This window comes from Acidovorax soli, assembly GCF_014207955.1.
Taxonomy (GTDB): Bacteria; Pseudomonadota; Gammaproteobacteria; order Burkholderiales; family Burkholderiaceae_C; genus Acidovorax; species Acidovorax soli_A.
The window spans coordinates 569,920-623,509 of record NZ_JACHLK010000003.1; the positions used below are offsets into that span (position 1 = coordinate 569,920).

General features: G+C 67.2%; 62 protein-coding genes (2 of these 62 running past the window's edge). 39 read left to right on the forward strand and 23 right to left on the reverse strand.

Annotated elements, in window-relative coordinates; translation table 11 throughout:
- The 6 genes from HNP48_RS11285 to HNP48_RS11310 form a co-directional block, all read right to left on the reverse strand.
- Positions 1–146: the 5' portion of a hypothetical protein gene (locus HNP48_RS11285; RefSeq protein WP_184857000.1), read on the reverse strand. The gene continues 16 nt to the left of window position 1, outside the view; only the first 146 of its 162 coding nucleotides appear in the window; its start codon is at positions 144–146; its stop codon lies beyond the left edge, outside the window.
- Between the two features lie 95 nt (positions 147–241).
- Positions 242–1,354: a hypothetical protein gene (locus tag HNP48_RS11290; RefSeq protein WP_260420195.1), complete on the reverse strand. Its 1,113-nt coding sequence runs from the start codon at positions 1,352–1,354 to the stop codon at positions 242–244.
- A 2-nt stretch (positions 1,355–1,356) separates the two neighbouring features.
- Positions 1,357–2,004 (reverse strand): DUF6475 domain-containing protein, encoded by a 648-nt coding sequence (locus HNP48_RS11295; protein WP_184857002.1) that lies wholly within the window; start codon positions 2,002–2,004, stop codon positions 1,357–1,359.
- Positions 2,005–2,038: 34 nt separating this feature from the next.
- Positions 2,039–3,046, reverse strand: a complete 1,008-nt coding sequence (locus tag HNP48_RS11300) for a DUF1376 domain-containing protein (protein WP_184857003.1) — start codon at positions 3,044–3,046, stop codon at positions 2,039–2,041.
- Positions 3,043–3,213, reverse strand: a complete 171-nt coding sequence (locus HNP48_RS11305; protein WP_184857004.1) for a hypothetical protein — start codon at positions 3,211–3,213, stop codon at positions 3,043–3,045. The genes HNP48_RS11300 and HNP48_RS11305 overlap by 4 nt, the downstream gene beginning before the upstream one ends.
- Positions 3,213–3,434 (reverse strand): hypothetical protein, encoded by a 222-nt coding sequence (locus HNP48_RS11310; RefSeq protein ID WP_184857005.1) that lies wholly within the window; start codon positions 3,432–3,434, stop codon positions 3,213–3,215. The genes HNP48_RS11305 and HNP48_RS11310 overlap by 1 nt, the downstream gene beginning before the upstream one ends.
- Before the next feature lie 94 nt (positions 3,435–3,528).
- Here HNP48_RS11310 and HNP48_RS11315 point away from each other — a divergent pair, with 94 nt between their 5' ends.
- The 18 genes from HNP48_RS11315 to HNP48_RS35810 all read left to right on the forward strand — a co-directional run bounded on the left by HNP48_RS11315 (position 3,529) and on the right by HNP48_RS35810 (position 15,037).
- The gene (locus HNP48_RS11315; protein WP_184857006.1) at positions 3,529–3,951 is read left to right on the forward strand and encodes a helix-turn-helix transcriptional regulator; all 423 of its coding nucleotides are present in this window, start codon (positions 3,529–3,531) and stop codon (positions 3,949–3,951) included.
- A gap of 1,439 nt (positions 3,952–5,390) precedes the next feature.
- Positions 5,391–5,807, forward strand: coding sequence for a hypothetical protein (locus tag HNP48_RS11320; protein WP_184857007.1), 417 nt, complete (start codon positions 5,391–5,393; stop codon positions 5,805–5,807).
- A 274-nt stretch (positions 5,808–6,081) separates the two neighbouring features.
- Positions 6,082–6,276 (forward strand): hypothetical protein, encoded by a 195-nt coding sequence (locus HNP48_RS11325; RefSeq protein ID WP_184857008.1) that lies wholly within the window; start codon positions 6,082–6,084, stop codon positions 6,274–6,276.
- Entirely contained in the window at positions 6,273–6,506 is a 234-nt protein-coding gene (locus tag HNP48_RS11330; protein WP_184857009.1) for a hypothetical protein, read from the forward strand. Before HNP48_RS11325 ends, HNP48_RS11330 begins: the two co-directional genes overlap by 4 nt.
- A 118-nt stretch (positions 6,507–6,624) precedes the next feature.
- Positions 6,625–7,932 (forward strand): hypothetical protein, encoded by a 1,308-nt coding sequence (locus HNP48_RS11335; protein ID WP_184857010.1) that lies wholly within the window; start codon positions 6,625–6,627, stop codon positions 7,930–7,932.
- Positions 7,929–8,672 carry an ERF family protein gene (locus tag HNP48_RS11340; RefSeq protein ID WP_184857011.1) on the forward strand — a complete coding sequence of 248 codons (744 nt, stop codon included), beginning with the start codon at positions 7,929–7,931 and terminating at the stop codon, positions 8,670–8,672. The genes HNP48_RS11335 and HNP48_RS11340 overlap by 4 nt, the downstream gene beginning before the upstream one ends.
- On the forward strand, positions 8,669–9,337 hold the full coding sequence (locus tag HNP48_RS11345) for a YqaJ viral recombinase family protein (protein ID WP_184857012.1): 669 nt from the start codon (positions 8,669–8,671) through the stop codon (positions 9,335–9,337). The genes HNP48_RS11340 and HNP48_RS11345 overlap by 4 nt, the downstream gene beginning before the upstream one ends.
- A 9-nt stretch (positions 9,338–9,346) precedes the next feature.
- Positions 9,347–10,249, forward strand: coding sequence for a hypothetical protein (locus HNP48_RS11350; protein ID WP_184857013.1), 903 nt, complete (start codon positions 9,347–9,349; stop codon positions 10,247–10,249).
- Positions 10,242–11,165: a recombination-associated protein RdgC gene (locus HNP48_RS11355; protein ID WP_184857014.1), complete on the forward strand. Its 924-nt coding sequence runs from the start codon at positions 10,242–10,244 to the stop codon at positions 11,163–11,165. The genes HNP48_RS11350 and HNP48_RS11355 overlap by 8 nt, the downstream gene beginning before the upstream one ends.
- 410 nt (positions 11,166–11,575) lie before the next feature.
- Positions 11,576–12,040, forward strand: a complete 465-nt coding sequence (locus HNP48_RS11360) for a hypothetical protein (protein WP_184857015.1) — start codon at positions 11,576–11,578, stop codon at positions 12,038–12,040.
- 56 nt (positions 12,041–12,096) lie between these two features.
- Positions 12,097–12,543, forward strand: a complete 447-nt coding sequence (locus HNP48_RS11365; protein ID WP_184857016.1) for a hypothetical protein — start codon at positions 12,097–12,099, stop codon at positions 12,541–12,543.
- Entirely contained in the window at positions 12,540–12,779 is a 240-nt protein-coding gene (locus HNP48_RS11370; protein ID WP_184857017.1) for a hypothetical protein, read from the forward strand. Before HNP48_RS11365 ends, HNP48_RS11370 begins: the two co-directional genes overlap by 4 nt.
- Before the next feature lie 194 nt (positions 12,780–12,973).
- Positions 12,974–13,324: a hypothetical protein gene (locus HNP48_RS11375; RefSeq protein ID WP_184857018.1), complete on the forward strand. Its 351-nt coding sequence runs from the start codon at positions 12,974–12,976 to the stop codon at positions 13,322–13,324.
- Between the two features lie 12 nt (positions 13,325–13,336).
- Positions 13,337–13,699 carry a hypothetical protein gene (locus tag HNP48_RS11380; protein WP_184857019.1) on the forward strand — a complete coding sequence of 121 codons (363 nt, stop codon included), beginning with the start codon at positions 13,337–13,339 and terminating at the stop codon, positions 13,697–13,699.
- Positions 13,699–14,178, forward strand: coding sequence for a hypothetical protein (locus HNP48_RS11385; RefSeq protein ID WP_184857020.1), 480 nt, complete (start codon positions 13,699–13,701; stop codon positions 14,176–14,178). The genes HNP48_RS11380 and HNP48_RS11385 overlap by 1 nt, the downstream gene beginning before the upstream one ends.
- Positions 14,171–14,473 (forward strand): hypothetical protein, encoded by a 303-nt coding sequence (locus HNP48_RS11390; RefSeq protein ID WP_184857021.1) that lies wholly within the window; start codon positions 14,171–14,173, stop codon positions 14,471–14,473. Before HNP48_RS11385 ends, HNP48_RS11390 begins: the two co-directional genes overlap by 8 nt.
- Before the next feature lie 62 nt (positions 14,474–14,535).
- The gene (locus HNP48_RS11395) at positions 14,536–14,817 is read left to right on the forward strand and encodes a hypothetical protein (protein WP_184857022.1); all 282 of its coding nucleotides are present in this window, start codon (positions 14,536–14,538) and stop codon (positions 14,815–14,817) included.
- Positions 14,798–15,037 carry an AlpA family phage regulatory protein gene (locus HNP48_RS35810; protein WP_184857023.1) on the forward strand — a complete coding sequence of 80 codons (240 nt, stop codon included), beginning with the start codon at positions 14,798–14,800 and terminating at the stop codon, positions 15,035–15,037. Before HNP48_RS11395 ends, HNP48_RS35810 begins: the two co-directional genes overlap by 20 nt.
- Here HNP48_RS35810 and HNP48_RS11405 read toward each other — a convergent pair.
- Both HNP48_RS11405 and HNP48_RS11410 read right to left on the reverse strand, forming a co-directional pair.
- Positions 14,931–16,199 (reverse strand): site-specific integrase, encoded by a 1,269-nt coding sequence (locus HNP48_RS11405; RefSeq protein WP_184857024.1) that lies wholly within the window; start codon positions 16,197–16,199, stop codon positions 14,931–14,933. The two genes, HNP48_RS35810 and HNP48_RS11405, sit on opposite strands and share 107 nt — an antisense overlap.
- A gap of 247 nt (positions 16,200–16,446) precedes the next feature.
- Positions 16,447–16,923 (reverse strand): Lrp/AsnC family transcriptional regulator, encoded by a 477-nt coding sequence (locus tag HNP48_RS11410; protein ID WP_409362545.1) that lies wholly within the window; start codon positions 16,921–16,923, stop codon positions 16,447–16,449.
- An 88-nt stretch (positions 16,924–17,011) separates the two neighbouring features.
- Here HNP48_RS11410 and HNP48_RS11415 point away from each other — a divergent pair, with 88 nt between their 5' ends.
- The 3 genes from HNP48_RS11415 (at position 17,012) to HNP48_RS11425 (ending at position 21,379) form a co-directional block, all read left to right on the forward strand.
- Positions 17,012–19,120 carry an aminotransferase class V-fold PLP-dependent enzyme gene (locus tag HNP48_RS11415; RefSeq protein WP_184857026.1) on the forward strand — a complete coding sequence of 703 codons (2,109 nt, stop codon included), beginning with the start codon at positions 17,012–17,014 and terminating at the stop codon, positions 19,118–19,120.
- Positions 19,121–19,288: 168 nt separating this feature from the next.
- Positions 19,289–20,047, forward strand: coding sequence for a glutamine amidotransferase (locus HNP48_RS11420; protein WP_184857027.1), 759 nt, complete (start codon positions 19,289–19,291; stop codon positions 20,045–20,047).
- Between the two features lie 246 nt (positions 20,048–20,293).
- Positions 20,294–21,379, forward strand: coding sequence for a hypothetical protein (locus tag HNP48_RS11425; RefSeq protein WP_184857028.1), 1,086 nt, complete (start codon positions 20,294–20,296; stop codon positions 21,377–21,379).
- A 156-nt stretch (positions 21,380–21,535) separates the two neighbouring features.
- On the opposite strand, the gene HNP48_RS11430 is transcribed toward HNP48_RS11425, so the two are convergent.
- Positions 21,536–22,075, reverse strand: coding sequence for a spore coat U domain-containing protein (locus tag HNP48_RS11430; protein WP_260420197.1), 540 nt, complete (start codon positions 22,073–22,075; stop codon positions 21,536–21,538).
- Positions 22,076–22,395: 320 nt separating this feature from the next.
- Between HNP48_RS11430 and norR the strand changes: the two genes are divergently transcribed.
- Positions 22,396–23,970: a nitric oxide reductase transcriptional regulator NorR gene (gene norR / locus HNP48_RS11435; RefSeq protein ID WP_184857030.1), complete on the forward strand. Its 1,575-nt coding sequence runs from the start codon at positions 22,396–22,398 to the stop codon at positions 23,968–23,970.
- Between the two features lie 6 nt (positions 23,971–23,976).
- Here the strand turns inward: norR and hmpA are convergent, their stop codons facing one another.
- Entirely contained in the window at positions 23,977–25,167 is a 1,191-nt protein-coding gene (gene hmpA / locus HNP48_RS11440; RefSeq protein ID WP_184857031.1) for an NO-inducible flavohemoprotein, read from the reverse strand.
- 279 nt (positions 25,168–25,446) lie between these two features.
- On the opposite strand from hmpA, the gene HNP48_RS11445 reads away from it, so the two are divergent.
- Both HNP48_RS11445 and HNP48_RS11450 read left to right on the forward strand, forming a co-directional pair.
- Positions 25,447–25,725 carry a hypothetical protein gene (locus HNP48_RS11445; RefSeq protein ID WP_184857032.1) on the forward strand — a complete coding sequence of 93 codons (279 nt, stop codon included), beginning with the start codon at positions 25,447–25,449 and terminating at the stop codon, positions 25,723–25,725.
- Positions 25,722–26,534, forward strand: a complete 813-nt coding sequence (locus tag HNP48_RS11450; protein ID WP_184857033.1) for an aminoglycoside adenylyltransferase family protein — start codon at positions 25,722–25,724, stop codon at positions 26,532–26,534. The genes HNP48_RS11445 and HNP48_RS11450 overlap by 4 nt, the downstream gene beginning before the upstream one ends.
- On the opposite strand, the gene HNP48_RS11455 is transcribed toward HNP48_RS11450, so the two are convergent.
- Positions 26,525–27,433: a LysR family transcriptional regulator gene (locus tag HNP48_RS11455; protein ID WP_184857034.1), complete on the reverse strand. Its 909-nt coding sequence runs from the start codon at positions 27,431–27,433 to the stop codon at positions 26,525–26,527. The genes HNP48_RS11450 and HNP48_RS11455 overlap by 10 nt on opposite strands.
- A 104-nt stretch (positions 27,434–27,537) precedes the next feature.
- On the opposite strand from HNP48_RS11455, the gene HNP48_RS11460 reads away from it, so the two are divergent.
- The 3 genes from HNP48_RS11460 (at position 27,538) to HNP48_RS11470 (ending at position 29,962) form a co-directional block, all read left to right on the forward strand.
- A complete protein-coding gene (locus HNP48_RS11460; protein ID WP_184857035.1) occupies positions 27,538–28,032 on the forward strand; it encodes a cupin domain-containing protein in 495 nt (164 codons plus the stop codon).
- A 43-nt stretch (positions 28,033–28,075) separates the two neighbouring features.
- Entirely contained in the window at positions 28,076–28,762 is a 687-nt protein-coding gene (locus HNP48_RS11465) for a carboxymuconolactone decarboxylase family protein (RefSeq protein WP_184857110.1), read from the forward strand.
- Between the two features lie 138 nt (positions 28,763–28,900).
- A complete protein-coding gene (locus HNP48_RS11470; protein ID WP_184857036.1) occupies positions 28,901–29,962 on the forward strand; it encodes an NAD(P)-dependent alcohol dehydrogenase in 1,062 nt (353 codons plus the stop codon).
- Positions 29,963–30,002: 40 nt separating this feature from the next.
- Here HNP48_RS11470 and HNP48_RS11475 read toward each other — a convergent pair whose 3' ends face one another.
- Positions 30,003–32,282, reverse strand: a complete 2,280-nt coding sequence (locus tag HNP48_RS11475; protein WP_184857037.1) for a xanthine dehydrogenase family protein molybdopterin-binding subunit — start codon at positions 32,280–32,282, stop codon at positions 30,003–30,005.
- Positions 32,279–32,749 carry a (2Fe-2S)-binding protein gene (locus tag HNP48_RS11480; RefSeq protein ID WP_184857038.1) on the reverse strand — a complete coding sequence of 157 codons (471 nt, stop codon included), beginning with the start codon at positions 32,747–32,749 and terminating at the stop codon, positions 32,279–32,281. Before HNP48_RS11480 ends, HNP48_RS11475 begins: the two co-directional genes overlap by 4 nt.
- A gap of 155 nt (positions 32,750–32,904) precedes the next feature.
- Between HNP48_RS11480 and HNP48_RS11485 the strand changes: the two genes are divergently transcribed.
- The 3 genes from HNP48_RS11485 (at position 32,905) to HNP48_RS11495 (ending at position 36,328) form a co-directional block, all read left to right on the forward strand.
- Entirely contained in the window at positions 32,905–33,798 is an 894-nt protein-coding gene (locus tag HNP48_RS11485) for a LysR family transcriptional regulator (protein WP_184857039.1), read from the forward strand.
- Positions 33,799–35,112: 1,314 nt separating this feature from the next.
- A complete protein-coding gene (locus tag HNP48_RS11490; protein ID WP_184857040.1) occupies positions 35,113–35,682 on the forward strand; it encodes a hypothetical protein in 570 nt (189 codons plus the stop codon).
- 25 nt (positions 35,683–35,707) lie between these two features.
- On the forward strand, positions 35,708–36,328 hold the full coding sequence (locus tag HNP48_RS11495) for a hypothetical protein (RefSeq protein WP_184857041.1): 621 nt from the start codon (positions 35,708–35,710) through the stop codon (positions 36,326–36,328).
- Positions 36,329–36,351: 23 nt separating this feature from the next.
- Here the strand turns inward: HNP48_RS11495 and HNP48_RS11500 are convergent, their stop codons facing one another.
- The gene (locus HNP48_RS11500; RefSeq protein ID WP_184857042.1) at positions 36,352–37,737 is read right to left on the reverse strand and encodes a hypothetical protein; all 1,386 of its coding nucleotides are present in this window, start codon (positions 37,735–37,737) and stop codon (positions 36,352–36,354) included.
- Between the two features lie 177 nt (positions 37,738–37,914).
- On the opposite strand from HNP48_RS11500, the gene HNP48_RS11505 reads away from it, so the two are divergent.
- Positions 37,915–38,853: a LysR family transcriptional regulator gene (locus HNP48_RS11505; RefSeq protein ID WP_311773822.1), complete on the forward strand. Its 939-nt coding sequence runs from the start codon at positions 37,915–37,917 to the stop codon at positions 38,851–38,853.
- Positions 38,834–39,871 carry a Bug family tripartite tricarboxylate transporter substrate binding protein gene (locus HNP48_RS11510; RefSeq protein WP_409362551.1) on the forward strand — a complete coding sequence of 346 codons (1,038 nt, stop codon included), beginning with the start codon at positions 38,834–38,836 and terminating at the stop codon, positions 39,869–39,871. The genes HNP48_RS11505 and HNP48_RS11510 overlap by 20 nt, the downstream gene beginning before the upstream one ends.
- A 271-nt stretch (positions 39,872–40,142) precedes the next feature.
- Here HNP48_RS11510 and HNP48_RS11515 read toward each other — a convergent pair whose 3' ends face one another.
- A complete protein-coding gene (locus HNP48_RS11515) occupies positions 40,143–41,297 on the reverse strand; it encodes an ABC transporter substrate-binding protein (RefSeq protein WP_184857045.1) in 1,155 nt (384 codons plus the stop codon).
- Positions 41,298–41,488: 191 nt separating this feature from the next.
- Here HNP48_RS11515 and HNP48_RS11520 point away from each other — a divergent pair, with 191 nt between their 5' ends.
- Entirely contained in the window at positions 41,489–41,920 is a 432-nt protein-coding gene (locus tag HNP48_RS11520) for a hypothetical protein (protein ID WP_184857046.1), read from the forward strand.
- 27 nt (positions 41,921–41,947) lie between these two features.
- On the opposite strand, the gene HNP48_RS11525 is transcribed toward HNP48_RS11520, so the two are convergent.
- Both HNP48_RS11525 and HNP48_RS35355 read right to left on the reverse strand, forming a co-directional pair.
- The gene (locus HNP48_RS11525) at positions 41,948–42,289 is read right to left on the reverse strand and encodes a hypothetical protein (protein WP_184857047.1); all 342 of its coding nucleotides are present in this window, start codon (positions 42,287–42,289) and stop codon (positions 41,948–41,950) included.
- A gap of 23 nt (positions 42,290–42,312) precedes the next feature.
- Positions 42,313–42,438: a hypothetical protein gene (locus tag HNP48_RS35355; RefSeq protein ID WP_260420198.1), complete on the reverse strand. Its 126-nt coding sequence runs from the start codon at positions 42,436–42,438 to the stop codon at positions 42,313–42,315.
- A 308-nt stretch (positions 42,439–42,746) separates the two neighbouring features.
- On the opposite strand from HNP48_RS35355, the gene HNP48_RS11530 reads away from it, so the two are divergent.
- Positions 42,747–43,088 (forward strand): I78 family peptidase inhibitor, encoded by a 342-nt coding sequence (locus HNP48_RS11530; RefSeq protein WP_184857048.1) that lies wholly within the window; start codon positions 42,747–42,749, stop codon positions 43,086–43,088.
- Between the two features lie 99 nt (positions 43,089–43,187).
- Positions 43,188–44,375, forward strand: coding sequence for an MFS transporter (locus tag HNP48_RS11535; RefSeq protein WP_184857049.1), 1,188 nt, complete (start codon positions 43,188–43,190; stop codon positions 44,373–44,375).
- A 36-nt stretch (positions 44,376–44,411) separates the two neighbouring features.
- On the opposite strand, the gene hemW is transcribed toward HNP48_RS11535, so the two are convergent.
- The 5 genes from hemW to HNP48_RS11560 all read right to left on the reverse strand — a co-directional run bounded on the left by hemW (position 44,412) and on the right by HNP48_RS11560 (position 49,138).
- On the reverse strand, positions 44,412–45,689 hold the full coding sequence (hemW, locus tag HNP48_RS11540; protein ID WP_184857050.1) for a radical SAM family heme chaperone HemW: 1,278 nt from the start codon (positions 45,687–45,689) through the stop codon (positions 44,412–44,414).
- Positions 45,690–45,709: 20 nt separating this feature from the next.
- On the reverse strand, positions 45,710–46,309 hold the full coding sequence (rdgB, locus tag HNP48_RS11545; RefSeq protein ID WP_184857051.1) for an RdgB/HAM1 family non-canonical purine NTP pyrophosphatase: 600 nt from the start codon (positions 46,307–46,309) through the stop codon (positions 45,710–45,712).
- A gap of 47 nt (positions 46,310–46,356) precedes the next feature.
- A complete protein-coding gene (rph, locus tag HNP48_RS11550) occupies positions 46,357–47,085 on the reverse strand; it encodes a ribonuclease PH (protein ID WP_184857052.1) in 729 nt (242 codons plus the stop codon).
- Positions 47,086–47,222: 137 nt separating this feature from the next.
- Positions 47,223–48,125 (reverse strand): PP2C family serine/threonine-protein phosphatase, encoded by a 903-nt coding sequence (locus HNP48_RS11555; protein ID WP_184857053.1) that lies wholly within the window; start codon positions 48,123–48,125, stop codon positions 47,223–47,225.
- Entirely contained in the window at positions 48,122–49,138 is a 1,017-nt protein-coding gene (locus HNP48_RS11560; RefSeq protein ID WP_110539473.1) for a serine/threonine-protein kinase, read from the reverse strand. The genes HNP48_RS11555 and HNP48_RS11560 overlap by 4 nt, the downstream gene beginning before the upstream one ends.
- Before the next feature lie 75 nt (positions 49,139–49,213).
- Between HNP48_RS11560 and HNP48_RS11565 the strand changes: the two genes are divergently transcribed.
- The 4 genes from HNP48_RS11565 to HNP48_RS11580 all read left to right on the forward strand — a co-directional run bounded on the left by HNP48_RS11565 (position 49,214) and on the right by HNP48_RS11580 (position 53,382).
- A complete protein-coding gene (locus HNP48_RS11565; RefSeq protein ID WP_184857054.1) occupies positions 49,214–50,131 on the forward strand; it encodes a YicC/YloC family endoribonuclease in 918 nt (305 codons plus the stop codon).
- A 37-nt stretch (positions 50,132–50,168) separates the two neighbouring features.
- The gene (gmk, locus tag HNP48_RS11570) at positions 50,169–50,789 is read left to right on the forward strand and encodes a guanylate kinase (RefSeq protein WP_184857055.1); all 621 of its coding nucleotides are present in this window, start codon (positions 50,169–50,171) and stop codon (positions 50,787–50,789) included.
- A 17-nt stretch (positions 50,790–50,806) separates the two neighbouring features.
- A complete protein-coding gene (rpoZ, locus tag HNP48_RS11575) occupies positions 50,807–51,010 on the forward strand; it encodes a DNA-directed RNA polymerase subunit omega (protein ID WP_005794722.1) in 204 nt (67 codons plus the stop codon).
- A gap of 98 nt (positions 51,011–51,108) precedes the next feature.
- Positions 51,109–53,382, forward strand: coding sequence for a bifunctional (p)ppGpp synthetase/guanosine-3',5'-bis(diphosphate) 3'-pyrophosphohydrolase (locus HNP48_RS11580; protein WP_184857056.1), 2,274 nt, complete (start codon positions 51,109–51,111; stop codon positions 53,380–53,382).
- A 33-nt stretch (positions 53,383–53,415) separates the two neighbouring features.
- Here the strand turns inward: HNP48_RS11580 and greB are convergent, their stop codons facing one another.
- Positions 53,416–53,590: the end of a transcription elongation factor GreB gene (gene greB / locus HNP48_RS11585; protein WP_184857057.1), read on the reverse strand. 419 nt of this gene lie beyond the right edge of the window; only the last 175 of its 594 coding nucleotides appear in the window; its start codon lies beyond the right edge, outside the window — the gene reads right to left on this strand; the stop codon is at positions 53,416–53,418.

Consider the following 53,590-nt stretch of genomic DNA (forward strand, 5'->3'; position numbering starts at 1 on the left):
TCCTGCAGCGGCTCCAGCGCCCATTCCGCCTCCTTGGCGCTCGCGCGTATTTCGGCTTCGCTCAGTCCTTGCGCCAGCGCCTGGGCGAGCGCGAGCCGGCAGCGCTTGCGCGTCTCGTCGTCAGACAGCCGCAGCGTGCGTTGCAAATACTGAATCCGGCGCGAGGCACAGAACCTGCAACCCTCGGCGAAAAAACGAAAGCTGGCAGGCGTGGGGCGCGCGTCATTGCATGTGGTGCACATCAGCGCGCCCCCAATCCGGCAAACGGGTTGGAATAGTCGCGGTAGGTCTGGTGCCGGCGCGCCGCACTCACCACGGACTTTCCCCGGCCCAGCTCCTTGGCGAGCTGCCCTCCGGTCTTGTCGCTCGTGCGAACAAGGTGCACCTCTTCGGGCGTGAGCACGCCGCGCTGCGGCCGAAGCGCCTGCGATACCTTGCGCCCATGCACTGCACCACCAAACCCGTTCGCAGCGAACGCCGCCCGCATGGCTTCGCTCCGCGTGGCCTGCTTGTGATGGCCATGGTGGCAGCAGCCCGGCGTCTCGCAGGTACGCATCAGGGTGTGGCCTGGCTTCAGTTCCTTGCCGTGCACCACCTGCCACAGCACCATGTCCACTCTGGCGACGTTGTCACCATGGCGCACCAGGGCGTGCCCCTGCGGGTTGTGGGCGCCCTCCCAGGTCAGGCAGTCGCCGCCCACATCCTTGCAGCGCAGCAGAATCTCTCGGCCCGTATCTTCTGCGGGGCGCTGATAGTCCGACAAGACGTAGCGCCAGGCATCGCCCAGCACGTCGTACTTCACAAGGCCACGCTCACGGAGCAGGCCCACTCGGCGGCGCACCGCGAACCGGCCCCAGCCAACCATTTCCGCCAGCACTTCGAGCTTGATGGGCTGGTGCTTCGCAATGAGGCTCAGCAGTCGGTCGTTGCGCAGGTAGGGCTTCTTGCCGCTCAAGGCGACCTTGCGCGATGACAGCACCCACTTGCGGATACCGTCATAGGTCACGCGCTTGATCTTCCCATCGCGCTTCATTCGCGCCAGCAGCAGGCGCAGCGGCTCGTACGCACCACCCGACTGCTGCTGCAGCCCCCGCGTCGCGAAGTCGCCTGCAGCGACGGCGCGCAGCACGTCCGCTTCTGACCACACGCACTTGGCAATCACGGTGTCAGCTGCAATCCAGTGCGAGTCCGCGCTACCTCCGTGCTTCGCCCTCTTGGCTTGCACGCTCAATTGCATGGCCGCCAGCACAGTGAGCAGCCGCTCGCGATCCCAGCCAGTGCGCTCGCATAGTTCGCTCTCGCGCAGGGCATCGCCGCCGAGGATGCTCAGCACCCGTGCCGTGTCTTCTTTCATGGTCATCCTTGCCTTTCAGCCGGCGCGGCCAGGCGCGCGGCATTCGAATGGGGCAGCAGCTCTCCGCGCGCTTGGCGCGCAGCGAGCAGTGCCGTGATTTCTGTGGTGATGGCGGTCTTGCCGCCTGAGCTGCCCAGGCGCATGACCTGGCGGGCTTTCTCGATGTCGCCCACCACGACCGGCTTGGGTGGTGGCAGGCCGAAGCGGGCGTACTGCGCTGCGCCATCGGCAGCGCCAGCCAGCTTGCGGGGGTAGTCGAAGGAAGGCAGGCGCGTGTATGCGCGATGCGCTTCGCAGAATTTGTGCTGGATGTAGCTGACCTCTTTCAGGTCGGCGCGGCACAGCTTCACCCAGCCGCCCAGGTCTTCAATGACGGCGTGGATGGCTGGATCGTCAAACACTACATCCTGGTAGGCGCCCACGGCACTCATTGCATCGTGAACCTTTCCCCATGCCACCAGGGCGCGATCCGTGGCCGTGCCGACCAGCATGCGCGCCATGTCGGCCACCTTGGGCGCGTATTGCCCATGCTCGGCATCGGTCATGTGTCGCTGCATGGCCTGCTGGATGTGTTCCAGCTCAAACGGCTTGCATGCGTTCCACCAAACGTCCAGCAGGAACTTGCTCGTGTCCTGGCGGTAGTACGCCATCACGTCCTTGATGAGCTGGCCGAAGTCCCGGCGTTCAGCGTCCTGCATGGTCTGCACCTCCTGCCGCCCAGTCGTCCACAACGGCCTGGCCGCGCCGCTCCAGCGCCTCCTGCCGGTTGAGTCGTTCACCCTTCAAGCGCATACACGTCGCCTTGAGGTATTCCCGCGCGTCGGCGGGCTGCGTGCTGACGGCGGCCGATACCGCGTCTTTGACGATGGGAAAGCCGTAGTCGTTGACCAACTTGCCCATGAACGTGCGGCATTGCGCGGCAGGGCACCCGCCGTGCTCCAGCACCGACACAGCGGCCTTCCAAACATCGGATTTCGCCTGGTCCTCGGGCGAAAGAAGCTTTCGCGGTGCTGGCGCCGGGGGCACTACAGGCGTCCTCGGTGACGCCGGCACGGTGGGCGTGGACTTGGCTATATCCAAGTCAAGGTCTCCCTGTCCCTGTCCCTGTCCCTGTCCCTGTCCCTGTCCCTGTCCCTCTCCCTGTCCCTTGGACCCCATGTCCTCGGGGACATCCGATGGACGGCCCGGCATGTCCTCGGGGACAAAGAGGGGTTGACCGGTGGGGCGGCCCGCTAGCATCCACTGGTCCAACGACATTCGAGGCACGTTCGCGCCTGGATGGCGGTCGTTGTGCTTTTTGATGCGGCCCATTTCCGTGCGCCAGCGCTGCTCAAGCTTCGCCTTCCAGGCGGCCACAGCCTTCTCAGCGATGACTTCGTGGTAATAGCGGTCATCAGCACACAGCCTCCAGCCGCGCATCGCGCCAGGGCGCACGGAAGCCCAGGCATCGGACACCTTGCCCAAGTGCGTGTATCCCGCTTGCTTGGCAATCCAACCATCGTTGTTGGGCAGCGAGCCTGCTGGAACCTGATGCCAGGAGGCGGCCCAAAGCAACACTGCAGCTCGGAAGGATTCGGGAGACTCGTCCGATGCCAGCTCGCTGTCTCTCAGCCGGGCTACATCGAGCGGCATGAAAGCGAAGTCCTGCAGGTTGCAGTCTTCTGGTGTAAGCGGTGGCGGTAACTGGTTCACACCGTCTCCGCAGCCAGGGCCTCGGTGTATGCCTTGGTGAATGCAGCGCTTTCCTTCGAGCCTGGCTCGAAGTAGTTGGCCTCGCCCAGGGGGATGCATTGCTCTGCTGCGGCGCGCGCCACGGCACTCAGCTCGGCGTCGGTCAGAGGTCGAATCTGCCCCGCCATCACGCCACCTTCCTGCGTTTGCGCAGAGAGGTCTTCGCCTTCAAGCTCGGATAGAACTTGCGGACCGTTTCGATACCGGGATTGGGGGTGTAGCCGGACCGAATCTTGACCAGTGTTGCGAACGGGACGCTGGTTTCGTCGGCCAGCTCGTGAAGCGCGGGCACGCCGAGGGGCGCCAGTCGTTCACGGACTTCTTGGATGGAGGGAATGGTGTTTGGCATCGCCCAAGTATGCCATATTTGGAACGATTGGCGCACAAGACACACCCAAATGTGGCATGACTATGCAGTAGCTATCTACTGTATGATTCCAGATATGGATTCACAAGACAGCAAGCAACACCTGTGGCGCTCCTTGGAGGTGCTGATGGAGCACCACTACGGCGCAGTCAACATCAACCGACTTTCTAGAGAGTCGGGTGTGGGTCTTGGAACGGTCGCAAGATTGAAGTCGAGCGACTCCAGCATTGCTCTGGACAAGCTGGACAAGCTCGCCGCCGTATTCGGCGTCGAGCCATGGCAGTTGCTCAAGCCGGGCTACAGCCCGACCGAATCAGCAGGTGCGTTCAGCCCGCTTGCTGCGGACATTGCAAAGGCGCTTGATGCCGTCCACGATCCTGCAGCTCAGCAACGAGCGTACGCGCTTGCGCTTCAAGTGATCGGGCTCGCCAACTCTCCTGTGCCTGCATCGCAATCGAACGGGCATGCACCCATTCCGTCGCCGACGCCTCATCAGTAAATACGCCCATCACGGCGCCGCTCTCTGCGAGCGCGCGCGAAAACTTGTGCGCTGAACTAACACAGTTCGCGCCAACAACCATCGCACCAGGCAGCGATGCGCCTACCCCGAGCGAGCGCCGGAACACGCTGTACCGCTCTGTCTCTGTAAGTCCCGCTGAGCAAAGCCCCGTGTCGGGCGCGTGATCGTTCAATCGGATCACCCAGGCCCGGACGCCCCCCAGCCCTCTGGCCGTCCCCAGGCACCAAAAGGAGGCCAGAGCGCTGCACATTACGCGCAGCGTCAGCTCCCCTGAAAAGCCAAACGTAGCCACCCCTCCCCCATGGCTCACGTCCATGGTCGCTTGTCCGAAATCCAGAAACATTCAATCTTTCCGTTGCTTTTTGTGACAGTCCTCTACTGTGATTGTGCACAGGTTTAGGGAAACCACCAGCATCTGCAGTTATGCGAAATCTTTCCATATTTGGCACAAAGCATTGCCCCAGCCATTCCAAATATGGCATACTTCATTCCATCGCTGGAACGGAAACGGTTTGGCGATGGGGCCAGGTCATCGCACGCAGCCCCAGACGGCTCCTTAAAAACCTCACTGGATATCCCAGGTGCACGCCCCGTGCGTGCGCCCTGCTCCACCCCCACGCCGGCAGAAAGGAAGCGCGTGAAATCGACCCTCCCTGGTGGAGCGCTCCGCGTGGTGCGCTGCGAAGCCACAGGGTCTATCCGCATCGGCAAGCGCAAAGCGAACCTGGGCGGCGCCCATCAGCAATGGCGAGGTAACTGCTGACAGGCCCTGGAGACAGGGCCATCACATCGGCCTACTGCTGGGCCAAGGCTCACGCTTCGCGCGGGACATCCAGCAGCGGGGCGATGTGATGGCGAGGCCATCCGTGGAAGGGTTGCGCACTGCACCACGGAAATCAATGCCAGTAAGGGACCAGCGTTTGGTATGTCCCAAGGCAAGGACCGTACCTTGCGAGCGGCTTCGGCTGCTGAAAACTCTAAAGAGATTCGTTCGCCCAACTTCCTGATGAGCCGATGGGGCATGCGGCGAAACGGGCTTACGGGCCCGTAGAAGTGAGCCAGACCGTGTCGAGCAGGGCAATCTACTGTCTGGCAAATCGAAATCTGCGATCCCCCGCGGGGCCCTGTCGAAGCGATGGGAGGCGCAGAAAGAGCCGGCGGTGAGCTGGCGCGCAGGGAGGATGCCCCTGCCAGTTTTCGGGGCGGCAAACTGCGGTTGCAGTGCGCATGGCGGGGGCCGGGACTCCCTCGATAGCAGTTACCCACATCCATGCGACAGCGTTTCCAGGGGCCGACCTCTCCTTGGCCTGCCGCCCCACCTCACCCCACCAACGACAGCACCAGCGCATGCCCTGCGAGCCAGCGGCATGCGCGGGGTTTGTCGCCGCCTACCCCAGCGGCATCGTTCAAGGAACACCATGAAATTCACCCTGATTGCCACAGCGCTCGCAGTGGCAGCGCTGGCTGCTTGCGGCAGCAAGGAAGTGCCAGCCGACCGTCTGGAAGAGGCCCGCCAAACAGCCAAGGCGAATGCAGAGTTCAACGCCGCGCTCTACAAGGCGCAGAACCCGCGTTTCACCTCGGAATTCGCCATCGTCAGCCGCAGCGACGACACGCAGGCACCAGCATGCCCCCAAGGCGATGGATGGGCCGAGCTGTCCATCATGAAGGTCGAGGGCAAGCAAGTCGACAAGACGGTGCTGATGTGCTCCACGTTCTCCCAGAGCGTGGGCTGCTACCGCAAGGAAGACTTCGAGAAGAACACCAACCTCGCGAAGCAAAACGGCAGCTGCAGTACCCAAGTGCCCTACCCCATTCCAAAGATCGCCAAGTAGCCCATGGTGCTCATCACGTCGCTGATTGGCGCCGGCCTGCTGGCATGGACTGCCGTCACCTGCTACGTGGCCTTTCGCATTGGCCGCTGGGCCGAGCGACGCTCGCACCCATGACATCGCCGATTCCAGCCCCGCGAGCGGGGCTGTTGTGGGCGATGTCCCAACCCTTTCCAACCGCGCGCCCACCCTTCCATCCCTCCCTCCCTTTGGGCGCACCAGCGGCTTTTTATTCCCCCCCCCGCTTGCAGCGGGTTTTTTTTCGCCCGGAGGATCTGTGAACGCCATCAATCCGACCATTGCCGCATCCCTCAAGGGGGTCGTGCCCGAAACGTTGCTCTACAGCGAGGAAGAGTTGCTTGCTGCGGATGTGCTCCGCATGCAGGGCGCAGAGGCCCGCCAAAGAGCCGCATTCCACCGCGCTCTGCAGGATCAGCAGCAGCACCTTCAGATGGCGGGCCAACTGCGATGAACCGCCCCGTCATCAAATACTGCATCGCCGCCCTGGTGGCTATCGCCATGTCTTCGAGCTATCTGCTCGATGGCAGTCCAAGCGAATTGCAAGCGGCCAAAGACACCGCCGCCTCGATGCGCGACGCACTGGCACAGCACCAGGCCGAGCGACCCGACCTGTGGACTCCTGAGCGGCGCAGTCGCGCCGATGCCGCAGCCGGAATCATTGCCCGCACCACCAGGCCATGAGACGCGCCCGCAGGCTCCAGCGCGCTGCATTGCGCTGCATCCAACTTTTTTCCATCTCCATGGCCACCGCAGCCGCCACAGGTCTGTGCGCCGGCCTTATCCAACCACTCTTCATGCCATGAGCCAACAAACCATTGAGGCACAGCCGCAAGCTGGCGCCGTCGAAACTACCAACTCAAAAACCGCCCTCGCGGCACTGCGCAAAACAGCGCTCGCCGAGCTGAGCGTGGTGGACGCCGGCCTTGCCGCACTGCGCCGCAAGTACCGCAACAAGCTCTTTGCGGTAGGGACCGCAGAGGGTATGGCCGCAGCTCGCAAGGCGCGCATGGACCTTCGCGAGCGCCGCTACAAGGTCCCCAAAATCGTTGACGAGCAAAAGGCTGCGATCAGGCAAGTTGCGACCGATGTCGGAACCGAGGGCGAACGCATCGTGGCCGCACTGCTGGAATTGGAATCACCAATTCATGAGCAGATCAAAGCGGAAGAAGACCGCAGGGCAGAAGCCAAACAGGCCAAGGAGCGCGAAGAGCGCGAAGCAATGGCTCGCATCGATGCGGTGGTAGATGCCATCATCGCCAAGCCCACCGAGGTGGTCGGACTCGGATCGGACGTGATCGGCACTGCGCTCACCGAAGTGGAAGCTATCGAGGTCACACTGGAGACCTTTGGCGATCACGCCGGTCGAGTGGAGGCCGTCAAGAATTCCACCATCGAGCGGCTGGAGACCATGCATGCCGCAGCGCTGGCGCATGAGCAGGAGGCCAAGGCCCAGGCTCAAGCACGCGCCAAGCTCGCCGCCGAGCGCGAACAGATGGAGCGCGAACAGCGCGAGCACAACGAGCGCATGGCCGCCCAGCGTGCCGAGCTGGATCGGCTCACGCTCGAAACCCAAGCCCAGGCCCAGGCCATCGAGCGCCAGGCCGTCGCGCAACGCGAGCAGGCAGAACGGATCGAACGGGAGCGATTGCAGCGCATCACGGACGTGAGCAACCGCATAAGCGACATCACTGCACTGCCAGCGACACACGCCGCCAGCACCGCACTACAGCTCGAATCAGCGATCCGCACGTTGAACGACACGCTGCTGACGGCCGCGTACTTCGATGACCGTGTGCCCGAAGCCGAGCAGGCCAAACACACCGCCCTTGAGGAGCTGCGCCAGCTCCACAGGGATGTCGCGCAACGAGAGGCCGACGCCGCAATCGCCGAAGCCTGCGAACGCGAAGAAGCCGCCATCGCCGAGGCGCGCCGCCTGGCGGACGACGCGAAACGCGCGAACGCGAACCAGCTCTACGACGCACTCGCGAACCTACTGACCTGCGCCGAGCTGCGCGGGGATGTCTGTGTCCAAACCGCCTTGCTGATGGAGTCGGCCAGGCACGCCATCGAGAAATCAACCCCCGCGCAAGCGGCTCAAGCCCAATGACCCTACTCACACCTGCCGCGCCACTCGCCGGCCCGTTTGCCAATGCCCTGGCCGCCATGAATGCCAACATGACCATGGCCGAAATCAAGGAGCTGCAGCAAGAGCAGCGCGATTGGGAAGCCGGCGAAAGGCACAAACTGTTTTTGGCCGCCATGGTGGCCCTGAAGTTGAACCCTCCCAGCATCCTCAAGGACAAGACCGCGTTCACGCCAGATGGTCAGGGCGGGTTTGAGTCCTACGACTACGCCACCATCGGCAACGTCTGCGAGCAGGTCATTCAGTCCGCCGCACAGCATGGCCTCACGCACAACTGGGTGCCTGGCCGCAGCCCGGAGGGCGACATTGTTGTGACATGCGAAGTCGCCCATGTGGGGGGGCATGTGCAGCGGACCATGCTCGATGCGCCGCGCGAGGAATCGCCAGGACTCACCGTAGCGCAGGCCGAGCAATCCGTGCGCACGTTTCTGGAACGCTACACCCTGCTGCTGGGATTTGGCTTCGCGGCCAAGGACAGGCCTGACGACGACGGTCGCGGCGGCGCCGCGATGCCCTCGCCTGCAGCGCAGAGCGCCACGGAGGGGTGGGTGGTCTATGTCAACAGCGCGGACAGTATCGAGACACTCGAATCCATACGCAAAGAGGCGTCTGCGGCCTTTCACGCGGCGGGTGATGCTGGCGCATGGAGCACCGTGAAGCGCGCGCTCGATGCGCGCCAGGACGCACTGGAAGGCGGCGCGTGAAGAGCACGCGCTACACCATCAGCACCCACAAGCAAGGCACACGCGAATGGCTGAAAGACCGCCTGGGCTGCGTGACCGGCGCCGATGTGGCCGCGCTCTATACCCCCGGCAGAGCCAAGGGCACCGACTCCGAAGCGCGCACTGGCTACATGCGCCAGCTCGTGCTGGAACGCCTGGACGTGCCCACCGATAGCGGCTCCTTTCTCTCGCGCGATATGGCTTGGGGCATCGCCACCGAACCTCTGGCGCGCCTGGCACTGGAGGCCACCACCGGATACAGGGTGCGCGAAGCCGGCTTCTGCCGGCTCAGGCGATACGCCGCAGGCTGCAGCGTGGACTCGTTCATCTTCGGCGACGAGGTGGACACCAAGCGGCTGGGCATCAGCGAAATCAAGTGCCCCAAGAGCAAGACGCACCTGGCCTATCTCGAAGCCCGTGGCGTCCCTGAAATCTATGTGCCGCAGATCACCCACAACCTGTGGGTGACGGGCGCGCAGTTCTGCAAATTCATTTCCTACGACCCCCGTTTCCCGCCAGCGATGCGGATGTTGCTGGTGCACGTTGAGCGCGACGAGGCGGCAATCAAGGCCCATGAGGCCTTGGTGCTGCAGTTCCTCATGGAGACGGATGCCCTTGAACGCAAGTTGCGGCTCAACGCCGCGTGAAGGACTTCAATGTCATCGAACCGCCAATTGCTGGAGGCAGGAACCGCCAAGCGCGCCGACCTCGTAAAAATCTGGATCAATGAACTCCACGTCGAACCCGGCTTCAATCCCCCGGAAACCCCCGAGGAGTTTGACGCTCGCGTGGAGGACATCGTGGCGCACCTCGCGAACGGCGGCAGCGTTCCGCCACTCGAAGTACGTGATCGGGTAGAGGGCGGCAAGTTCATCGTTGACGGGCACGCCCGTCTTGAAGCGCATGTGCGTGCGGCCGATAGAGGCATCCCGATCCACGACCAGAAGGATGGGCGCGTTTACATCCTGACCATTCCTTTTGTGGGCAATGACGCGGACCGCAACATTCGCATCATCACATCCGCGAAGAAGCGCACGCTTTCGCCCGTGCAGACAGCCACGATCCTCAAGCGCCAGCGCGGGTACGGCTGGTCCTTGGAGGCCATCGCCAAGGAAATCAATCTCTCTTCAGAGCGCGTGCGCCAGCTTCTGGCACTCGGCGATGCCAACAGTGATGTACAGGCACTGGTGTTGTCGGGCGAGGTCACCGAAGCGGTTGCAACCGCTGCCGTGCGAAACCACGGCGACAACGCCGGCACCGTGCTTGCCGAACAGCTCGCCGAGGTGAAGGCCGCTGGCGGCAAGAAGCTGACCCCGGGGAAAGCCGGCCCCAAGAAGCCGAAGGCTTCCGACCTGGCGGCAGAGCGCGAAATGCTGGATTGGCTGATCGATCAACGCGCCATGGTTGCGCGGGGTAGCAAGCCGGACTTTGCTGCTGATGAGTCCACCTTGGGCTACTGGGTCTGGTGGCCTGCCGATGGCCGCACGCAACCCGGCTTGTTCAGAGACCCCCGCGAGGCCATCACCCAGGCCATGACCAAGGAGCCCGAGAATGTTTAAGAACCTCATCGTCTACCGCACAGGGCCCCTGCACACCGCCGACCTCGAAGGCGTGGAGCAGGCGCTGCAGAAGATGCTCTTCGCGGAGTGCGGCGCCACACAGGAGAAATCGGTTGGCTGGGTGCCCCCACGCGGCGAAGAACACGGCGCCTTGGTGGAGTCCATCGGGGGTCAGTGGGTGCTGCGCTTCAAGATCGAGGCGAAGGCCGTCCCTGGCGAAGTCCTCGCACGACGCGTCAAGGAAAAGGCCGATGCCATCGAGAAGTCCACAGGCCGCAAGCCAGGCAAAAAGGAGTCCAAGGAACTCAAGGAGGAAGCGAAGCTTGACCTCCTGCCTATGGCCTTCACGAAGCAATCCACCATGTGGGTGTGGATTGACCGTGAGCTAAGAACTCTGGTGCTCGATACGGGCACGCAGAGCCGGGCCGATGACGTGGTATCCCTACTGGTCGAGGCCCTGCCAGGCCTGACCGTCTCCCTCCTGCACACCAGCACCAGCCCCCAGGCGGCCATGTCGCACTGGCTGAGCACGCAGGAGCCGCCGCAGGGCTTCACGGTGGACCGCGAATGCGAGCTGAAAGCCTGCGACGAGGGCAAGGCGGTCGTGCGTTACGGACGCCACCCCCTCGACATCGAAGAGGTGAAGGCGCACATCGCGGCCGGCAAGCTGCCCACCAAGCTGGCGCTTACCTGGGATGACCGTGTCTCTTTCCTGCTGACTGAGGGTTTGCAGGTGAAGAAGGTCGAATTCCTCGACACCGTGTTTGAAGGCACGAAGGCCGATGACGGCAGTTTCGACACGGACGTGGCCATTGCAACGGGTGAGTTGCGCAAGCTGCTGCCCGACCTGATCGAGGCGCTGGGCGGCGAGCCCGAACCAGGCGCCCAGGCGCAGGCCGCCCCACCATCGGAATGACGCTACAGCCGTGGCGTTCCTGTTCCGATGCCCGGAGTGTCGGACCAGGCGCCGCGACTACGGGCTATTCACCCAGCACCTGGCCAACAGCGGGCACGCCCTGTGCCGCTGCGGCGGGTACCACTACAGCCACAGACCGGACTCTCCTTTCTGCCATCGCAACCCCTACAGCCCAGCCCTGGAGGCTTCGCGCGCCGGGGTTTGCGATCAGGAGGTGGAGGCCATTGCGTCACAGATCGCGCTGGACATCGCGATCACGCACCCAGGGCGAAAGCCAAGGCCCACGGACCCAGTGAAACGATCACCGGATTCCGCCCCGATCAACACAAGCCCGCCTTCGCTGCGGGCTTTTTCTTGAGTGCCCCATGCCACAGTCACAACCCAAGACCGCTCACGAGCTGAGCCCTCCCATGGCCCAGTGCCACGCCAGACTGCTCGCCGTGGCAAAGAACGGCACGCCCGAGGCCTTCTCGGCGACCCTTGCCGGCGTGCTTCACCGCGCCGAGCTGGCCATTGGTGGCGCCTACGACGCGGCGAATCAGGCAATCCGCAAGGAGCGATCCGCAACAACGGACGTAGCCGGCACCATAAAGGCGTTCCGCGAATACCTTGGCGTTCATCCCCACATCGCCATGGGCGGCCACCAGGCGGACACCACAGCGCACCAGCTCGCGATGATCGCGCTGGACCACCAGCCGTGGAACGCAAGCATGCCGCGATTCCCCACCGCTTTGCGCAAGATGTGGAGCGGCGGCGAGGTGCAGGATTGGATGGACAGCAATTTGCCGCCGCTCATCGGGGCCACCTACGCCAAGGGTTTCGCGGAAGGGATGGCCCAGCGCGGAGTTGCAGAACCCACCCCTGGGGCCAAGTAATGGGACAGCGCTTTGGCAGAAACCAGCGCCGCCGAGCACGCGAGGCACTCCACTCAGTGGCCTCACAGCTTCAATCGGTGCGAGAGCAACTCGCCCAGGCGCAGCACCAGCATCAAAGCCTGGCGCGCGCAAGCTCCGAAATGTCTGATGTCAATCAGCGCAATGAAGTATTGCTTGCCCAGGCCCGGTTGCTTCTTGGCAAGCACAGCATCGCATTTGACCCACGCCCACTCGCTGTGCCGCGCGTAGAACGGGACGGGAGCTTTCGCGTGAATACGCCCGATGGGCGGATGACCACCATGCATACCGTAGACATTCGCGCCGAACCAGACTGGCTAAAGGGAATGCTGCATGTGACAGCGATGGTCGGCGACCGGCGGGCCGGGTACGCCATTTCTGAAGGCGCCATGTTCCACGGTCCCAATGATCTGTTGGCGAAGCATATCGGCAAGCTGATTGCGGAGCGCCTCGTCATTGACCTGAAGCGATGGAGCCGCCGATGAATGATCCCATCATCTTCAACGGCATGCGCATCCAAGAGTCACGAATGGCCGTGCGCCAGAAGACCGTGGTTCATGTGCGACGCCACCCCATCAGCAAGCGCCGCAGACGGTGGCAGGTCGTGGTGGAGGTGGTGGAGACACCCTGCGCGTTCGTGATGGAGGGACTCATCCTCATGCACCCCCTGTTGCTTGCTGGACTGCGGGAGCAGTTGCGAGGGCGGGTTTCTCATGGATGACGCCAGTGAAGCCTGGCAGCTCGCCGACAAGGCCTATCAGCACCACCACGCCAGGTGCGGCGAATGCCGCGCCGCTGGCGCCAACCGGAGCGGAGCCCTCACGCGCTGCCACGCTGGGCTTGCGTTGTGGGAGGAATACCAGCAAGCCGGCGAGCCACCGCACTTCGCATGGCTCAAACCCATCAGGAGGCCCAATGCCCGACCCCAAACCCATCGACGCCCTTGAGAAAGTCAGGATGCTGATCGAAGCTTATGCCGACACGAAAGCACATTACGACTGGACGATGGGCGAGCATTCCAATGCAGGCCCAGCCAGCCAGAACGGCGCTGCACGGCGCTTGGAAACCGCAAGCGAAGCGTTGAGCATCGAGCTGGAAAACCTCGCCAGCGCACCTGGTGAGGTGGTTTCGTCGGTGATCGAGATTTGCAGCAGCCGCTGGGAGGCCTACGCCAACGACCCGGAAACCGGTTGGCGCGCGCCCATGCAGTTCGCCGCAGCAGAGATTGAGCGCATGGTGCTGACGCAATTTCGGGCCGGGGGGTGACCCCGTGAACCAATGCAACTCGCGCTCGACACAGAGGGCTGCGATGCCGGGCCGCTGTTCGCGCCCGAGCGCAAGACCCGACCGCCGAAGCGCCCCAAGGGCAAGGAAGGCATGGTGCACCGCGCGCAGACGCGCCGGGCCACGCCGGCCTGGGCGGACATGGCTGCGATCAAGGCGATCTATCGAGAAGCCCAGCAGCTCACCAGGCAGACCGGGGAGCTGCATGTGGTGGACCACATCGTCCCAAAGATCAGCCCCTACGTTTGCGGCCTGCACGTGCCCGCAAACCTGCGCGTCATCCACTGGCGCGAGAACAGTGCCAAGGCCAATCTTTGGTGGCCCGGCATGTGGAACGAACAAGGAGAACTTTTGTAATGTCTGATCGCAAACTGCACATCGCAACGCACCCCCTGACGGGCCGAATTCTTCAGGGCCGCGCGAGAAGCTCGAATGGCCGCATCCTCATGAGCCAAACCACCGATGTCACGGCGGACGTGCTCCTTGCTGTGATCCAAAAGGCCAAGCAGCACGGCGGCTCCTTCGACATCCATTCGTATGACGGCGACGGCTACACCCTGTCGGTCGTGGCGAAGGGCTCTGCGGCCCAGGCGGCGGCAGGGGCGCAGCCGTATCGCCCCGAAATGGCCCCGCTGTCCGATGAGCAGCTGAAAAAGCTCTCTGCCACGGGGCCTGTGCACTGTGAAAATGGAGTGGTCACGCGCGGCCCGGCTGTATACCGGGACGAACTGCAGGAACGCTTTGAGCGCGGATTCCGCACGGCAGAGAAGCACTACGGCATCAGCCGCCCCACCCCGACCACGCCAAAGGCGCAGGAGGGTGAGCAGCATGGCTAAAAGCCCTCTCGCCGGCAAGGCGTGGTTCTTCGCCCTAGGCCAGCGGCACGCCGCACTGGGCGTCACGCGCTATGCCGCGGTCAATCTCATGCGCAGATGGCCGGCGCATGCGCAGCGTGCATACGGCGATGGCCGAGCTGCTGCCCTGGGACTGCGCAAGCATGTCAGCGAGGCGGACGGCAGCTACTTCGCGGAGTGCTGCCGATGTGGGCGGGACTACGAACTGCCGTGCGATCTGCATGAATTCAATCCTGAATTCAGCTACTGCGGTGGAAGCCTGCACTGCATCCCCTGAGCCCTCATCACCCAACAATCAATCGACCGCCCTGCAGGGCGGTTTCTTTTTGGATAGACGACATGAAGACAGTCCGTATTTTCTTCGGCGGCACCGCCCGCGAAATCATTGACGCCAACGGCAAGACTTGGAAGTTCTCAACGCACGAAAGCGGAATTGTGCGCATCCACGAAGCTGGCGGTGACAGTGAACAAGACTGCCAGGCGTTCATGGCCGCCGCACGCCTCTGGGCCGCGCAGGGCTGCGTGGTGTCCGATACAGGCTTCTGCCAGTGGCGAGAAGAGGTAGCTGGCGAAGCACCTACCGGCGAAAAGGAGGCAGACCATGGCCAAAGCCACTGCTGAACAGAAGCCCGACATCATGCACCGCGAGAAGCAGGTGCTAGCCCAATTCGCGCCCGTTCACAGGACCACCTGGTGGCGCTGGGTCAAGGCAGGCTTGGCACCCAAACCGGTGCCTATTGGGCCTCATGCGGTGGCGTGGCGGGAGTCCGAGCTTGCCGCTTGGCAGAAGGGCGAGTGGAAGCCAGTGGCGGCAGCAGGAAGTTCGCCCAGTCCTGCATGAGCACCCGGCGCTTCTGCACCGCCGTCAGGCGGCGATAGGCCGCCTCGGTCTTGTTCTCGGGGACGTGCGCCAACGCGGCCTCAAGCAGATCGCGGTGGTACTCCGTGTAGTCGCCACCCCAATCGCGGAAGGTAGAACGGAAGCCGTGGGGCACAGCAGTCAGGCCCTGCCGGCGCATCACCTCCGTCATCGCCATGTCCGAAATGGGTTTGATCGGCTGGCCCTTCTTCGTGCGGTTGGTAGGGAAAAGAAATTCTGTGCCTGCCATATGGGGGATGGATCCCAAAAGCGTCACGGCCTGGTCGCTCAGCGGCACCGTGTGGTCCATGCCCGCCTTCATCCGCTCACCAGGCACCACCCAAACCTTCTTCTGCAGGTCGAACTCCGACCACCGCGCGAATCGAATTTCGACCGAACGTGCAGCGGTCAGGATCAGCAGGCGCAGCGCCAGCGCCGACACTCCATCCACCAGCTCCATCGCCTTCATGAAGGCCGGCGCATCATCAATCGGCAGGGCCTCATGGTGCCCTGGCTTGCTCACCTTCTCGGGCGCCGGCAGAACCTTGTCGAGCAGCCCCTTCCATCGCGCGGGATTGTCCCCCTCCCGCCATTCATGCACCGTTGCATAGTCGATCACCGCCTCAATGCGGCTGCGCAACCGCGTAGCGCTTTCGGTGATGGTTGACCAGATCGGCTGCAGCACCTGCACGACGTGCGTCAGCTTGATGTCCGCCACGTCCATGTCGCCCAGCAGCGGGTAGGCATAAGTGTCCAGCGAGTTTTGCCACTGCTGGAGGTGCTTCTTGTTTTTCCACTCCCCCTTTTTGGATTCGATCAGTTCGGCCGCAACGTCCCGGAACAGATGACGCGCCTTCGGCGGCGCGGCCGGCGCCAGCTTCGGTGGCGCAGGGTCGATGCCAGCCTTTACCGCGCGCCGCGCATCGCGTCCGGCGTCTCTGGCCTGGCTCAGCGACACGTCCTCGAAGTTCCCCAGGCCCACATCGCGCCGCCATTCCCCCACCACAATTCGCAGCACCCACAGCCTCGTGCCAGCAGGGGTGATACGTAAATGCAGCCCCTCGCACCCGCCGACTGGGTATCGTCCCGGCTCACGCAATTTGGCGACCGCAGCGGCGGTCAGTTCTTTGGCTCGTTTTGGCATGGATGGCAGTGTACCCTGCCCACATCCTGCCCACATAAACATCGCAATTTGATGCGGCGAGATTCAACTCAATGCAACAAGCAGCCCCTCCAATCCTTTATAAATCAACGGTTTTGCATCAGCACGAGACAGGATGCAACATCAATTCGAAGGACACAGTCTCCGCCAGAAAATCCATGGACAAGCGCCTTCCGAGGCGCTTTTTTGTTTTGCCCGTCCTTACATCAGGCGGGTATCGGCGGGCGTCCTATTCGACGTAAGACAGAGGCAGCGCCGTCGTGAACTTCAGCTCTTCCATCGCGAAGCTGGACGACACATCGAACAGTTGGGTGCCTGCAATCAAGCGCTTGTACACCTTGCCATAGGCCGCAATGTCGGGCACCACGACGCGCAGCAGGTAGTCCACGTCACCGCTCATGCGGTAGAACTCCACCACCTCGGGAATCGCCTGGACCGTGGCGCGAAAGTGCTCGAACCACTCCTCGGTATGGGTGCTCGTGCGCACCGACACGAACACCGTGACCCCCACGTTCACCTTGGCGGCATCCACCAGGGCGACCTGGCGGGTGATCACCCCCATCTCCTTGAGGCGCTGGACACGCCGCCAGCAGGGGGTGGCCGAGAGGCCCACGCGGGCGGCCATGTCCGCGATGGGGGTCTCGGCATCGATCTGAAGAATCTCTATCAATTTGCAATCAATAGAATCCAATTTTACTTTGGCCATGATTTGAGGATTTTTATTCCAATTTTATGGCCAAACCCTGGAAAGATTGCAAGCCCTTGCTGCATGAGCCCGCCGAGAATTGGGCGCCATGGAAGAAATTTATCTCGACGCCAACGCCACGACACCGGTACTCCCCCAAGCGCGCCAGGCAGCCCTGGCGGCGATGGGCGAAGCCTTTGGCAACCCCAGCAGCATCCATGGCAGTGGCCTGAAGGCGCGGGCGCTCATGGAGCAGGTGCGCGACCGCGCGCGCCGCTTGCTGGGGGCGGCCGGTGGCCAACTGTGCTTCACCAGCGGCGCCACCGAAGGCATACAGACCGCGGTGCTGTCGGCCCTGACCGAACTGCGCCGCCGGCGCGATGCCGGCGAAACCCAGCCCTTGTTGTTGCTCTACGGGGCCACCGAACACAAGGCGGTGCCGGAGGCACTCAGGCACTGGAATGAGCTGCTGGGCCTGCACTGGCCGGTGCGCGCCATTCCGGTGGACCACCAGGGGCGGCACGACCTGGCCTGGCTGCGCCAGCAGGCACCGCAGGCCGGGCTGGTGTGCACGATGGCAGCCAACAACGAGACCGGTGTGGTCAGCGACCTCGACGGCATCCGCGCGGCACTGGCGGACAGCAGCGCGCTGTGGCTGGTCGACAGCGTGCAAGCCCTCGGCAAATTGCCCCTGCATCTGGCCGAGCGCCGCATCGACTACGCACCCTTTTCCGGGCACAAGCTCTATGCGCCCAAGGGCATCGGCATGCTGTACGTGCGCGAAGGCGCCCCCTTCACCCCGCTGATGACAGGGGGCGGGCAGGAGGGCGCGCTGCGCGCAGGGACCGAGAACATCGCCGGCATCGCCGCACTGGGCGAGGTGCTGCGGGCGCTGGAAGCGGGGGACACCGTCGCGAACCAGGAGACACTGTTGGCGCACCGCGAGCGCCTGGCGCTGGCGCTGACCGAGGCCTTCCCCGGGCTGGTGTTCAATGCCCCGCCATCGCTGTGCCTGCCGACGACGCTGAACTTTGCCGTGCCCGGCCTCGCTTCCAGGCTGCTGCTGGACCTGTTCGATGCCGCTGGCCTGCGTGTCAGCGGTGGCTCGGCCTGCAGCGCGGCCAAGGCCCAGCCCAGCTATGTGCTGGAGGCTATGGGCTTGCCCGCCTGGCAGAGCTCGGCAGCGGTGCGCCTGTCCTTCGGCGCGGCCGACTCCTCCGAACTCATCGAGCGTGCGTGTGCGCGCATCCGGGCCTGCGGCGCCTCGCTGCGCGCCCATGGCTTGACGACGGCCCAGGCACCCGCCGGCACCACAACGCCGGCCGGTTTGGTGACCCGCTTCGTGGTCGACGGCGCCTGCTGTTACCTGGTGGCCGATGCCAGCCGCCGCCACTGCGTGCTCATCGATGCCCTGCCCGCACATACCGAACAGATCACGCAGTGGCAGCGCCGCCACCACCACACCCTGGTGGCCGTGCTGGCAACCACCCGCCGTACCGAACATGCCGCAGCGGTGGCCGCCTTGAGCGCCGCCTTCCCGGAATCCATGCAGGCCTTGGGGTCCGTAGACCCCCTCGGGTGGCCGCAAGGTGCGCAGCAGATTGAGCTGGGCCAGCACCGCATCACGCGGCTAGCGCCCCCGGAAGGCAGCGCCGATGCAAGCGCCTATGTCCTGCACACGCCCGACCAAGGCCAGTTGGCCTTTGTGGGAACCTCCGCCATGGCGGACTCGGGCTCGCTGCACTGGTTGACGCAGGCCTTGGCACCCCATGCGCTGCTGCTGCCCGGTCACGACGACGCACAGCACTTCGCCTGGACCCTAGGCCAACCATTGCGCCCCAAGGCACGGCATGCCGAGCCAGAGGCCCTGGCACTGTCCCGCGAGCGCTGGCACCTGCAGTTCCCGACGTCCCCGGCCCCGCTGCTGGTCGATGTGCGTGAGCCCTACGAGCATGCGCTGGGCGGCAGGCCCGACCTGGGGCCAGGCATCCACCCGAACAATGTGCAGTCGGTTCCCCTGGGTAGCCTGCTCAACGCCCTGCCCGCCTGGCTGCAGCTGGAAGCCGATACGCCCGTGCTGTTCTACTGCCGCAGCGGCAACCGCAGCGCGCAGGCGGCGCGCGCGCTGCGCCGCCTGGGCCATGCCAACGCCTGGAGCCTGGAGGGCGGCCTGGCGCTTTGGACGGCGCAGGCAGCACCGCCGGCTCTGTCCCGTTGAACGGATGCAAGGGCCAGCGCGCCTCCAGTTGCGCAGGGGGTTTCTGGCGGTGGCGCGCAGATAAAATCGTTCGCGACCCCAGGTTCCTGCAACCACAGCCTCCGCCAGTGATGGGAACCACAAGCGCCCTTGGGGGCGCTTTTTTCTGGATACCCCCGCTGCTCACACATGACCGCAAGCCCCGATCCCAGCCCCCTGCGCAAACCCCTCCTCATCGTCGCCGCCGGCAAGACCTTCGCCGACATCCGCGAGGCCCAGGGTGATTTCGACGACTGGATCGCCGCAGGCCTGGGCGATGCATTGCCCCTGCTGCGCATCGATGCGCAGCACGAGGCAGCTAGGCTTCCCGATCCGTCCGAACTGTCGGCCGTGGTGGTCAGTGGCTCGCATGCCATGGTGTCGCACCGTGAACCCTGGAGCGAGCAATTGGCGCTGTGGATGCGCCGCTGCGTCGAGGGCCAGGTGCCGGTGCTGGGCATCTGCTATGGGCACCAGTTGCTGGCGCATGCGTTTGGCGGGCTGGTGGACAACCTGCCGGGCGGGCCGGAGGTGGGCACACACACCGTGCGGCTGATGGCCGAGGCCGGGCAGGATGCGCTGCTCGCCGGGCTGCCGGGCCAGTTCCCGGCGCAGCTGGTGCACTACCAGTCGGTGCTGCGCCTGCCCGAGGGCGCCGTGCGGCTGGCGCGCAGCGACATGGAGCCCCACCAGGCCTTCCGGGTGGGCGGCTGTGGCTGGGGTGTGCAGTTCCACCCCGAGTTTTCGGTGGATGCCATGCGGGGCTACCTGGCCCATGTGAACGCCACGCGCGATGCCGCCAGCCAGCTGGATGGAACGGCAGCCTCCACGCCCCATGCCGCCAGCCTGCTGGGCCGCTTCGCCGCGCTGGCGGGGGCACGCGAGCTGCAGAGCGCCGCTGCCGCCTGATCCCGCGCACGAGCGGGCCGACTTCGAGAAGTAGTTCACAGCCCCTGCGGCCAAAGCCATTCGATTGCCCCGGCAAGGCCTTGCGGGCCGGCCCGCAAGGCCCTACGCTGCACACACTTGGGCGCGGCCGGCGTTCTTTCTCCCTACGGGGACAGCAGCAACCCGGCAGGCACGCAAGCCAATATGCAGGTAGTTCACGGTGTGCCGCAGGCATGCCGATCCATCGTCTTCGACTGGAGTGGGCCCATGAAGCATGTGCGCATCGTTGTTGCCGCGGCCGCCGCGGTGCTTGCCTTCCCGAGCCCGCAGGCGCTCGCCCAGGCGACCCTCTCGCTGAACGACGGAGTGCTGCGCATCCCCAGCGTGTCCGTGGGGGCGGATGTCTATACCAACGTCATCCTGCGCTTCGGGGCCGACGGGCGCTTCAGCCTGGAGTCGGCCACACCGCCCGCCGGCAATCCGCCGCCTGCCGGGGGCGTGGCGCAGACCATCCAGCTGGGCTACGCGCCCCAGCCCAACACCCAGTACTGGTACGACGGACCGAACCGCCGCGTGGCCACCTGCTCGGGCCTGGCGCAGGCCAGCATCACTCTGAAGGTGCCGGCCAATGCCACGGCGCAGGCCAAGGTGCCACTGGTCATCAGCCTGGCGGGCTGGGCGCCCAGCGGCAACCCGCCCGCACCCGTGCCGCAGGACCCCGCCGGGCTGGACCAGTTCAGCGCCGCCGGCATGGCGGCCGCCACCTTCGAATACCGCGGCTGCGACAACTGGAGCAGCCCGCTGATCGCACGCACCCATGCGGACGAGAGCTACGACATCGCCAGCTCCGACTTCGGCCTGGGCCTGGCGGCGATCAAGGCGGCCGTGGCCGCGCGCAACCTGCCCATCGACACCAGCCGCATCGTGGTGGCGGGCACCTCGTTCTCCAGCAACCTGATCTTCACCGTGGCCACCCAGCACCGGCTGCAAGGGGCGATCGCGCTGGCCGGCGGCTGCGACTACAGCTGCAATGCCACGGGCACGATCTACGAGCAACCCAATGATTTCCGCATCAATGGTGCGCCCATCCGTGTGGCCGCCATCTCGGGCAGCGGCGACACGCTGTTCCCGCCCATGGGCCTGGGCAGCTCGGGCTACGGGGCATCGGGTGCGCGGGCACGCATCCTCGGCGCCATCCCCGACGCGGCCAAACGCCCTGCGGCCTTCTATACCTATGTCGCGCCCGGCGCAGGCCACGAGGTCAACGCCGCCATGTGGGGCAAGGCCCGCACCTATGTGCAGTGCATGACCAATGTGCGCCCTGCGGGCGAGTGCGCGGCAGATGACCGCTGATCCGGACTGACAAGGCCCACACCCGGCGTTCAACCTGCGAAGGCCGATCTCGGGGATTCATTGCGCTGTGCGCCGCGCATGGCGCCTGGGACTGGCGCGGCCCAGGCCTGTGCTCCCGCACAAGGGCCTACGAGCGCCTCTCAGGGCGTGCCCATCTCAATAGGTCACCGTGACCTGCAGGGTATCGGTGTAGGTGCCGGCGGGCAGCGCCGTGGGGTTCGACTTGTTGATCTGGCCATGGATGGGCAGCGAAAACGCTGCGCCATTGGCGGGCACGTTGATGCCGGTGACGGCCGAACCCGCGGGGTAGGGTTGCGTGTGTGCGGCATCGCGGTACAGCTCGTAGGGAATGTAGGCGGTGGTGCTGCCATGGCGCATGGCCCGCGAGCCCACGCCGATGCCCGAGCCCTGGCCCGCATAGGAGCCCGAGCCGACCTGGACGCTGATGCCCAGCACTTCGGGCGAGCAGACGAGTTGCGTGGGGCCCGAAACGCCTTCTCCACCCGCGGGCGTGGCCGTGACGATGCCCGTGAAGGTGCCGGGGCGCGAGCCGAAATCCAGGGTGCCGAAATTCAGGCCGGCCGTGGCGCCGGAGCTGCCGGCGACCATGCATCCCGCCGTGAGCTGCATCTGCGCCTGCAGGGTGCCGCCCAGGGTGCCTGCCGCTGCCGTGCCTGCCACCAGGCAGCCGGCCAAGGCAAGGCCTGTTGCCAGCCACCCGTGGCGGCCTGACGGTTGTTGTCGTTTGCCCGCGTCCATCGCGTTTACCTTGAAATATTCTCGGAATGTCTTGCCTGCCGGGCCATGGGCCTTGGCCACCTTCGGCCATGCCCACCACCCCCTTTTCGAACCCACCATGGACTGAACAACGGTGCCTAAAGCTCGACCCGAGCAAATCGTATCAGGTTGTAAACAAAATATGTAGAGGGTTCTCCTCAGACGGGCGCCCGGGGGAGTTCCCGCACGCTCCACCGGTTCAATCCACCCGCGGGACAATGGGGCCGCCTGCGCTTGCCATGACCCCTCAGACCCTGCTCACTGCACTCCTGCCCCTGATGGCCGACCTGGCACAAGACCTGCCCGAGGCCGAGCGCTACCGGCGTCTGCTTGAAGCCCTGCGCGTGCTGCTGCCCTGCGACGCCACGGCCTTGCTGCGGCTCGACGGCGAATGGCTGGTGCCGCTGGCCGTGAACGGCCTGTCGCGCGACACCATGGGGCGGCGCTTTCGCGTGGCCGAGCACCCGCGCTTCGCCCAGTTGCTGGCCGCCCCCGGCCCCGTGCGCTTTGCCGCCGATGGCGGCCTGCCCGATCCCTTCGACGGGCTGGTGGAGGGCGTGCAGGGCCACCTGCCGGTGCACGACTGCATGGGCTGCGCGCTGCAGGTGGACGGCCGGCCCTGGGGCCTGGTCACCCTGGACGCACTGGAGCTGGGCCGCTTCTCGCGCGTGGCGCTGACCACGCTGCAGGCCTTTGCCAGCCTGGCAGCCGCCAGCGTGGCGGTGGCCACGCGCATGCATGGCCTGGCGGCCGAGGCCGAGGGCGAGCGCCAGCGCGCCGACATCTATGCCACCCAGGCAACCGGCTCGCGCGGCGGCCCACGCCAGCTCATCGGCCACGGCGCGGCACACAAACGCCTGCTCCAGGAGATCGCGCTAGCCGGCCCCACCGATCTGTGCGTGCTGGTCCAGGGCGAGACCGGCACCGGCAAGGAGCTGGTGGCCCAGGCGCTGCACGCCGCATCGCCGCGCGCCAGGAAGCCCATGGTCAGCATCAACTGCGCGGCCCTGCCCGACAGCTTGGTGGAGAGCGAACTCTTCGGCCATGTGCGCGGCGCCTTCACGGGCGCGGTGGGTGAGCGGCGCGGCAAGTTCGAGCTGGCAGATGGCGGCACCCTGTTTCTGGACGAAGTGGCCGAGCTGCCCCTGCCCGTGCAGGCCAAGCTGCTGCGCGTGCTGCAAAGCGGCCAGCTGCAGCGCCTGGGCTCGGACCGCGAGCACCGGGTGGACGTGCGCCTGATCGCGGCCACCAACCGCGACCTGGCGCGCGAGGTGCGCGAGGGCCGCATGCGTGCGGACTTCTACCACCGCCTGAGCGTGTACCCGCTGCAGGTGCCCCCGCTGCGCGTGCGCGGGCGCGATGTGCTGCCCATCGGCGGCTTTTTCCTGGAAGAGGCGCGCTCGCGCATGGGGCTGGGTGGCGTGCGCCTGGATGCCAGCGCCCAGGCCGCCCTGCTGGCCTACGGCTGGCCCGGCAATGTGCGCGAGCTGGAGCACCTGCTGGGCCGCAGCGTGGTCAAGGCGCTGGGCCGGCACGCGCAGCGCCCGCGCATCCTCACCTTGTCGGCCGAGGACCTGGACCTGGGCAATGCCGGTGCGGCCACGTCCGCCAGCGCCCCCGCCACAGAGCCCGCCGTGCCGGCCAGCCACCTGGGCCTGCGCGATGCGGTGGACCAGCTGGAGCGGCGCATGGTGCTCGATGCGCTGGCCCAGCATGGCCAGCAATGGGCGCCCGCCGCAAGGGCCTTGCGCATCGATCCCGCCAACCTGGCGCGCATGGCCAGGCGCCTGGGCATAGCGCGGGCGCCCTCCTGAGTCGCCTTATTCCAGCGCCGAAGCTGGCCCGAAGAACTCGAAGCGCGACTGCGCATCGGGCACGCCCCAATCGCGCAGGCCGCGGCGCACCTGCTGCATGAAGGGCTTGGGCCCGAGGAAATAGGCGTCCACGTCGCGCGTGCCGCCGGGCAGCCAGCGCTGCAGCAGGTCCAGGCCGAGCCGGCCCACGGCATGCGGCAGGCCGGGCGCGCCCTGGGTCACCTCGTCGTAGCAGTAGTAGCGCTGCAGCAGCCCCGGGTGGCGCGCGGCGGCCTCGTCAATGTGCTCGCGGAAGGCATGCACCGCGCCGTTGCGCGCGCAGTGGATGAAGGTCACCGGGCGCTTCGCGGCCAGCGCCTGCTCCAGCAAGGCCAGCGTGGGCGTGATGCCCACGCCGCCGCTGATCAGCACCACCGGGCGCTCGCCCTCGGCCAGCACGAAGCCGCCCGACGGGGGCAGCAGTTGCAGGGTGTCGCCTTCGTGCACCTGGTCGTGCAGGTGGTTCGATGCCACGCCGCCCGGCTCGCGCTTGACGCTGATGCGGTAGCTCTGCCCGTTGGGCGCGGCCGAGAGCGAATAGTTGCGCCGGATGTCCTTGCCCTGAGCCACCAGGCACAGCCCGATGTACTGGCCCGGCGCAAAGTCCATGAGTGCACCGCCATCGGCCGGCACCAGGTGGAAGGAGGTGATCTCTGCGCTCTCGCGCACCTTGCGCTGCACCGTGAAGGCGCGCTGCCCGCGCCAGCCGCCGGGTGCCGCGGCCTGCGCGTCGTAGCGTGTGCGCTCGGCGCCGATCAGGATGTCGGCCAGTTGCCCGTAGGCGGCGGTCCAGGCATCCATCACCGCGTCGGTCGCCACCTCGGCGCCCAGCACGTCGCGGATGGCGCGCAGCAGGCAGCGGCCGACGATGGGGTAGTGCTCGGGCAGCACCTGCAGCGCGACATGCTTGTTCACGATCTGCGTGGCCAGCGGGCCCATGGCCTCCAGGCGGTCGATGTGCTTGGCGTACATCAGCATCCCATTGGCCAGCGCACGCGGCTGGTCGCCCTTGGCCTGGTGGGTTTCGTTGAAGAAGGGTCGCACTTCGGGGTGCTCGTCCAGCAGCATCTTGTAGAAGTAGGTCGTGAGCGCCTCGCCCCCTTGTTCGAGCAGGGGCACGGTGGAGGAGACGATGGCGCGTTGGGAAGCAGTGAGCATGGCAGGTGACGCAAAGGGGTCGAGTGGATGAGGCCTTGATCAGTGCAACCGCCGTGCCGGCCCACGCGGCCTTTTGAATCAATGACTTGAATCAATACCATGTCAGAACGACCACATCTACATCGAGTCGTTTTGACTCGTTAAAGTCAAAACGACTCACCTCCAGAGCGGGTGTATTTCCACGGGAGCCGATGGGCTTTTCCATGCCGGACGTATGCTCGCGCTCTATCGCCGGCCCGGCCGGACGACGGCACGATCAAGCGAGCAAGCAACCCATCCATGAAGACATTCCTGACCCGAGAGGAACGGATCTCCCAACGCCTGGCCCGTAAGGTCCGCAAGCTGGAGCGCCGGCTGGCCCGCCTGGATCCGAAGCGCGATGCCGCGCTGCGCACGCAGCTGCAGCAGGAGATGGACCTCGCCCGCCTGGCGCTGGATTTGCAGGTTGGGTTCGTGGGCGAACCGCCCGTGCGCGAGACCTCACGCACCCTGGTCGTGGCCGCCCTGCTCGGGCTGGCGGTGCTCACAGGCCTCTTCCTCTTCAGCCGCACCCCATGACGGGACTGGCAGCCACCCCGGCCGGCATCGCCCCGCAGCTCGCGGGCGTGCGCGGCATGCTGGTGCACCACCTGGGCGAGGGCTTGCGAGCGATCCACCTGTATGGCTCGGCGGCGCACGGCGGTCTCCAGCCCCGCAGCGACATCGACCTCATGGTGACCGTGGACAGGCCCCTGACCAACGCAACGCGCGAGGCGCTGATGCGCGCGCTGCCGGCCCATTCGGCCCCACCGGGCAGCACGGGCTCCCGCCTGCGCGCACTTGAGGTGACGGTGGTGGCGCTCGGCGAAATCCAGCCCTGGCGCTACCCTGCCCGGCGCGAGATGCAGTTTGGCGAATGGCTGCGCGACGACATCGTGGCCGGCCGCTTCGAGCCCGCGATGGTGGACCCCGACCTGGCCATTTTGCTCACCCAGTTGCGGCTGCACAGCCTGGTCTTGCTGGGCCCAACCGCGGTGGACCTGTTTCCCCCCGTGCCCGCCAGCGACCTGCGCCGTGCGCTGGCCGACACCATCGCGCAATGGAATGCGCCGCCCGACTGGCAGGGCGAAGAGGCCCCCATCCTGCTGGCGCTGGCGCGCATCTGGTACAGCGCCAGCACCGGCGCGATCACCTCCAAGCACGCAGCCGCCGCCTGGGCCGCCGAGCGCATGCCGGTGGAGCACGCCGCCATCCTGCAGCGCGCGGCGCAGGCCTACCTGGGTGGTGGTGAGGACGATGGGCTGGCCGCCATGCCCGGCGCGGTGGCCGCCACCGTCCACTGGTGCAAGCAGCGCATCACACCGCTGCTTGCAACGGCTCAGGACTGAGCCGGGCCTTCACGCCAGCGCAACGCCTCGATCACCAGGGCCAGCGCAGGCGCGATCTGCCGCCGGTTGGCGTAGTACAGGTGGTAGGGCGAGAAGCTCGGCCACCAGTCCTGCAGCACCGGTACCAGCCGGCCCTGCTCGGCGTGCGGCTGCACCAGCTCCAGGGGCACGTAGCAGAAGCCCAGGCCGTCGAGCGCGGCCTGCAGCATCAGCGGCGTGGTGTTGAAAACGGTTTGCCCCTGCACGCGCACGGCCAGGCTCTGCCCGTCCTTCTCGAAATCCCAGGCATACAGGCCGCCGTGGGTGGGCAGGCGCAGGTTCACGCACTGGTGGTCGGTCAGGTCGTGCGGGGTGGCAGGCAGTGCCCTGCCCGCCAGGTAGGCCGGCGATGCGGCCACCGCCATGCGCAGCGGGGGACCGATGCGCACGGCCACCATGTCCTTGTCCACCCGGTCGCCCACGCGCACGCCCGCGTCGAAGCGCTGCGAGGCGATGTCGGTGAAGGCGTAGTCCACGCTGAACTCGATGCGGATGTCGGGGTACTCCTTGAGCAGCGGGTGCAGCCGCGGCCAGAGCACGGTGGCGATGGCGTGGTCGTGCGCGGTGATGCGCACGGTGCCCGCCGGCTTGTCGCGCAGGGCGCTGAGCGCACCCAGCTCGGCCTCGATCTCCTGCAGGCGCGGTGCCAGCGTGGCCAGCAGGCGGGCCCCGGCCTCGGTGGTGGAGACGCTGCGCGTGGTGCGGGTGAGCAGGCGCACGCCCAGGCGCGCCTCCAGCGCCAGCATGGCGTGGCTCAGGGCCGAGCGCGACAGGCCCAGTTGCGCGGCAGCCCGGGTGAAGCTGCGCTCGCGCGCCACCACCACGAAGGCCTGCAGGTCGTTGAGGTTCTCTCGGGACATTGGTGAATTGGCTGCACAGGTGTGTGCCGATTTTCCCATCTTCTCAACCAAAGCAGCGCTGCCTACAGTGACTGCACCACCCTGCTTTCCCTCCCGAATCCTCCATGCACACCACCCTCATGCAAACCGCCGTGGCACTGGCCGTGGCCCAGGCCGGCACCGCCATGGCCGCAGACAACGCCGCTGCGGCGGCCAGCACCCAGCAGATCACGCGCGCAGGCACCCAGGCATCGGCCGCGGGGCCCGAGACCTTCTTCACCGGCCGCGTGCGGGTCGATCCCGTCTGGCCCGCCGACAAAGGCATCAGCGCCTCGGGCGCCCACGTCACCTTCGAGCCCGGCGCCCGTTCCGCCTGGCACACGCACCCCGCAGGCCAGCGGCTGGTGGTGGTGTCGGGTGTGGGCCGCACCCAGCAATGGGGCCAGCCGGTGCAGGAGATCCGCCCTGGCGACGTGGTCTGGTGCCCGCCAGGGGTCAAGCACTGGCATGGCGCCGCACCCGGCACCGCCATGACCCACCTGGCCGTGACCGGCACGGTGGATGGCAAGAACGTCGAATGGATGGAGAAGGTCAGCGATGAACAGTACAACGCACGTTGAACGCCGAACCGCCATGGCCGCCGGCCTGGTGGCAGCCTTGTCAATGGTGGCGGCTCCGGCCCTGGCTGCGGATGCACCACCTGCCGCAGACAGCCCCCTCGCACCGCGCCAGCAGGCCATCGTGCCCATCGCGGCGTTTGCGGCGGCGGGCGACATCGCCCGCCTGTCCACGGCACTGGGCCAGGGCCTGGATGCCGGGCTCACGGTGAGCGAGGTGCGCGAGGTGCTGGTGCAGCTGTATGCCTACGCGGGCTTTCCGCGCAGCCTGAACGCGCTGGGCGAGTTCATGAAGGTGCTGGAGGCGCGCCGCCAGCGCGGCATCCAGGATGCACCGGGCCGCGCCCCGGGCCGCCCCATCCCCCAGGGCGATGCCCTGCTGGCGGCCGGCACGGCCAACCAGACGCGCCTGTCGGGCGCGCCCGTCAAAGGTCCGCTGTTCGACTTCGCCCCCGCCATCGACACCTACCTCAAGACCCATTTGTTCGGCGACATCTTCGAGCGCGACAACCTGGACTGGCCCAGCCGGGAAATCGCCACGGTGGGCATGCTCTCGGCGCTGCCGGGTGCCGAATCGCAGCTGCAGTCGCACATGCGCATCAGCATGAACGTGGGCCTGGCGCCCGGCCAGCTGCGGCATCTGGTGCAGGTGCTGGGCGAGCGCGTGGATGCCGCGCATGCGGCACGCGCCGACGCGGCACTGGCGCGGGCCCTGGCAGCGCGCGCTGGCTAGGAATGCAACTGCGTTTCATGAGCCCCGCTCATGAAGGCATGCGCGGCAGGGGGCCCTGAACGGCCCGCCAAGTCCTTACGATGGTTTGCCCAGGGCGCGCCGCGCGCCCTTTGTTCAACACCACGCAAGACCCACCCCATGCAAACCATTGGCTATGCCGCCGACGGCGCCAGCGCGCCGCTCAAGCCCTATTCCTTCCAACGCCGGGGCCTGCGCCCTGACGATGTGGCGATGGAGATCCTGTACAGCGGGGTCTGCCATTCCGACCTGCACCAGGCCCGCAACGACTGGAGCGAGTGGGGCCCTACCCGCTACCCTGTGGTGCCCGGGCACGAGATCATCGGCCGGGTCACCGCCGTGGGCAGCGCCGTCACCCGCCACCGCGTGGGTGACGCGGTGGCCGTGGGCTGCATGGTCGACTCCTGCCTGGCCTGCGACCAGTGCCGGGCCGGTGAAGAGCAGTTCTGCCGCGAGGGCATGACGGCCACCTACAACGGCCGCGACCGCGTCACCGGCGACACCACCTATGGGGGCTATTCCAAGCACCTGGTGGTGCGCCAGGAGTTCGCGCTGTCGGTCCCCGAGGGGCTGGACCTGGCCCGCGCCGCGCCGCTGCTGTGCGCGGGCATCACCACCTACTCGCCGCTGCGCACCTGGGGCGTGGGCCCCGGCAGCCGCGTGGCCGTGGTGGGCCTGGGCGGACTGGGGCACATGGCCGTCAAGCTGGCGGCCGGCCTGGGCGCGCAGGTCACCGTGATCAGCCGCAGCGCACGCAATGCCGCCGAGGCCAAGGCCCTGGGTGCGGACAGCGTGCTGGTGTCTGGCGACAGCGCCGCCATGGCGACCCAGGCCTCGGCGTTCGACCTGATCATCGACACCATCCCGGTGCAGCACGATGTGACGCCTTACATGCACCTGCTGGACGTGGACGGCACCCTGGTGCTGGTGGGCCAGATCGGCGCGCTCGACCCCACGACCTCGGCCCCCATGGTGTTCGGGCGCCGGCGCATCGCGGGCTCGCCCATCGGCGGTATTGCACAGACGCAGGAGATGCTCGATTTCTGCGCGCGCAAGAACATCCTGCCCGAGTGCGAGGTCATCCGCATGGACCAGATCAACGAGGCCTTCGAGCGCATGCAGCGCTCGGACGTGCGCTACCGCTTCGTGATCGACATGGCCTCGCTGTCCATGCCTGCGTGACAGGGGAAAGGCGCCGGCACTCCGGCGCCTTCCCCTGACCTCAGGCCACGCTGCGGATGGGGAGCGCCCGGATGCGCTTGCCCGTGGCCGCAAAGATCGCGTTGCACAGCGCGGGCGCGATGGGCGGCACCGGTGGCTCCCCCACCCCGCCCGCAGGCACGCCATGGTCGTCGTTGACCAGGTGGGTGCGTATCACCCGGGGCGAGGCATGGTGGCGCAGCACCTCGTAGTCGTGGAAGTTGCTCTGCACCGCCCGCCCCTGGGCAAAGGTGATCTCGCCCACGAGCGCCAGGCCCAGGCCCATGACCACACCGCCTTCGAGCTGCGCACGGATGCGCTCGGGGTTGACCTGGGGACCGCAGTCGATGGCGATGTCCACCGCATGCACCGTGACCGCGCCCTTGTCGTCCACGGCCACATGCACGACGGCGGCGGTGTAGCTCAGAAAGCTGTAGGCGAACGCCAGCCCCAGGCCCTGCCCCGGGGGCAGCTTGCGGCCCCAGCCGGCGCCCTGTGTGGCGGCTTCGAGCACATCGCGCATGCGGCCCATGTCGACCGGGTAGACCTCGGGCGACTCCGAGTAGTTGAAGCTGTCGGACAGGGCCGTCGGCAGGATCTTGCGGCGCGGCCCGATCAGGTCCAGGGCAAAGCGCCGCGGGTCCGTGCCCGCCCGGTGGGCCAGCTCGTCGATGAAGCTCTGCACCGCGAAGGCGTGCGGAATGTTCGACACCGAGCGGAACCAGCCGATGCGCGTGTGCGCATCGACCTCGGCGCCCTCGATGCGCACGTGGGGGATGGCGAACGGCACGTTGATGGCCGACATGCCCATCTCGAACGCCGCCGGCCCCTTGCCGCCGAAGAGGGTGGTGATGGAGGGCGCGGCGGAGCGGTGCAGCCAGGCCTGGGGCATGCCCCGGGCATCGGTCGCGGCCTCCAGGCGCTCCACCGACACGGTGTGGAAGTAGTCGTGGCGGATGTCGTCGTCGCGCGTCCATACCAGCTTGACCGGGGTGCCGGGCATCTCGCGCGCCACCAGCACCGCCTCGGCCACGTAGTCGGGCTTGGACTTGCGGCCAAAGCCGCCGCCCAGCAGCATCACGTGCAGCTGCACCTGTTCCGGCTTGATGCCCAGCACCCCCGCCACGCTGGCCACGCCGGCCTGCGGGTTCTGGATCGAGGCCCAGACCTCGCACCGCCCTGGGTGGACGACCGCGGTGGCCACGGGCGGCTCCATGCTGGCATGGGCCAGGTGCGGCAGGTAGTACTCGGCCGCCAGCTTGCGGTTTGCGGGCGCGGCCTGCAGGGCAGCGGCCGCATCGCCATCGCTGCGCAGGGCCTTGGCCGGCGCGCGCACCAGGGATTCGAGTTGTTTTCGGTACTCGGCAGAGTCGTAGCCGGCGTGGGGGCCGTCGTCCCACTCGGCCGCGAGTGCCATACGGCCCTGCATGGCGGCCCAGGTGGTGCAGCCCACGACCGCAATGCCCCCGAGCGGCTGGAAGTTGGGCGCCCCCTTCAGCGCCGGCAGCTCCACCAGCCGCAGCACGCCCGGCACGGCCAGCGCCTTGTCGCGCTGCGCTTGCCGGAGCGTGCCGCCCAGCACCGGCGGGCGGGCGACCACGGCATAGACCATGCCGGGCAGGCGCACGTCCATGCCGTACACGGCCTTGCCCTGGCCGATGTCGGCCAGGTCCACGGCACGCACCCGGCCCTTGCCGATGTAGCGGAACTGGGCCGGTGCCTTGAGCCGGAGCGCACTGCCCTGCGGCACGGGCACCGCTGCGGCGGCGGCCGACAGCTCCCCGTACCCCAGGCTGCGGCCCGTGGGCACATGCAGCACGCGGTGCTGCTCTGCCCGCACCTCGCCCACCGGCACGGCCCAGCGCGCGGCTGCGGCGGTCTCCAGCATCTGCCGCATGGCGGCACCGACGCGGCGCATGGGCATCAGGAAGTGGCGCACGCTGCGCGAGCCATCGACGTTCTGGTTGCCGTAGCGGGCCTCGTCGGCATCGGCCTGGACGACGCGGACCTGCTCCCACAACGCCTCCATCTCGTCGGCCACCACCATGGGCAGGCTGGTGCGCACACCCGTGCCCATCTCGGCGCGGTGGGCCACGATGGTGACGAGCCCGTCGGCGGCGATGGAGACGAACACCAGCGGGGCGTCCACCGTGGCGCCGGGCATGGATTCGGCGCCGTACTTCTTCGCGCCCTGGGCCCAGACCTCGCCGCTGCCGGACACGGCCAGCACCAGGCCGCCCACGGCGGCACGCAGCAGCGAGCGGCGGTCCATGGACAGGGGCGGTGTAGCGGCGGCGCTCATTGCGCAGCTCCAGGCAGCCGGCCGGAGGCCAGCTTCACGGCCGCACGGATGCGCGGGTAGGTGCCACAGCGGCAGATGTTGCCCGACATGGCTTCGTCGATCTGCTGCTCCGAGGGCCGGGGCGTGGCCTTGAGCAATCCCACGGCAGCCATGATCTGCCCCGCCTGGCAGTAGCCGCATTGCGCCACGCCCAGCTCCTCCCATGCCTTCTGCACCACCTGGCCCACGCGGTCGGCGTGCATGGCCTCGATGGTGGTGACCGCCAGGCCTGCGGCGGCCGAGGTGGGCGTGATGCACGAGCGGATGGGGCTGCCATCCAGGTGCACGGTGCAGGCGCCGCACATCGCCATGCCGCAACCGAACTTGGTGCCGGTCATGCCGAGTTCGTCACGCAGCACCCAGAGGATGGGCGTGTCGTCGCCGGAACTCACGGCCTGCAATCGGCCGTTCACATTGAGGGTTGTCATCGGGGAACCTCCAGGATGTTTCCTGTGCTCGCAGGCACATCCAACCAAGGTTAGTGCGGCAATCGGGCTGCGCCACGGGCATTGCCGCATGCGCCTATGAATTCGATTCATCAATCCCGGTAGCATCATGGCAGGCCCAGCCCCGAGGACCACCGATGCGCGAAAACCTGCAGGACCTGTTCTACCTCACCGTGATCGCCCGCGAGCGCAGCTTCACGCGCGCCGCGGCCCGGCTGGGGTTGTCGCAATCGGCGCTGAGCCACGCCATCCGCGGGCTGGAGGCGCGCATGGGCGTGCGCCTGCTGACGCGCACCACGCGCAGCGTGGCGCCCACCGAGGCGGGCGAGCGGCTGCTGCGCACCATCGCCCCGCGCCTGGAGGAGATCGACGCCGAAGTGAAGGCCGTGGGCGAGCTGCGCGACAAGCCCGCAGGCACCATCCGCATCACCGCCATCGACTTTGCCATCGACCACTACATCTGGCCGCGGCTGGCGAAAATCCTGCCGCTGTACCCGGACCTCCGGGTGGAGCTCATCGTCGACTACGGGCTGAGCGACATCGTGGCCGACCGGTTCGACATCGGCGTGCGCCACGGCGACCAGGTGGCCATGGACATGGTGGCCGTGCGCATCAGCCCCGATGTGGAGATGTGCATCGTCGGCCACCCGGACTACCTGCGCGGGCGCCAAAGCCCCAAGGTGCCGCGGGACCTGCTCTCGCACAACTGCGTCACCTTGCGCCTGACCTCCAGCGGCGGCATCTACGCCTGGGAGCTGGAGAAGGGCAAGCGCAAGGTGCAGGCCCGCGTCGACGGGCGCACCACCTTCAACGGCGTCTACCAGATGGTCCATGCCGCGCTGCATGGCGCCGGGCTGGCCTTCGTCCCCCGGGAGCTGGTGCAAAGCCACCTGCAGAGCGGACGCCTGGTGTCGGTGATGGAGGACTGGTGCCCCGTGTTCCCGGGCCTGCATGCCTACTACCCCAACCGGCGTGCCTCGTCGAAGGCGCTCAGCGTGGTGGTGGATGCGCTGCGCCTGCCTGGCCGCTGAGCAGGCCGCCACCGTCCACAGCCGCCGTGGATGACCCTGTGGACAACACCACGGGATACGGCGCAAAGCCAATGCCGGCGCGGGCTGCGACACGGTGCCCACAATTTGACCAATGCATCGAGCCCCGGGGTGCAAGTGACTCCGGGCGTGTGCCCCGCGAGTCCACAGGCAGCGTGGAATACCCTGTGGACAAGCACTTGGCATGTGGGCCGACACCAGCACTGGTGCGGCTTGCAACGCGGTGCCTGCGATTTCATCAGCCATGCGCGCACCAGTTCCCGGGGTCCACCGCACACTGCACCTGCACCCTGCCCGAACGGGAAGGGCGCAAAGTCCACAGCCAGCGTGGATGACCCTGTGGAAAACCCCGGGGCATATGGCCCAAACCCACAGCCCGCGCGGCCTGCAGCGCGGTGCCTGCGATTTCATCACCGTGCTGCACTCCTGCGCCATGCAGGGGTACGGCGGCGCCAGCATGCGCCCAGGGCGTGTCATCACCCATTCCACCCCCGCGCCAGCCCCGGCAAGCCGATGGATGCGCGAAGCGCGGAGCAGCCCATGGTGGACTATGGGCAAGCCGTGCGACAAAGCAGACGCCGAGTGACGGCATGCACCCAGTCCACAGCCACCGTGGAACACCCTGTGGAAAAACCCTGGGCATGTGCCCCAAAGCCAATGCTGGCGCGGCCTGCAGCGCGATGCCCAAGATTTCATCAACCCGTCACATCCGGTGTTCCGCGAGTCCACAGCCACGGTGGAAGACCCTGTGGACAAGCGCTTGGCAGGTGCGTCAAAGCCAATGCCGGCGCGGCTTGCGACGCAGTGCCTGCGATTTGCCCAACGCGGCAGCCCTGGCGTCCGCCGACGCTGCGCACATGCCCCGGCAGATCCGTCGCGCCTGTGCGCTGTGCCTGCGGGAGCGGGAGTCCACAGCCACCGTGGAAGACCCTGTGGACAAACCCTTGGCATGTGCGCCAAAGCCAATGCCGGCGCGGCTTGCAACGCGGTGCCTGCAATTTGATCAGGTCTGTGGCGGTACCAGTTGCCGTGCCCGACCGACCCGGCGCTTGTGGGCACAGGCCGGGCATTGACGGCAGCAGGAAGCGCCCCCGGCGTGGATCCCGAACCCATCACCTTTCTGCGCTCGTTGTAGCCCGTCCACAGCAGCGGTGGATGAGCCTGTGGACAACACCTGTGCATCCGGGCCAAAGCCAGCCCTGGTGCGGGCTGCAGCACGGTGCCTGCGATTTCATCAGGCGAACGCCCAGGCCGCACGGCCGAACTCGGGACTACACTGCCGGCTGGAGGTGTGCCATGGAATCACATTCGTCGCCTGGAGCCGGTGGAGGCTCTTTCCTGATGGGCACGGCCCGCACTGCGCTCGGGGTGTTCATCGGCGGCCTTGCGGCCCTGTTCGTGCACGATGCCCTCATCGGCCAGCGCCCCCCGGCTCCGCCGCCTGCCATGGCACCTGCCGCGGCGCCTTCGCGGCCCGTGGGCGATGACAGTGGCAGCAGCACGCAGCAGACCCCGCCGCCGCCCGCAGTGGTCCAGGCGCCGCAGCCAGAGCCCGCGCCGCCCGCCGCGCCCCCTGTGCCGCCACCGCCCGCACCGCCGCAGGCCGAGGCCTCCGCCCCCACGGTCTCGCCCCCGCAAGCCATGCAGGAGCCTCAGGGCCAGAAGCAGCAGGCCGACGACGACCTCAAGAAAGCCCAGGCCCTGGCCGCGCGGCTGGAGGCCGAGCGCCAGCAGCGCCGGGCCGATGCCTGGGCCCGCTACTTCCAGCCCAGCCCGGTGTGCCGTGCCGACCCGACCACGCGCCCCTGCGCCGATGCCCACTTGGCGGCGCGCAAGCGCTTCGACGCGCAGTACGTGGACCGCTGACGGCACGCCAAGCGCCACCCCCGCCATGCCCATGAACAGCCAGTTGCGCTTTGTGATGCACCCGCAGGACGAGCGCGAATTTGTGGCCCAGGTCCTGGCCGACCCTGCGGTGTGCCTGATCGACGGACCGCGCTGGAAGACGGCACAGCCAGAGACCTTCCGCACCCTCGATGCCATCCGCGGCAGCTACTGCATCCTCTGGTCGCCCGAGGACCGGGCCACGCTGCAGGCCCGCTACATCCCTTCTTGCGATGACTGGTACTGCCAGACCGAGTGGGCGACCATCCAGTTCCTGCGTTCGGAAGCCCTTGCCGAGGGCGTGCTGACCGAGGGACGCATCGCCGTGGGCACGCGCGATGCCAGCCCTGACGAAGCGCGGGGGGTGGAAAAGCGCTACAAGGCCCTGGGCCGCTTCATCCGCAAGCGCTACACCAACGCGGTGGTGTGCTGGTGCAATCCCACCATGCCCTTCGGCCCGGCCGTGCCGGGGCGCTCGGCCAACCCCGGCACGCCCGACGCGCAGGTCTGGGTGGGCCCGCACGCACTGCAGTGGCTGCGCGCGGATGCGCAGCAGCGCCGTGTCAAGCAGTCCTGCAACGCAGTGGTCGAGGCTCGCCTGGCGGACACTCTGCCCGCCACGGTCTAGCGCCCGCTCACCCAGCTCCTTGCTCAGGGCCGCGTGCGCGCCGGCACGCGCGTTTCCAGTGCCCCGGGCACGTAGGTGGGCGCAAAGCTGCAGCCCGTGCCGAAACGCGCTTCCAGCGATGTGCAGCGCTGGGCCACGCTGGCGGGGGTGGGCTTGGTGCGCGTTTCCACCCAGTCGAGCAGCGAAGTCACCAGGGCCGGGTAGGTCGGATCGCTGATGTAGCTGTGTGTGCCCGTGTTCACGAAGGTCTGCACCAGGCGGTCACCGCTGCCGCCGCGGTCCATGACGGTCTTGAAGTAGGCATCGAGCTCGACGAAGGCCGTGGGGTCGCTGATCCACTTGGTGGTGAGCACCGGCACGGGGATGGCGCCCTTGGGGTCGGTGTCGTCGGCGAAGCGCTGCACGGCCACGGGGTCGGCGCGGTAGCGCAGCACGCCCGCATTGAGCGCAGCATCGTCGGCCGAGCCGCTGTAGACCACGCCGGTATTGCCAAAGGGGCTGGCACCGCCGGTGCGCTTGGCCGTCACGTCCTGGAAGTGGTAGGTGCCCCAACTCAGGTGGGCCGAGATGGAGCTGGCCGGGATCTTGACGACCTTCTCGATGGTCTCGACCTTGCGCTGCTGCTCGGGTGTGCGCTGCGCCGCGGTCTTGTCCAGGCCCAGGCATTCATTGGCGCGGGCGTTGAAGTCGTCGCGCGCCAGGGTCAAGGTGGCCGGCAGGCCGAGGTTGAGCGCATAGCTCGCTTCGGTGGGCCGGGGGTGGTTGTTGCACAGGTACTGGTAGACCACGCGCAGGTCCAGGCGGAAGTCGTACGAGCGCGTGCCACCGGCCAGCACGCCGCTGGTGAGCAGCACGGCGTCGTAGGGCTGCGACCCGACCGTCTGCGCAGTGAACATCTCGGCCGCCTTGGCGGCCACGCCCGCGCCCCACGACTGGCCGTGCAGCACCGTGCGCTTGGGCACGGCCACATGTTCGTTGAAGATGCGGCGCAGGCGCTCGGTGTCCTCGGCCGCGGCGCGCACTTCCACGCCGCCCTGGCGGAAGGTGGAGCCCGCCCAGGCATAGCCCGCCTTGACCATGATGGCCCAGCGCGTGAGGTCTTCCTGCGCGCGCTCGGCCGTGGGGGCCGCCAGGTCGGGCCCGCCATGGGCGTGCAGGATGAGGTTGCCAGCCCAGTCCTTGGGCATGGCAATCAGGTAGTAGGCGCCCGCCGAGTCGCGCCCCCCCAGGCAGGTGGCGGTGGCGGGCACCTCGGCCGGGCAGGCCACGGCGGTGGGCTTGGCCTCGGGCGGGTAAGAGGGGCCGTCGCTGCCGCCGCAGGCGGACAGCAGCGTGATGGCGGACAGGGTGGACAGAACGGACAGGGTCGACGAAGCGACCGGGCTGCGCGAGCCGGTGGTGAAACGCATGGGTGGTGTCTCCAGTTGTTGTTGTCGAAAAACATGCTCCCGCTGGGGTGCGTGCGGTGCGCACCCGCCCTCCACAGGGAAACCGACGAGGCCGGCTGCAGGGAACAGGGCGTATCCTAGGAGCGTAGACTGCACATGCCAAACACCTGAATAATCTCTAGTCCATACGTTATGAATATCGAGTTCCGGCACCTGCGCTACTTTGTCGCCGTCGCGGATGCCCGGCACATCACGCGTGCCGCCGAGCGCCTGGGCATGCAGCAGCCCCCGCTGAGCCAGCAGATCAAGGGGCTGGAGGTGGAGCTCGGCGTGCCGCTGTTCCTGCGCCATCCCAAGGGCGTGACGCTGACCGATGCCGGCCAGCTCTTCTATGCCGAGGCCACGCGCCTGCTGCGCGACTGCGCGGCCATGCAGGAGCGCATGCTGGCTTTTGCCGATGGCAGCCAGGGCATGCTCTCGATCGGCTTCACCAGTTCGTCGGCGGCGCACGACTTCACGCCCGAGGCCCTGCGCGTGTGCCGCGCCACCTACCCCGGCATCCAGCTGGTGGTGAGCGAGAACAACGCTGCGGAGATCACCGACGCGGTGGCCTCCTCGCGCCTGCACTGCGGTTTTCTGCGCGTGCCCGTGGCCTGGCCCAAGGGCGTGGTGCTCAAGACCCTGCTGCAGGAGCCCGCCGTGCTGGCCATGCCGCGCGACCATCCGCTGGCGCAGGTGCCCGTGGGCAAGAAGCAGGGCGCCGTGCAGCTCAAGGAGCTGCAGGGCGAAAAATTCATCTTCGTGCGCAAGCCCGGCGCGCCGGGGCTGTATGCCAACCTGCTGGAGCTGTGCACGCGCGAGGGCGTGGCCATCAACGTGGTCTCGGAGGTGGACCGCATGATGACCAACCTGAACCTGGTGGCCGCTGGCGCCGGCATCTCGGTGGTGCCTTCGTCCATGCAGGGCACGCACCACAACGCCATCGTCTACCGGCCGCTGGCCCGGTCGGTGAAGCTGGGTGCGCCACTGACCCTGGCCTACCGCAAGAGCGACTGCCATGGCCCCACAGGGGCTTTTGTGGAACTGGTCACGAAGATCGCGGCCGAAAGGGCCCGTGGTGCCACTGCAAGCGCCTGAGTCCGCCCCCCTCTCCCCTGCTGCCCTGCCGCGCCGGCGCCTGCTGTGCTGGGCCGCGGGAGGTGCCGCCCTGGCGGCGGGCATGCCCGCCGTGCAGGCCGCGGCACCGAGTAGTGCACGGTGGCCCAACCGGCCCATTCGCCTGATCGTGGTGTACCCGCCGGGGGGCGTGAGCGATGCCACCGCGCGTGCGCTGGCACAACCGCTGGCACAGGCGCTGGAGGTGCCCGTGCTGGTGGACAACCGTGCCGGTGCTGGCGGCGCCGTGGGCATCGACCTGCTGGCCCGCGCTGCGCCCGATGGGCACACGCTGGCGTTCTCGGCCATCACCCCGCTCACCCTCCAGCCTCTGCTGGTGCCGGGTGCGCGCGATCTGCTCGCACAGGTCACCCCCATCGTGGGCATCATGCACACACCGGTGCTGGTCATCGGCACGCCGGCCCTGGGGCCGCGCTCGTTCACCGACATGATCGCCTGGGCCCATGCGCGGCCCGGCGCTGTGCGCTGGGCCAGCTCGGGCGTGGCGACCACGGGGCACATGGTGCTGGCGCAGACGCGGCTGCACAGCGGCGCCGACATCACCCATGTGCCCTACCAGGGCGGCGGTGCACAGCTCAACGATGCGCTGAGCGGCCAGTTCGAGGTGCTCTCCACCAATGTCGCGGCACAACAGCTCGAGTACGTGGCAGCGGGCCGCCTGCGCGCGCTGGCCGTAGGCGCCCCCGCGCGCCTGGCGGACCTGCGCGAGGTGCCCACGCTGGCCGAGCTGGGCTACCCCCGGGCCAACCTGAGCTCGCTGTTCGGCCTGTTCGCGCCCGCACGCACGCCGGCAGCCGTGGTGCAGGGCCTGAACGAGGCGGTCAACCGCATCCTGGGTGTGGGCGGGCTGGCGGCCTCGCTGCGCGACAAGCATGTGCTGCCGGCGGGCGGCACGGTGGCGGCCTTCGCGCAGCAGATCGCGGCCGACCGGCAGGGCAACGAAGCCCTGGTGCGAAGGGGCGGCGCCGTGCTGAGATGAAACACCCCCGCAGGCGCTTCGCGCCTCGGTGCCACCGCCAGAGGCGGTGGCTCTTCGGGCACGTCCAAGCCTGCGCAGGCAGGCTTGGAGCCGCGGCCCTCAGCCCCTCTCTCGAATCGCTGCGCAAGTCGGGAGGGGGACGCTCCCAGTGCACGCAAGCAAAGCGCCGCCTACGCGGCTTGGCGGCCCTTGCACGGGAGCACTTGCTTGGGTCACGCCAGTTTCATACTCTGTGGGTGGCGCGCAGTTCCATAGACCACTGAGATGAAGCTCACTGCCGGATGCGCCCGGTCGCGCTCACGATGGACAGCTCCACGAAGCGCGAACCGCCGCGCTGGCCGGGGCGGTAGCCCACGGTGTAACCGCCCAGGTCCAGGCTGTCGATGCTGTCCAGAGCGGCTGCCAGGCTCTCGCGCGTGGGCCGGGCTCCCGCGCGGCGCGCGGCCTCGGCAATCACCTTGGCGGCGATGTAGCCCTCCATCATGGCGTAGCTCACGGGCACTTCGGGGTCGCCGCTCTTGGCCTGCACCTCGCGGAACTCCTTGCTCAGCTTGCTCGATGCACGGTAGGGGTTGGGCGTGACCTGGGCAATGGAGATGCCCTGCATGTGTTCTTCGGCCAGGCGCTTGGCCAGTTGCTCCAGGTCCACGTCGGACGAAGCGAACAGCCGTGCCGTGCCACCCTCCAGGCGGTATTTCTCGATGAAGGCCGAGGCCGCGGCGCCGCTGGTGATGAGGATGATGGCCTGGGGCTTGGCCGCCTGCAGCAGCTTGTTGGCGTTCTCCATGCGCAGGGTGTCCATCTCGTAGGACCCCTTGGCCATGAGGCTGCCGCCATTCTTCTTCACGGCCTCTTCGGCGCTGGCCACCAGGGTCGCAGCATCGGGACCTTCCTCGTACAGCAGGCCGAGCTTGGTGATGCCCACGGTGGCCAGGTGCTCGGCGATCTTGCCGATTTCGTCGCGCAGGCCGGCACGCACGTTGTAGAGCAGGGGCGAGTCGGGCTGGAAGGTGCTGCTGCGGTAGCCCACCAGGGCGATCTTCTCCTTGGCCAGCAGGCCGGATTTCTGCAGCGCGGCCAGGTTGCTGGCGCCCATGTAGCCGGCCAGCAGCAGCGGGCGCTGCTCGGCCAGCAGCTGCTGGGTAGCGGCCAGGGTCTGGTCGGCGCGGCCGGTATCGTCCTTGCGCGCCAGCACCAGGGTGTTGCCATTGATGCCGCCGGCCTTGTTGACATGGTTGAAGTACATCTGCATGCCCGCCGAGTAACCCCGGCCGTCGCTGGCCTTGAGGCCCGACAGCGGCGCCACCTGACCGACCACGATGGGGGCCGCCTGCGCCGTTCCCAGCAGGGCCAGCAAGGCGCCGGCCCAGAGAACGGGGCTCAAAATCCAGGGGCGAACAGGGGTCGCAGCGGCGCTCGGGTTCATGGGTCTCCTCGGGTCTTTGTCGTGGTGGCATCACCAGCGCCGTCGCGGCCGGTGACCGAGCGCGTTTATACCAGCACTGGCCTCAGGGTGACAGCCTTCTGTCAGCTTCGATCGGGGAGAAAACTGGCCGGACGGGCTTGCACTGCTGCCTGGAGAGTGCAACCATGGTGACCTGTTCCCGGGGGAATACCATGAAGAAACTGCTCTTGTTGCTGTGGACCGTGGTGGTATTGCATGGTGCGCTGGCGCAGGCCGGCGAGGCACCGAACCTTGATGCGGTGCAGCTGCCGCCCATTGCGCGGCCAGCAGCGAACCCCTCCGCCAAGGGGACCAGCCAGGCTCTGGTGATCGAGCCCACCTATTTCTACACCTACATGCTGAGCGCCAGCACGGGCAGCACCTACCAGGTGGGAACCCAGTCGATCGGCTACCTGACGCGCAACGATGCCTTCATCCAACTGACCGGCTACCTGGGCTGCACGACGGCGGGCACCTTCATTCCCTTCGACGGCTACTTCGCAGACCGGTACGACTGCCCCTGGTACAACGGCATCATCGTGGTGGCATGGGCTCCGAGCCTGGTCTACGCTCCCTGGATCTGGTATTACTACCTGATCCCCTGAAGCAGCGGCGCCGGCCGCCCACGGCGGTCAGCGCGCCACCATGGACAGAACCAGCAGGCGCTCGGCGATGCCATCGGCACCCTGCTCCATTTCGGCCAGGCTGAAGCTGCCCGCACACCAGCCTCCGTACCAGATGCGAAAGGCCTGGATACCGGCAACGGGGGCATGCTCTCCATACCAGCGGATGGCCTCGTCGATGCGCGAGTGGCAGGTGGCCGTGCCGACTTGGTCGCGCTCATCGAACATGCGCGCACGGTAGCTGTGCGCACCGTCGTGGGCAATGTGCAGGATCAGGCTGCTGGGCACGGCAGCGTCTTCTTCATGCAGGAGGCCCTGGCGAGCGCCGGGATGGGCAATGGCGGCGAACATGGCGGTGTGCTCCTGCAAGCTGGTCAGCCCATGGCCTGGAACTCGCCAGCCACCGTGTCGCCGAACTGTGGCTCCACCTGCACATGGGCCCTGTCGGTGCGGCCCACCATGAGGTATTCGCTCTGCTGGGACTGGGAGGCAGCACGCAAGGGTTGCCCCATCTGCAGGGGATTGGGCTCGCCTATCGGGTCAAGGCGCCTCATCTGAAGGTCTTCGAAGTGCATGGTTTTCATCCTCGCGTGCGGCAAAACAGGGCGGACACAGGGGCCATGGCTGCATTGGCGCACTTTCAGCCCGAGCGCAGGGTCGGAGAGCCGAGGGGGCCGGTGTAGGAATCGTCCTGCACAGCGCCAACGCCCCAGCAGGCACAGTGGCAGCGGTTACGCGGCGTCACCAATGGACAGCCCCAAGGCGGTATGGTGGCGGTCGTACACCCGACCACTTCAGGAAAAATTCCATGCACCACCACCCCCACGGCTCCCGGATCGCCACCGCCTTCGCGGGCCTCACCCTGGCCCTGCTCGCAGGCTGTGCCGGTACACCCGCACGCACGCCCGCCGCCGACACGCCCTCGGTGGGCCCCGGCCCCAAGGGGGGCCTGTGCAATGCCGCACCCGCCCAGGGCGCCAAGGGCAAGCCACCGACGGCAGGCACGGTGGAGCAGGCGCGTGTCGCCTCGGGTGCGGCCATGGCCCGCGTGCTGCGCGACAACCAGCCCGTGACCATGGAGTTCAATGGCGAGCGGCTGAACCTGGTGACGGACGCAAGCGGCAAGATCACGGCGGTGCGCTGCGGCTGATCCGACGGCCCTGGTGCGGCACCCGGGCCGGATATCATGCGAGAGGCGGCCGCCGCCTTCTTTCTTTTTTCCTCCCTTGGCGCCGCAGGTCTCCGTCCGATGCCCCTGCGCTCGCTCACCGCCCCCACCCCCACCATCCGCGCCGTCGCCGCGCTGTCGCTCACCCAGCTCATCGGCTGGGGCTCCACCTTCTGGCTGCCGGCCGTTACGGGCCCGGCCATGGCGGCCGACCTGGGGCTGCCCCTGCCCCTGGCGATGGCCGGCCCAACAGCCATGCTGGTCGTGATGGCCCTGGTCTCCTGGCCGCTGGGTGCGGTGTTCGAGCGCCATGGCGCACGCCCGGTGATGGTGCTGGGTTCGCTGCTCGGCGCCCTGGGGCTCATGCTCGTGGGCCTGGCCCAGGGCCCCGTCTCCTACCTGCTGGCCTGGACGCTGCTGGGCCTGGCCGGCGCGGGCATGCTGACCACGCCCGCCCAGATCGCGGTGACCGAGATCGCAGGCGACCAGGCGCGCCGGGCGCTCGGCGTCCTGATCCTGGCCGGGGGACTGACCTCCACCCTGTTCTGGCCGCTCACCGGGCTGCTGCAGGCGCAGTGGGGATGGCGCGCAGCCACTCTCTGCTTCGGTGCGCTGATGCTGCTGGTGTGCCTGCCGCTGCATTGGGCGATGCTGGCCCGCCATCCCCGTGAAAAGGCCATGGCACAGGCGGGCGCCGAGACGGCGCCCATCGACCGCTCGCGCTTTGTGCTGCTGGCCATGACCTTTGCCTCCAACGGCTTCGTGACCTGGGGCTTTGCGCTGACCATCATCATCCTGTTCGAAGCGGCAGGGCTCAGCCATGCCAGTGCGTTGGCGGCTGCATCCTTCATCGGCATCGCGCAGTGGGCGGGGCGGTTGTTCGACTTCGTGGGCGGAGGGCGCTGGTCGGGCTTTGCCCTGGGCCTGGTCGCGTCGGCGCTGTTCCCGCTGAGCTTCATCGTGCTGCTGCAGACCAGCAGCTTCTCCGGCGCACTGCTGTTCGCCGTGGTCTATGGCGTGGCGGGCGGGGTGATCGCCGTGAACCGGGCCACGCTGCCGCTGCAGATCTTTCCGGCCGGTGCCTACGCGCGCGCGTCGGCGCGGCTGGCCATGCCGCTGAACCTCTCGTTCGCAGCGGCGCCCCCTGCGTTCGCAGCCATCATGACATCGGCCGGGCCACGCGCGGCCCTGTGGCTGGCCTTCGGCATCTCGATCCTGTCGCTGGGCTCGCTGCTTGCGCTGTGGCGGCTGCAGCGCAGCACGGGGTAGGACCTCGATCGGTCCATCGATCAATCAACCGATCAATCAGTCGGCCAGGAACAACTCCTGCAGGTCGCTCAGGAAGTCAAAGCCCCGCTCGGTGGGGCGCACATGGCCGCCCAGGCTGCGCTCGATCAAGCCCTTGGCCTCGGCCTTCTCCAGTGCCTTGGAGATGGCCGTGATGGGCAAGCCGGTGCGCTCGGTGAAGTCCTTGAGCTCGAAGCCGGCGCGCAGGCGCAGGGCGTTGAGCATGTACTCGAACGGCAGGTCGGCGCGGCGCACCTCTTCGTCCTGCGCAACGGCATGGCCGGCCAGGGCGTTCTCCATGTAGCGCGCCGGGTCGCGAAAGCGCACCTGGCGCACCACGCGGTGGGCAAAGCTGAGCTTGCTGTGCGCCCCCGCGCCGATGCCCAGGTAGTCGCCGAACTGCCAGTAATTGGTGTTGTGGAAGCACTGGTGGCCGGCTTGCGCATAGGCCGATATCTCGTAGCGCGCCAAGCCTGCCTGGCCCGTCATCTCGGTGATGCGATCGAGCATGGCATAGGCCTGGTCGTCCTCGGGGATGGCCGGCGGGTACTTGGCGAAGTAGGTGTTGGGCTCGATGGTGAGGTGGTAGATCGAGATGTGCGGGGGCCGGAGCGACAGGGCCAGGCCCACATCTTCCTCCAGCTCGGCCAGCGTCTGCCCGGGCAGCGCGTACATGATGTCGAGGTTGAAGGTGTCGAAGGCCTCGGCCGCCTCCTGTACAGCGGCCAGGGCCTGGGCGCGGTCGTGCACGCGGCCCAGCGCTTTCAGGTGCCGGTCGTTGAAGCTCTGCACGCCGATGGACAGGCGCGTGATGCCCGCTGCACGGAAGGCCCGGAAGCGGTCCTTCTCGAAGGTGCCGGGGTTGGCCTCCATGGTGATCTCGCAGTCGGCCTCCAGGCGCATGCGCGCGCGGATGTCGCCCACCAGGCGATCGATGGCCTGGGGCGAGAACAGGCTGGGCGTCCCACCGCCGATGAAGATGCTGTGCACCGAGCGCCCCCAGATGAGAGGCAGCGCGGCCTCCAGGTCGGCCATCAGCGCATCGATGTAGCGCTGCTCGGGCACCTCGCCGGGGGCGGCATGCGCCGCGTCGGCCCCGGCGGCAGCACTGCGGTACTCGTGCGAGTTGAAGTCGCAGTACGGGCACTTGCGGATGCACCAGGGCAGGTGCACGTACAGCGACAGCGGCGGCAGGCTCTGCAGTTGCAGCAGGCCGCCGCGCATGTAGTGCTGGATGTCGCGCACCACGGCGGGCTGTGCCGCCTCGCTGTCGGGGACGATGGGAATGTGGGCCATGGAATCGCCAGTGCGGAGCCTCAGAACCAGCGCTCGCGCATCAGCGCCAGCATCTGCTGGGCCGAGCGGCCGCGGTGGCTGTGGGCGTTCTTCACCTCCACAGGCAGCTCGGCAAAGGTCTTGCCGAACTCGGGGATGAACATCACGGGATCGAAGCCGAAGCCGTTGCTGCCGCGCGGCGCGCGCGCGATCTCGCCGACCACCCGGCCCACGGCGATCAGAGGCTCGGGGTCTTCGGGGCTGCGCACCGCGACCAGGGTGCTGACCATGGCGGCGCGGCGCTGGTCGATGTGCTGCATCTGCTCCAGGAGGGCGCGCACATTGGTGTCATCGCCCTTTTCATAGCCGAACTGCGTGGCGTAGTAGGCCGTTGCCACGCCCGGCAGGCCGCCAAAGGCGTCCACGCACAGGCCGGCGTCATCGGCCAGGGCCGGCAGGCCGGTGTGGGTGGCGGCAAAACGTGCCTTGGCCAGGGCGTTCTCGACAAAGGTGTGGAAGGGCTCATCGGCCTCGCCCACGCCCAGGTCGCCCTGGCGCACCAGCTCGACCGAGAGGGGGGCCAGCATGGCCTGCAGTTCGGCCAGCTTGCCGCGGTTGTTGGAAGCGAGAACCAGTTTCATCGTGCAAATCGTTGTGGTCGGTGCCGCTGGCGGCCCGGGGAAATCAATCAGTCGCGCAAAGCCTGCTGCTGCAGCGCAATCAGCTCGGCGATGCCTTTTTCGGCCAGGGCCAGCAGCGCATCCATTTCCTTGCGCGTGAAGGCCACGCCTTCGGCCGTGCCCTGCACTTCCACATAGTGTCCGGCACCGGTCATGACCACGTTCATGTCGGTGTCGCAGCCCACGTCTTCCACGTACTCCAGGTCCAGCAGGGGCGTGCCTTCGACAATGCCGACCGAAATGGCGGCCACAGGCTGGATCAACGGCGACTGGGTGATCTTGCCAGCGGCCAGCAGCTTGGTGACCGCATCCTGCGCGGCCACCCAGGCGCCGGTGATGGCAGCAGTGCGGGTGCCGCCGTCGGCCTGGATCACATCGCAGTCGAGCTGGATGGTGCGCTCGCCCAGCAGCTTCAGGTCAAACACCGCGCGCAGGCTGCGGCCGATGAGGCGCTGGATCTCCTGCGTGCGACCGTTCTGCTTGCCGCGCGCGGCCTCGCGGTCGCTGCGGCTGTGGGTGGCGCGCGGCAGCATGCCGTACTCGGCCGTGACCCAGCCTTCACCGCTGCCGCGCTTGTGCGGAGGCACACGCTCCTCCACCGATGCCGTGCACAGCACCTTGGTGTTGCCGAATTCGATGAGCACCGAGCCTTCGGCGTGCATGGTGTAGTGGCGCGTGATACGCACGGGGCGCAGTTGGTCGGCGGCGCGGGCGCCGGTGCGGGTGAAAGCGGTCATGGTGTTTCCGATATCGAAGAAAAAGCCCTCGCACGCACCCCAAGTGGCGCAGTTGCAAAAGGCAGAGGTTTCATCAGGCGCCGCCCAACGGCCGGCCGTCCCCCCAGGGAGCAGGCCGGCAAGGCACCGCGTGCTCGTCAGGCCTTCCGTGCTGCAGAGCGGCGGATGGCTTCGTTGATCTCGGCGATCGAGCGCTCGATGGCCTCGTCGTCCAGGTCGTCCACCAGCCCGTCGAGCGGACCGGCCTGGATGGTGGAGGCGAACACATCGTCGCTGATGCTGTCGGTGGACACGCCCTGGGTCGACTCGAAGGCATCGGGCGTCTCCCACTCCAGCGCCACCACGGTCACGTTGTCGCTGCTGTCGCCAGCCTTGCGCAGGGCATCCTCCACCAGCTCGGGCACGGCATGCGACACGGCCTGCTGGGCCATCTGCTTGGCGATTTCCTCATCGCTGAGCGTGCCCCACAGGCCGTCGGAGCACAGCAGGATGCGGTCACCCTGCTCCAGGTAGACCGGTCCGGTGATGTCGTAGATGGGCTTGGTGGGCGAGCCCAGGCAGGTGAACAGCACGTTGCGGTTGATGCGCTCCAGCCCCGGCGGCGGGTTGTTGCGCAGCTCCATGTACGAGTGGTCGCGCGTGCGCGTAAGCAGGTCGCCGTCACGCACCATGTAAAGGCGCGAGTCACCGCAATGGATCCAGGTGGCCGTGCCGGCCTGCACCACGGCCGCTACCAGCGTGGTGCGCGGCGTGTCCAGCATGCCCTTGTCGGTGGCGTAGCGCAGGATCTGGTGGTGGGCTGCCAGCAAGGCGCCCGAGAGGAATTCCTGCACGTCCTTGAGCTGGGGCTTGGCCTCGCGCTGGAACAGCGCCGAGACGGTCTGCAGCGCGATCTGCGCCGCCACCTCGCCCTCGGGGTGGCCGCCCATGCCGTCGGCCAGAACGAACAGGCCCGACTCGCGCGTGTAGCAGTAGCCCATGCGGTCTTCGTTCTTCTCGCGGCCGCCGCGGCGGCTGATCTGGAATACGGAGAACTTCATTTGGGTTTCGCTCCGATCCCGGTGGCTTCACCCACCTTCTGCACATTCTTCTTGGTGTCGGACACCAGGGTATCGAGCTGCAGGCGCATCTTCTCGGCCACCGTGAGCTTGGTGTAGCGGCGCTCGCCTTCGCGGCTGAGTTCCTTTTGCAGGGCGAACACCGACTGCGGGCGCGACAGCGGATCGAGCGCCATGCACCACTCCACCACCTCGATGAGGTTGTCGGAGTACACGCCACGCAGCTTGGTCAGTGCCAGCGAGAGCCGGTCCTTCTCGATGCGCTGGGGCGCTTCGTTGGGCGGAAAGCCCTGCATGCAGGCATAGATGCAGGCGCCGATGGCGTAGATGTCGGTCCAGGGGCCCATGGACGAGTCGCGCCGGTACATCTCGGGCGCGGCGAAGCCGGGCGTATACATCGGGCGGATGAAATTGCCCTCTTTGGACAGCACCTCGCGCGCCGCGCCGAAGTCGATCATCACGGCCTTGTTGTCGTCGGTGATGAAGATGTTGGCCGGCTTGATGTCCAGGTGCAGCATCTTGTGCTGGTGCACGATGCGCAGGCCGCGCAGCACTTCGTCGAAGAGCGAGCGGATGGTCGATTCGCGGAAGACCTTCTGGGTCTTGAGGTCGCGCGCGGTGATGATGAAGTCCTGCAGGGTCGCGCCCTCCAGGTAGTTCATCACCATGTAGACGGTTTCGTTCTCGCGGAAGAAATTGAGCACGCTCACCACGGAAGCGTGCGAGATCTGCGCCAGGGCCCGCCCTTCTTCAAAGAAGCTTTTGAGGCCCAGGCGGTACAACGAGAGTTTCTCGGACGGCACCTTGGGCAGCAGCTCGCCCGGGGCGCGCGTGGCCAGGGACGAGGGCAGGTACTCCTTGATGGCGACCTGCTGGCCTTCGGTATCGAGGGCCAGGTAAACCACCCCGAAGCCACCGGACGACAAGCGGCGCACCACACGGTAACCACCAATCGCGGTATCGGGTGGCAAGGGGGCCGGCTTGATTTTTGACATATTTTGCGAAGATGACTCGGGGGTAAGGCGGAACCCGGATAATCGCCGGATCGCAAGCAACCATCAAAAAGTCCAATGCCAGTTTACAGCATGACCGGCTATGCCAGCGCGCAGCACGGCACATCCGCCGCCGGCGCTGAAACCGAGGGCCGCGCCGCACAGGCGCGCCGCCTGGGGCTGGAGATCCGCTCGGTCAACAGCCGCTTCCTGGACCTGTCGTTCAGGCTGCCCGACGAGCTGCGTGCCCTGGAGCCCGCCCTGCGGGCCCTGCTGACCGCCAAGCTCAAGCGCGGCAAGGTGGAGGTGCGCGCCGCGCTGGAGAATGAAGACAGCAATACCCTGCAGGACCCGCCCGCCCGGCTGCTGCAGCGCCTCAATTCCCTGCAGGATTCGGTCAAGTCCTGGCTGCCCAATGCCGCGCCGCTGAGCGTGGCCGACGCCCTGCGCCTGTGTGCCAACGCCCACCCGGGATCCGAGGACTGGAGCGAGGCCGTGCCCGCCTTGGCCGAGGAAGCCCTGGCCGCCCTGCTGGCCGCCCGCGAACGCGAAGGCAAGCGCCTGGCTGCCATGCTGCAGGACCGCGTCAAGCAGTTGCGCGAGCTGGCGCAGCAGGCTGTGCCCATGGTTCCCCTGCTGGTGGAACAGCAGCGCCAGCGCTTCATGGAGCGCTGGAAAGAGGCCATGGCCCTGACCGACGGCGCCACGCCCCCCGAAGCCGCCCGCGACCGCGCCCTGACCGAGGCAACCGCCTTCGCCATCCGCATCGACGTGGCCGAGGAGATCACCCGCCTGGATTCGCACCTGGACGAGATCGAGCGCCTGCTCAAGAAGGGTGGCGAGGTCGGCAAGCGCCTCGATTTCCTGATCCAGGAGCTGCACCGCGAAGCCAACACCCTGGGCTCCAAGTCGGCCGCACTGGACCTCACGCGCATCAGCGTGGACATGAAGGTCCTGATCGAGCAGATGCGCGAGCAGGTGCAAAATATCGAATGACATTCATGGTTTGAGCGCCCGGCGCACACCTTCACCTATGGACTATCCAGGAAACCTTTTCGTCGTGGCGGCCCCCAGCGGTGCCGGCAAATCCAGCCTGGTCAAGGCCCTGCTGGAGCTGGACTCGCATGTCCACCTGTCCATCTCGCACACCACACGTGCACCGCGCGGACAGGAAAAGCACGGCCGCGACTACTATTTCGCCTCGCAGTCCGAGTTCGACGCCATGGTCGAGGCCAATGCCTTCGTCGAATGGGCCCATGTGCATGGCAACCGCTATGGCACCTCCAAGAAGGCGATCGAGGAGCGCATCGCCCAGGGTTCGGACGTGATCCTGGAGATCGACTTCCAGGGCGCGCTGCAGATCCGCCAGGCCTTTGCCAACGCCATCCTGGTGTTCATCCTGCCGCCGAGCTGGGAGGAACTGCGCTCGCGCCTGGAGCGCCGGGGCGAGGACTCGCCCGAGGTGATCGAGGTGCGCCTGAAGAACGCCGCCACCGAAATGGCGGAAGTGGGCAAATTCGACTTCGTTATAATCAATGAACTGTTCGAGCGCGCGCTTTTCGACCTGAAGGCCGTCGTTCACGCCCAGCGCCTGAAGTACGCCGCGCAGCGCCGCGCCCGCGCTGACACCTTCCAGTCGCTCAACATCACCTGAATCCCCGGAGTACACCGATGGCACGCATCACCGTAGAAGATTGCCTGGAAAAGATCCCCAACCGCTTCCAGCTCGTGCTGGCGGCCACCTACCGTGCCCGCATGCTGAGCCAGGGCCACGCCCCGCGCATCGAAAGCCGCAACAAGCCCGCCGTGACCGCGCTGCGCGAGATCGCCGAAGGCAAGGTCGGCCTGGAAATGCTCAAGAAGGTTCCTGGTTGAGTCTGGGCAAGGGCCCCGGCCCCCGAGAGCACCGCTGCCATGCGGTGCTTTTTTTTGCCCTGCCGACCCGTATCGCGTACCCGCGCTACATTTAAGGCATGAACGCGGTGTTCAACACTCCCTCGGCAGCAACTGCCCGGCCTGGCGACACCCATGCGCCGGCCAGTGCATCCGCTGCGGCGGCCAATGCAGCGGCCGCCAGCTTTGCCGCGCTCACCGACAACCTGGACTACCTGGACGCGCACAGCATCGAGCAGGTGCGCCAGGCCTACCGCTTTGCCGACGAGGCCCACTTGGGCCAGCTGCGCAACAGCGGCGAGCCCTACATCACCCACCCGATTGCCGTGGCGGCCCAGTGCGCCACCTGGAAGCTCGACGCCCAGGCCCTGATGGCTGCCCTGCTGCACGACGCCATGGAAGACTGCGGCGTCACCAAGGTGGACCTGATCGAGCGCTTCGGCGCCCCTGTGGCCGAGCTGGTGGACGGGCTCACCAAGCTGGACAAGCTGCAGTTCAACACGCGCGAAGAGAACCAGGCCGAGTCCTTCCGCAAGATGCTGCTGGCCATGGCGCGCGATGTGCGCGTCATCCTCATCAAGCTGGCCGACCGCACGCACAACATGCGCACACTGTCGGACATGCCGCGCAGCAAGTGGGGCCGCATCTCCTCGGAAACGCTGGAGATCTACGCCCCCATTGCCCACCGCCTGGGCCTGAACCAGACCTACCGCGAGCTGCAGGACCTGTCGTTCCGCCACCTGCATCCCTGGCGTTACGCCACGCTGGCCAAGGCGGTCAACAAGTCGCGCAACCGCCGCCGCGACCTGGTGCAGCGCGTGCAAAGCGAGGTGGATGCCGCCTTCTCGCGCATCGGCATGCAGGTGCGCCTGGCCGGGCGCGAAAAGACGCTCTACGCCATCTACCAGAAGATGGACCAGAAGCACCTGAGCTTTGCCCAGGTGACGGACATGTACGGCTTTCGCGTCATCGTGCCCACAGTGACCGACTGCTACACCGCCCTCGGGGTGCTGCACCAGATGTACAAGCCGGTACCCGGCAAGTTCAAGGACCACATCGCGATCGCCAAGCTCAATGGCTACCAGTCGCTGCACACCACGCTGGTCGGCCCCTCGGGCGTGAACATCGAGTTCCAGATGCGCACCGAGGAGATGCACGTCATCGCCGAGGCCGGCGTGGCTGCCCATTGGCTCTACAAGGCGCAGGACGGTGACGGCACGGCGGCCGAGCGCCTGGGCACCAAGTGGCTGCAGTCGCTGCTCGACATCCAGAACGAGACGCGCGATGCCGCCGAGTTCTGGGACCACGTCAAGGTGGACCTGTTCCCCGACGCGGTCTATGTGTTCACGCCCAAGAGCCAGATCATGGCCCTGCCCCGGGGCGCCACGGTGGTGGACTTTGCCTATGCCATCCACAGCAACGTGGGCGACCGCACGACGGCCGCCAAGATCAACAACGAGCAGGTACCGCTGCGCACCGAGCTCAAGAATGGCGATGTGGTGGAGATCATCACCGCCCCCGTGTCCACACCCAACCCGGCCTGGCTGGGCTTTGTGCGCACGGGGCGCGCGCGCTCCAAGATCCGCCACTACCTCAAGACCCTGGCGCATGCCGAGTCCGAAGGCCTGGGCGAAAAGCTGCTGACCCAGGCCATCCGCGCGGAAGGCCTGGAGCAACTGCCCCCGGTGAATGCAGAGACCCAGCCGATGTGGGACAAGCTGCTGCGCTTCACAGGCAACCGCACGCGCACCGAGCTGATGACCGACCTGGGCCTGGGCAAGCGCATCGCCAGCATCGTGGCCAAGCGGCTCATGGTGCTGATGACCGAGCACGGCCACCGGCCCGACGCCCTGCTGCTCAGCCGCGAGCGCTACACCTCGCACGAGCGGCTGTCCCAGGGCGCCGTCACGCTGGACGGCAGCGAGAACGCCTCGGTGCAATACGCCCATTGCTGCCGCCCCGTACCGGGGGACAGCATCGTCGGCTACCTGGGCCGCGGCGAGGGCCTGGTGGTTCACAACGCGCACTGCGGCGTGGCCAAGCGCCTGCAGCACAAGGACAGCGAGCGCTTCATCGCCGTGGACTGGGCAGACGAGCCCGTGCGCATGTTCGAGACCGGCATCGTCGTCACCATCACCAATGGCAAGGGCGTGCTGGCCCGCGTGGCGGCCGACCTGGCCAGCGCCGAGGCCGACATCACCCATGTGGACATGGACGACGAGGTGGCGCTGGACACCACGGACCTGCGCTTCATCGTCGCCGTGCGCGACCAGGCCCACGTGGAAGCCGCCCTGCGCAACCTGCGGCGCACACCGGCCGTCATCCGCGCCAGCCGCATCACCCCGGCGGTGTGAACCCTGCCGCGCAGCGCGGCAGCCCTCCTCCTGCTATGAAGCCGACTGCTCCGCGCCGGACTCGGGCGGATCGTGCCGCTCGTAGCGCACCTCCAGCACCTCCAGCGAGCGCACGCCGCCCGGCGTGGGCAGCGGCACTTCGTCGCCCACCCGGCTCTTGAGCAGTGCGCGCGCCACGGGCGAGATCCAGCTGACCTGGCCGCGGCCA

What these genes read in the sequence shown, in the direction of transcription:
- HNP48_RS11340 (WP_184857011.1), top strand. Translation starts at nt 7,929, where the DNA reads ATGACCCTACTCACACCTGCCGCGCCACTCGCCGGCCCGTTTGCCAAT.
- HNP48_RS11310 (WP_184857005.1), bottom strand. Translation starts at nt 3,434, where the DNA reads ATGCCAAACACCATTCCCTCCATCCAAGAAGTCCGTGAACGACTGGCG.
- HNP48_RS11355 (WP_184857014.1), top strand. Translation starts at nt 10,242, where the DNA reads ATGTTTAAGAACCTCATCGTCTACCGCACAGGGCCCCTGCACACCGCC.
- norR (WP_184857030.1), top strand. Translation starts at nt 22,396, where the DNA reads ATGACCCCTCAGACCCTGCTCACTGCACTCCTGCCCCTGATGGCCGAC.
- HNP48_RS11315 (WP_184857006.1), top strand. Translation starts at nt 3,529, where the DNA reads ATGGATTCACAAGACAGCAAGCAACACCTGTGGCGCTCCTTGGAGGTG.
- rpoZ (WP_005794722.1), top strand. Translation starts at nt 50,807, where the DNA reads ATGGCACGCATCACCGTAGAAGATTGCCTGGAAAAGATCCCCAACCGC.
- HNP48_RS11450 (WP_184857033.1), top strand. Translation starts at nt 25,722, where the DNA reads ATGACGGGACTGGCAGCCACCCCGGCCGGCATCGCCCCGCAGCTCGCG.
- HNP48_RS11525 (WP_184857047.1), bottom strand. Translation starts at nt 42,289, where the DNA reads ATGTTCGCCGCCATTGCCCATCCCGGCGCTCGCCAGGGCCTCCTGCAT.
- HNP48_RS11465 (WP_184857110.1), top strand. Translation starts at nt 28,076, where the DNA reads ATGGTGGCGGCTCCGGCCCTGGCTGCGGATGCACCACCTGCCGCAGAC.
- HNP48_RS11480 (WP_184857038.1), bottom strand. Translation starts at nt 32,749, where the DNA reads ATGACAACCCTCAATGTGAACGGCCGATTGCAGGCCGTGAGTTCCGGC.
- HNP48_RS11520 (WP_184857046.1), top strand. Translation starts at nt 41,489, where the DNA reads ATGAAGAAACTGCTCTTGTTGCTGTGGACCGTGGTGGTATTGCATGGT.
- HNP48_RS11530 (WP_184857048.1), top strand. Translation starts at nt 42,747, where the DNA reads ATGCACCACCACCCCCACGGCTCCCGGATCGCCACCGCCTTCGCGGGC.
- HNP48_RS11470 (WP_184857036.1), top strand. Translation starts at nt 28,901, where the DNA reads ATGCAAACCATTGGCTATGCCGCCGACGGCGCCAGCGCGCCGCTCAAG.
- hmpA (WP_184857031.1), bottom strand. Translation starts at nt 25,167, where the DNA reads ATGCTCACTGCTTCCCAACGCGCCATCGTCTCCTCCACCGTGCCCCTG.
- HNP48_RS11565 (WP_184857054.1), top strand. Translation starts at nt 49,214, where the DNA reads ATGCCAGTTTACAGCATGACCGGCTATGCCAGCGCGCAGCACGGCACA.
- HNP48_RS11295 (WP_184857002.1), bottom strand. Translation starts at nt 2,004, where the DNA reads ATGGCGTACTACCGCCAGGACACGAGCAAGTTCCTGCTGGACGTTTGG.
- HNP48_RS11385 (WP_184857020.1), top strand. Translation starts at nt 13,699, where the DNA reads ATGTCTGATCGCAAACTGCACATCGCAACGCACCCCCTGACGGGCCGA.
- HNP48_RS11535 (WP_184857049.1), top strand. Translation starts at nt 43,188, where the DNA reads ATGCCCCTGCGCTCGCTCACCGCCCCCACCCCCACCATCCGCGCCGTC.
- HNP48_RS11405 (WP_184857024.1), bottom strand. Translation starts at nt 16,199, where the DNA reads ATGCCAAAACGAGCCAAAGAACTGACCGCCGCTGCGGTCGCCAAATTG.
- HNP48_RS11515 (WP_184857045.1), bottom strand. Translation starts at nt 41,297, where the DNA reads ATGAACCCGAGCGCCGCTGCGACCCCTGTTCGCCCCTGGATTTTGAGC.
- rdgB (WP_184857051.1), bottom strand. Translation starts at nt 46,309, where the DNA reads ATGAAACTGGTTCTCGCTTCCAACAACCGCGGCAAGCTGGCCGAACTG.
- HNP48_RS11415 (WP_184857026.1), top strand. Translation starts at nt 17,012, where the DNA reads ATGGAAGAAATTTATCTCGACGCCAACGCCACGACACCGGTACTCCCC.
- HNP48_RS11455 (WP_184857034.1), bottom strand. Translation starts at nt 27,433, where the DNA reads ATGTCCCGAGAGAACCTCAACGACCTGCAGGCCTTCGTGGTGGTGGCG.
- HNP48_RS11360 (WP_184857015.1), top strand. Translation starts at nt 11,576, where the DNA reads ATGGCCCAGTGCCACGCCAGACTGCTCGCCGTGGCAAAGAACGGCACG.
- HNP48_RS11560 (WP_110539473.1), bottom strand. Translation starts at nt 49,138, where the DNA reads ATGTCAAAAATCAAGCCGGCCCCCTTGCCACCCGATACCGCGATTGGT.
- HNP48_RS11350 (WP_184857013.1), top strand. Translation starts at nt 9,347, where the DNA reads ATGTCATCGAACCGCCAATTGCTGGAGGCAGGAACCGCCAAGCGCGCC.
- gmk (WP_184857055.1), top strand. Translation starts at nt 50,169, where the DNA reads ATGGACTATCCAGGAAACCTTTTCGTCGTGGCGGCCCCCAGCGGTGCC.
- HNP48_RS11395 (WP_184857022.1), top strand. Translation starts at nt 14,536, where the DNA reads ATGAAGACAGTCCGTATTTTCTTCGGCGGCACCGCCCGCGAAATCATT.
- HNP48_RS11290 (WP_260420195.1), bottom strand. Translation starts at nt 1,354, where the DNA reads ATGAAAGAAGACACGGCACGGGTGCTGAGCATCCTCGGCGGCGATGCC.
- HNP48_RS11370 (WP_184857017.1), top strand. Translation starts at nt 12,540, where the DNA reads ATGAATGATCCCATCATCTTCAACGGCATGCGCATCCAAGAGTCACGA.
- HNP48_RS11330 (WP_184857009.1), top strand. Translation starts at nt 6,273, where the DNA reads ATGAACCGCCCCGTCATCAAATACTGCATCGCCGCCCTGGTGGCTATC.
- HNP48_RS11500 (WP_184857042.1), bottom strand. Translation starts at nt 37,737, where the DNA reads ATGCGTTTCACCACCGGCTCGCGCAGCCCGGTCGCTTCGTCGACCCTG.
- hemW (WP_184857050.1), bottom strand. Translation starts at nt 45,689, where the DNA reads ATGGCCCACATTCCCATCGTCCCCGACAGCGAGGCGGCACAGCCCGCC.
- HNP48_RS11305 (WP_184857004.1), bottom strand. Translation starts at nt 3,213, where the DNA reads ATGGCGGGGCAGATTCGACCTCTGACCGACGCCGAGCTGAGTGCCGTG.
- HNP48_RS11410 (WP_409362545.1), bottom strand. Translation starts at nt 16,923, where the DNA reads ATGGCCAAAGTAAAATTGGATTCTATTGATTGCAAATTGATAGAGATT.
- HNP48_RS11320 (WP_184857007.1), top strand. Translation starts at nt 5,391, where the DNA reads ATGAAATTCACCCTGATTGCCACAGCGCTCGCAGTGGCAGCGCTGGCT.
- HNP48_RS11475 (WP_184857037.1), bottom strand. Translation starts at nt 32,282, where the DNA reads ATGAGCGCCGCCGCTACACCGCCCCTGTCCATGGACCGCCGCTCGCTG.
- HNP48_RS11485 (WP_184857039.1), top strand. Translation starts at nt 32,905, where the DNA reads ATGCGCGAAAACCTGCAGGACCTGTTCTACCTCACCGTGATCGCCCGC.
- HNP48_RS11425 (WP_184857028.1), top strand. Translation starts at nt 20,294, where the DNA reads ATGAAGCATGTGCGCATCGTTGTTGCCGCGGCCGCCGCGGTGCTTGCC.
- HNP48_RS11490 (WP_184857040.1), top strand. Translation starts at nt 35,113, where the DNA reads ATGGAATCACATTCGTCGCCTGGAGCCGGTGGAGGCTCTTTCCTGATG.
- HNP48_RS11335 (WP_184857010.1), top strand. Translation starts at nt 6,625, where the DNA reads ATGAGCCAACAAACCATTGAGGCACAGCCGCAAGCTGGCGCCGTCGAA.
- HNP48_RS11495 (WP_184857041.1), top strand. Translation starts at nt 35,708, where the DNA reads ATGCCCATGAACAGCCAGTTGCGCTTTGTGATGCACCCGCAGGACGAG.
- HNP48_RS35810 (WP_184857023.1), top strand. Translation starts at nt 14,798, where the DNA reads ATGGCCAAAGCCACTGCTGAACAGAAGCCCGACATCATGCACCGCGAG.
- HNP48_RS11380 (WP_184857019.1), top strand. Translation starts at nt 13,337, where the DNA reads ATGCAACTCGCGCTCGACACAGAGGGCTGCGATGCCGGGCCGCTGTTC.
- HNP48_RS11460 (WP_184857035.1), top strand. Translation starts at nt 27,538, where the DNA reads ATGCACACCACCCTCATGCAAACCGCCGTGGCACTGGCCGTGGCCCAG.
- HNP48_RS11445 (WP_184857032.1), top strand. Translation starts at nt 25,447, where the DNA reads ATGAAGACATTCCTGACCCGAGAGGAACGGATCTCCCAACGCCTGGCC.
- HNP48_RS11375 (WP_184857018.1), top strand. Translation starts at nt 12,974, where the DNA reads ATGCCCGACCCCAAACCCATCGACGCCCTTGAGAAAGTCAGGATGCTG.
- HNP48_RS11580 (WP_184857056.1), top strand. Translation starts at nt 51,109, where the DNA reads ATGAACGCGGTGTTCAACACTCCCTCGGCAGCAACTGCCCGGCCTGGC.
- HNP48_RS11555 (WP_184857053.1), bottom strand. Translation starts at nt 48,125, where the DNA reads ATGAAGTTCTCCGTATTCCAGATCAGCCGCCGCGGCGGCCGCGAGAAG.
- rph (WP_184857052.1), bottom strand. Translation starts at nt 47,085, where the DNA reads ATGACCGCTTTCACCCGCACCGGCGCCCGCGCCGCCGACCAACTGCGC.
- HNP48_RS11390 (WP_184857021.1), top strand. Translation starts at nt 14,171, where the DNA reads ATGGCTAAAAGCCCTCTCGCCGGCAAGGCGTGGTTCTTCGCCCTAGGC.
- HNP48_RS11420 (WP_184857027.1), top strand. Translation starts at nt 19,289, where the DNA reads ATGACCGCAAGCCCCGATCCCAGCCCCCTGCGCAAACCCCTCCTCATC.